Genomic DNA, 56,578 nt, shown 5'->3' with positions numbered 1-56,578 from the left:
CCCGCCTCATGGACCCGGTCTCCGGCCGGATCCTCGTGGACGGGGTGCCGCTGGACCGCGTCCGGTTCTCCTCGCTGCGCGAGCGGATCGTGATGGTGCCGCAGGACGGGTTCCTGTTCGACGCCTCGCTCGCCGACAACATCAGGTACGGGAGCCCGGACGCGACCGACGAGGACCTCCTCCTCGCGCTCACCGAGCTCGGGCTCGCCGACTGGCTCGACGGGCTCCCCCAGGGCCTCGGCACGCCGGTCGGGCAGCGCGGCGAGTCGCTGTCGGCGGGCGAGCGCCAGCTCGTCGCGCTGGCCCGCGCCTACATCGCCGACCCGGACCTGCTCGTCCTGGACGAGGCGACGTCCGCCGTCGACCCGGCCACCGAGGTCCGGATCCAGCGGGCGCTGGACGGGGTGACCCGGGGCCGCACGGCCATCTCCATCGCGCACCGCCTGTCCACGGCGGAGGCGGCCGACGAGGTGATCGTCTTCGAGGCGGGGCGCATCGTCCAGCGCGGCCCCCACGCCGCGCTGGTCGCCGCGCCGGGCGTGTACGCCGACCTCCACGCCTCCTGGAGAGCCCAGAGGACCCTGTGAAGGACATGACTACCTGGGGTAAAGCACTTGCCCGTTATCTACTCTCGTGCGCATTCTGCTGGGGTGAGTAACGAGGTCGTGTTGGAATCGGCGGGCACGCTGCACGGTCAACTGCAGCGGGGGCTCGGGAGGGCCGCGCGGCGCGCGGCGGACAGGCCCGGCGCGGGCGAGTACGTGTACGAGTGCGTGCGGAGGGATCCGCGGTGGGATCGCCAATGCGAGTCACGGCGCCTGTACTACGCCCGGTTGATGGTCGATCTGGAGCTATCGGTCGGACCGGTCGCCGAACATCTGTTCGACCCGTCCGACCATACCGATCCCGACGAGTGGCGGGTCGATCTGGCGCTGGGCGTCCTCGCGGACCTGGTGCGGCTGAGCCGGCGGGAGGCGGCGGCGCCGCTGCGCCGGTACGCCGAGGAGGGCGCGCAGTGGTTCGACGCGGTCGCCGAGCTCATCGACCTCGAAGACCCCGCACTGACCACCGGTTTGGACGAGCTGGTCGCCGCGAGGTGCGACGACGCGGACCTGGCGCTGCTGATACCGGCGGGGCGCAACCCGGTGATCGAGGCGTGGGCGGCGCGGCAGCCGCGGGTGGCGGGGGCGCTGGCGCGGCAGCGGGAGGCGGGGCTGGCGGCGCGCCGCGCGGTGGTCACCGCCCCGGGGCGCGCCCGGCAGAGCGACGCCGAGCTGCTGGAGCTCGCCAGGCGGCGGGGCGAGGGCGCCATCGCGGCGATCTTCGAGCTGGGCCGGCGGCGGACGCTGGCGCTGCTGGACCTGGCGGAGGAGCTGCTGCCGCAGCGGCCGAGCCGGTTCGGCGGCGCGGTGTGCCGGGCGCTGCGGGAGTACGGGCCGGAGACGCTGCCGCGGGCGCGGGCGTGGGCGGCCGAGCGCGGCGGGTGCGCCGACATGGGCCTGCGGATCCTCGCCCGGTACGGCACCCGGCAGGACATCCCGCTGCTGATGGACGAGTTGAACGGGGCGGTCGCCCGGCGCGACTGGGCCGACGCCGCCAGCCCGGTCGAAGGGCTCGGGCGGCTGCGCGCGGGCGAGGCCGTCCCGCTGCTGAAGACCGCTTGGACCGAATCCACCTATGCCTATCTGAGACCCCGCATCCTGACGGCGCTGACGAGAACCGCCCCGCACACCGCCGAGTCCTACACGGCCGAAGGGCTCTGGGACTGCGAGGACGGCGTGCGGGCCGAGGCCGCCCGGTTCGCGCCGCTCACGCGCGAGACGCAGCTGCGGCTGCGGCGGCTCCAGCAGGACGCCGCCGAGGACCCCGACGTCCGCGCCGCCGCGGGCGCCCGCCTCCTGACCTGAGCCCCCCCGCCGGGCCGAATGAACCTCCCCGGGGCCGGACGCGTACTTCCCACTCGAATCGCGCGTCTCAACCCCGGAGAGGAAGAGCGATGGTCTCCCGACACCATCTCGGCCTGATGAAGACGGTGCCGCTGTGCGCGGCCGTGCTGGCGCTGCCGCTGGCGGCCGGCTGTTCCGCGTCGGACGCGTCGGACGGCAAGACCGCCAAGCCGGCGACGCTGGCGGAGCTGGCCAAGCAGACCGACTGCTCCGTCACCGGAAAGCGGAAGGTCAAGGACCTGGAGCAGGGCAACTGCAAGACCTCTCAGGGACGCTTCGTGCTGCTCAGCTTCACCACCGACAAGGGCATGCACGCGTGGCTGGAGGAGGCCAAGCCCTGGGGCGGGGTGTACCTGGTGGGGGCGCGCTGGGTGGTCGTCAGCCAGCAGAAGACCCTGGAGGGGCTGCGCAAGGACCTGGGCGGCAAGATCGTCCATGGCGACGACCACGGCACCGGCGGGGGCGGCGGTCACGGCTCGGGCCACGGCTGATCCTCACCGGACGTCCGGGCGGCGGAGGCCGCACCCGCGGATTCAGGGCATGCGGGGCGCGGCCGGCCGGTCGCCCGAGTCCTCCTCACCGCGGACGAGCAGGACGCTCCAGCGCTCCAGGGCCGGCCCGATGCGGGCCAGGACGCGGCGCCCCGCCAGCCCGCGGCCGATCATGCCCGGATGCCACAGCGGGTGGCCGGGCCCGTCGACGACGACGCGGACGGCGGCGACCGGCAGGCCGCCGGCGCGGGCGGCGACGACGGCCGACTCCATGTCCGCCGCCCGGGCGCCGCGCGCGGCCCACAGGGCGCGCTCCCCGCCGCGGACGACGTGGTCGGTGGTGACCAGGGGGCCGGTCTGCACGCTCAGGCCGTCCCGGATCAGCTCCGCGGCGAGCAGCCGCGGAGCCGAGCACGGCGTCGCCGCCGCGTCCGGCTCGGGGCCGCGGATCTCGTCGGCGACGAGCACGTCGCCGGGCCGCAGGCGCTCGTCGAGCGCGCCGCCGAAGCCGACGGTGACGAGGGCGGCGCAGGCGCCCGGAAGCCGGGCGGCGTGCCGGGCGCGGTAGCCGACGACCACGACGGGCGTGCGGGTGAGGCCGCGCCGCACCGCCCGCGCCTCCATGCCGAGCGCGGCGCACACCACCGGTCCGAGCACCGGCGCCTCAACGGCATCGTCGATGTTCACCGGTCCAGCGAAACACGGGGTCATCCGGAGATCCAGCGCCATCACCGCGCGGTACGACATTCGCGGTGGACAGTTCCGCCTCACGGAGGGGGCGGGGGCGCGCGCCGCCCGCCTAGACTCCCTCGCATGACCTCCTTTCCCGTTCGGCGGAAGCTGGCCGTACTCCCGTTCGCCCTCCTGCCCCTCGGCGTGCTGGCCGGGTGCGGCGGCGAGAACAGCGAGACCAACTGCAGCGTCAACGCCTGCACGGTGACCTTCGACCGCGGCGTGGACGCGAGCGCGTCCATCCTCGGCGTGAAGGCCGAGCTGGTGAAGGTGGAGGGCCAGATGGTCACCCTGAAGATCGGCGGGCAGACCGTCACCGTCCCGGTCGGCGAGGGCGAGCAGGCCGAGGGGTTCGACGTCTCGGTGCAGTCGGTCACCAAGGACCAGGTCGTCGTGAAGATCTCCAACAGCGGCTGACCGCCCTCTATCATTCGTTCATGCGTTCGATCACCGTGGCGGAGCGGCGGGCCCGGCTCGCGCTCCGCCACCGGCTCTCCGCCCAGGCCAGGACCGACGACGTCCTCGACATCGTCCGCTCGATGGTGGTGCTGCACGCCACGGACCCGGCGACCGTGTTCCTGTCGGTCGCGGCGCGCAGCCCCGGCGCCGTTCCGGAGGCGGTGGAGAAGGCCCTGTACGACGACCGCACGCTGCTGCGGATGCTCGCCATGCGCCGGACGATGTTCGTCGCACCGACCGACCTCGTGCCCGTCCTGCAGGCGTCCACCGCGAACGGCCTGGCGGTGAAGCAGCGCGCCACCTACACGCGGATCATCGAGCGCGGCGGCGACGTCGCCGACGCGCCGGCCCTGTTCGCCGAGGCCGCGGAGGCCGCGCACCGGGCGCTGCTGGCGCGCGGGGAGGCGACGGGCGCGCAGCTCTCGGCGGACGTGCCGCTGCTGCGGACGCAGGTCGACCCGGCGCCCGGCAAGTCCTACTCGCGACCCGGGAACATCACCACGTGGATCCTGGTCACGCTCGGCTGCGAGGGCCGCATCGTGCGAGGCCGGCCGAACGGGTCGTGGACCAGCAGCCAGTACCGGTGGTCGCCCGTCGAGGCGTGGCTGCCGGACGGCGTCGCGGACGTCCCGGCCGCCGAGGCCCGCGCCGACCTCGCCCGCCGCTGGCTGGGCGCGTTCGGGCCCGCCCCGGCCGCCGACCTGAAGTGGTGGACGGGCTGGAACGCCGGCGACGTCAAGAAGGCGCTCGCCCTGCTGGACGTCACCGAGGTCGACCTCGGCGGGACCACCGGCCTCGTCCTGTCGGACGACCTGGAGCCCGCGCCCGCGCCGGAGCCGTGGGCGGCGCTGCTGCCCGCGCTCGACCCGACCCCGATGGGCTGGCAGGAGCGCGGCTGGTTCCTCGGCGGCCACGGCCCGGCGCTCTTCGACCGGAACGGCAACATCGGCCCGTCCGTCTGGTGGGACGGCCGCGTCGTCGGCGGCTGGGCGCAGCGCAAGGACGGCGAGATCGCCGTCCGCCTCCTGGAGGACGCCGGCTCCGACGCCGAGGCGGCGGTCGCGCGCGAGGCCGAGCGGATGGCGGCCTGGTACGGCGACGTCCGCGCGACCCCCCGGTTCCGCACCCCGCTGGAGCGGGAGCTGACGGCCTGAGACGCCGTCAGCGGTAGGGCCCGGCGGTGAGGGCGGCCCTGCGCTTGGCGCCGCCGCGCCGCACGAGGATGACGACGAACGCGAGCGCGGCGAGCACGCCGAGGCCCAGCGCGACCAGCAGGGCGAGGCCGAGGTAGCCGTGGGCGGTGTCGTCCGGCGTCACCAGGATCACGCCGTCGGTGCCGCGGCAGGTCAGCCGGGCGGAGCCGGACACCGGCGCCTCGAACGTGGCGGTGTAGCGGTAGGACGCGCGGTCCGAGGCGCTCCAGGAGTTCTTCCTCGTCAGCCGGACCGGCCCGGACTCCTGCCCCGCCTCCACCCGGCACGCGTACGGCGACGGGCCGCCCGTGCGGACGTAGACGAAGTACCCGTAGCCCTCGGTCAGCTCGACCGACACCCCGGTCACGGGGTCGCCCACGGCCGCCGGCCCGCCGGCGACCTCGGAGTCGTCCCACAGGAACGCCAGGAGGGTGAAGAACCCCACGGCGGCCACCACGATCAAGGCGACCGGCAGGAGGTACCAGCCGGCGCCGGGCCCGACGCGCGCCGCGGGCGCCCAGCCCGGCCCCGCCTGCCCCGGCCCCATGGGCCGGGGCCCCATCGGTACGTTCGACCCGGGCCACATGACTCTCTCTCCCCCCGGCGGAGCGCTTGTGCGGAACGACAACGATCCCAGAGAACCACGGACCCCGCCAGGGAGCCCCCTGGTAAGGGGCCGCTGATCGCGGCTTTGGGGCGCGTCTGTAACGTCGCCCTGGGACAAGGAGGCGGAAGTGACGACATCGTCCGGCCTGGAGCCCGGGACGCTGCCGCCCGGGACCGCCGAGCTGCGGGCACAGGTCCGGGGGTTCCTCGCGGAGACGCCGTTCACGGCCCGTGCCGACAGCTGGCTGGCCGGGGCCGACCCCGCGTTCAGCCGGCTGCTGGGCGAGCGGGGCTGGGTCGGCATGACCCTTCCCCGGGAGTACGGCGGGCACGGGCGGTCGCCGCTGGAGCGGTTCGTGGTGGTCGAGGAGCTGCTGGCCGCCGGGGCGCCGGTGGGCGCGCACTGGATCGCCGACCGGCAGACCGGGCCGTCCATCCTCGCCCACGGCACCGAGGAGCAGAAGCGGCGGTTCCTTCCCGCGATCGCGCGCGGCGAGTGCTTCTTCGCGATCGGGATGAGCGAGCCGGACTCCGGGTCCGACCTGGCGTCGGTCCGCACCCGCGCCGAACGCGACGGGGACGGCTGGCGGCTCCGCGGCACCAAGGTGTGGACGAGCGGCGCCCACCTCGCCCACGCGATCCTCGTCCTCGCCCGGAGCGCGCCCGCCGCGCCGGACCGGCACGAGGGCCTCAGCCAGTTCATCGTGACGCTTCCGGACGAACGGGTGGCGATCCGGCCGATCCGGGGCCTGTCCGGCGAGCACCACTTCAACGAGGTGGTGCTCGACGGCGTGTTCGTGCCGGACGCGATGGTCCTCGGGCGCGCCGGCGACGGGTGGCGGCAGGTCACCGCCGAGCTGGCCTACGAGCGCAGCGGCCCCGAACGGCTGCTCAGCACGTTCATGCTCGTCCGGCTCCTGCACGGCCGCGCCGGCGGCCCGGCCGCGCGGCGGGCGCTCGGCGGGCTGACCGCGCGGCTGTGGTCGCTGCGGCAGGCGTCCCTGGCCGTCGCGGGCGCGCTCGCCCGGGGCGAGACGCCCGAGCTGCCCGCCGCGCTCGTCAAGGACCTCGGGACGCGGTTCGAGCGCGAGGTGATCGAGGTGGCGCGCGAGCACGCCGGGGTGGAGCCCGATCCCGGGTCCCCCGATCCGCTCGCCCGCGCGCTGGCCGGGGCGGTCGTCCAGGCGCCCGGGTTCACGCTGCGGGGCGGCACGAACGAGATCCTGCGCGGCATCGTCGCCCGCGGGCTGGGGGTGCGCTGATGGAGCTGCTGGAGGAGACGGCGGGCGAGATCCTGTCCGGTGCCGACCCGTGGCCCGGGCTGGAGGCGTCCGGGCTCGCGCTGGCCGGCGTGCCCGAGGAGGCCGGCGGCAGCGGCGGCACCCTCGCCGACGCCGCCGCCGTCCTGCGCGCCGCCGGATACCACGCGGCCGCCGTGCCGCTCGCCGAGACCCTGGTGGCCGGGCGGCTGCTCGCCGGCGCCGGGCTGCCGGTGCCGCACGGCCCCCTCACGGCCATGTCCGGCGAGGTCGAGGCGGCCTCGGACGGGGACGGGGACGGGGACGGGGACCGGGGCGGCTGGACGCTGACCGGAACGTTCCGCCGCGTGCCGTGGGCGCGGTCGGCGCGGCGCCTCGTCGTCCTCGGCAACGGCCTCGTCGCCACCGCCGACCCCGCGCGGGCGCGGATCACCGAGGGGGCCAACGTGGCGGGCGAGCCCCGCGACGAGGTCGTCCTGTCCGGCGTCCGGGCGGAGGCGGCGGCGCCGTCCCCGGCCGGCGCGCCGGACCTGCGGCGGCTCGGGGCGCTCGCGCGGGCCGTCCAGCTCACCGGGGCGATGCGGCGGGCGCTGGACCTCGCCGTCCGGTACGCGGGCGAGCGCGAGCAGTTCGGCCGGCCGATCGGCCGGTTCCAGGCCGTCCAGCAGATGCTGGCCGAGCTGGCCGGGGAGGCGACGGTCGCGGACGTCGCGGTGCGGGCGGCCGTCCGCGCCCCGGACGACCCGGTCGCGGTGGCCGCCGCCAAGGCGAACGCGTCGCGGGCGGCGGGCGCGGTCGCGGCGATCGCGCACCAGGTGCACGGGGCCCTCGGCGTGACCGAGGAGCACGCCCTGCGCCAGGTCACGCTGCGGCTGTGGTCGTGGCGGGACGAGTACGGCAACGAGGCCGCGTGGGCGGACGAGCTCGGCGCCGCGATCACCGCCGCGCCCGACCCGTGGGCGTTCATCACCGGGGCCTGACGGTTGCGCACGGGCGCGGCCGGTTACCTTACTAGGGAGTAGCCGACGTACGGAGGCAGCATGGCGCCCTGGGACCGACTGCCGGCCCCGCAGCTCAGGCTTCCCCGCCCCCGTGGGCTGGCCCGCTACACCGCCGAGCGCGACCTGCCGGTGACCATGCCGGACGGCGTGACGCTGCTCGCCGACCGGTACGTCCCGTCGGGGGTGGAGCGCCCGCCCACGATCCTCGTCCGGACCCCCTACGGCAGGCGCGGCCCCGCCGCCCTCGCCAACGGCCTGCTGTTCGTCCCGTTCGGGTTCCAGCTGGTCGTGCAGAGCGCCCGCGGGACGTCCGGGTCCGGCGGCGAGTTCGACCCGCTCGGCAGCGAGCGCGACGACGGGCTCGTCACCGTGGAATGGCTGAAGCGGCAGCCCTGGTTCCACGGCGCGTTCGCCACGTTCGGGCCCAGCTACCTCGGCTACGCGGCGTGGGCGGTCGCGGCCGAGGCGGGCCCCGAGCTGAAGGCGATGTCGGTGCAGATCACCGCGTCGTCCTTCCGCGACGCCGCCTACGTCGGCGGGTCGTTCGCGCTGGAGTCCACGCTCACCTGGACCGACCTCACGCACCGGCAGCAGCGGCCCCTCGGCATGCTGACCGCGCCGCTGCTGTCGCGGCGCCGCGCCGTCCGCGCCGCCGCGTCCGGCCGCCCGCTGGCCGAGCTGGACGTGCTGGCCGGCGGCGCGCCCATGCGCTTCTACCAGGACCTCCTCGCCAACCACTCCGCCCCCGGCGGCTACTGGGACCGGCGCGACTTCAGCGGCACCGTCGGCCAGGTCGCCGCGCCCGTCAGCCTGCTCGGCGGCTGGTACGACGTGTTCCTGCCGTGGGAGATCAAGGACTATCTCGCGCTGCGCGCGGCCGGCCGCTCCCCCTACCTGACGATCGGGCCCTGGTGGCACACCGACGCCCGCCACGGGCTGCCCGCGATCCGCGAGTCGCTCGCCTGGTTCCGCGCCCACCTGCAGGGCGACCCGTCCGGGCTGCGGCGCGACCCCGTCCGCGTCTACGTCACCGGCGCCCGCGAGTGGCGGAACTACCGCGACTGGCCCCCGCCGGGCATGCGGCAGGCGCGCTGGCACCTGCACGCCGGCGGCGGCCTCGGCGAGGACGGCCCGCAGGACCACCCGCCGAGCGCCTACACCTTCGACCCGGCCCGCCCCACCCCCGCGCTCGGCGGCCCCACCCTGCTCGGCAGCTCCCGCCCGGTCGACAACCGGCCCCTGGAGCGGCGCCCGGACGTCCTGGTGTTCACCTCGCCCGCCCTGCCCGCCGACCTGGACGTCATCGGCCCCGTCGGCGCCGACCTGTTCGTCCGCTCCGACCGGGAGCACACCGACTTCGTCGTCCGGCTCTGCGACGTCGCTCCGGACGGGACGTCCCGCAACGTCTGCGAGGGGGGCCTGCGCCTGCCCGCCGCCGCGGTGAAGCCCGTGGGGCCGGACGGCGTGCTCCGGGTGGCGGTCGACCTGTGGCCCACGGGCCACCGCTTCCAGCGGGGGCACCGCGTCCGCGTCCACGTCACCAGCGGCGCCCACCCCAAGGTCGCCGCGAACCCCGGCACCGGAGCCCCCCTGGCCACCGCCGGCACGCGCATGGTCAAGGCCCACCAGGAGGTCTTCCACAGCCCCGACCACCCGTCCGCCGTCATCCTGCCCATCGCCGAGCGCTCCCCCGAGACCGCGGCTCCGGCCCCCGAAGACGACGTGGTCTGACCGGACGGCCTACACCTGCGCCAGCACGGCCTTCGCGAACTTCTCGGCCGCGGCGGGTGCGTGCCGGAGGTACAGGGCGGGCTCGGTCAGCTCCAGTTCGATGATCAGCGGGGCGCCGTCCGGGCCGGGGATCATGTCGACGCGGGCGTAGAGGAGGTCCTCGCCGCCCGGGACGGCGGCCAGGGCGCGCCTCGCCAGGTCCAGCTCGGCCTCGGTCGCCGTGCACGGGGTGACCTGGCCGCGCGTGGCATCGTCCCTGACGGGGCCCTCGACGCCGGCGCCGGCGGTGAGGATCCGCGCCTTGCGGGCGGCGTGGCTGTACTCGCCCGCGCAGAAGACCAGCGCCGTCTCGCCGGCGGTGTCGACCGCGGACAGGTACGGCTGGACCATCGCCGTCCGGCCCGCGGCGCGGAGCGAGCGCAGGTGGGCGCGGGCCGCGGCCTCCTCGCCCGGCCCCCAGCGGGCCGTGTCGGCGGAGCCGATCGAGACGGCCGGCTTGATGACGTACTCCGGCCATCCGGACGGGATGTCGCCCGGATCCCACAGCGTCGGGACGACCGGGACGCCCGCGGCGGCGAGGTCGCGGAGGTAGCGCTTGTCGGTGTTCCAGCGGATGATCCCGGCCGGGTTGAGGACGCGCGGCAGGCTCTCCGCCCACGCGACGAACCGGTCCCGGCGGCCGGGGTAGTCCCAGGTGGAGCTGACGACGACCAGGTCGTGGCGGGACCAGTCGACGTCGGCGTCCCAGACGGCGGGCTCGGCGGCGGCGCCGAGGCGCGCGAGGGCGCCGATCAGGATCCGGGCGTCGTCGCTCCCGTCGGGCAGCAGGGAGCACGTCGCGAACGCGATGGTCATCTCGGGGGGTTCCTCGTTCAGCGGACCGGGTGGCCCGCCTCGCGCAGCGCGGCCTTGACCTCGGGGATCTTCAGCTCGCCGAAGTGGAAGACGCTGGCGGCGAGGACGGCGTCCGCGCCCGCGCCCACGGCCGGGGCGAAGTGCTCCACGGCGCCGGCGCCGCCGCTCGCGATCACCGGGACGGAGACGGTCGCCCGGACGCGGCGGAGCATCTCCAGGTCGAAGCCGGCCTTGGTGCCGTCGGCGTCCATGGAGTTCAGCAGGATCTCGCCGACGCCCAGTTCCTCGCCGCGGCGGGCCCACTCGATCGCGTCGATGCCCGTCCCCTTGCGGCCGCCGTGCGTGGTGACCTCGAAACCGGACTCGGTGCCCTCGGCGCGGCGGGCGTCCACCGACAGGACGACGCACTGGGAGCCGAAGCGGTGCGCGGCCTCCCGCAGGAACTCCGGGCGCGCGATGGCGGCGGTGTTGATCGAGACCTTGTCGGCGCCCGCGCGCAGGAGCCGGTCGACGTCCTCGACGGCGCGGATGCCGCCGCCGACGGTCAGCGGGATGAACACCTGCTCGGCGGTGCGCCGCACCACGTCGTAGGTGGTGGAGCGGTCGGCGCTGGACGCGGTGATGTCCAGGAACGTCAGCTCGTCGGCGCCCTCGGCGTCGTAGCGGGCGGCCAGCTCGACGGGGTCGCCGGCGTCCCGGAGGTTCTGGAAGTTGACGCCCTTGACGACGCGCCCGGCGTCGACGTCCAGGCACGGGATCACCCGCACGGCCACGGTCACTTCACGGCCTCCCCGCTCACTTCACGGCCTCCAGGGCTTCTTCCAGCGTGAACGCCTGGGCGTACAGGGCCTTGCCGACGATCGCGCCCTCGACGCCGTCGGCCACCAGCCCGGCCAGCGCGCGCAGGTCGTCCAGCGAGGACACGCCGCCGGACGCGATGACGGGCCGGTCGGTGCGGGAGCAGACCTCGCGCAGGAGGCCGGTGTTGGGGCCGCGGAGGGTGCCGTCCTTGGTGACGTCGGTGACCACGTACCGGGGGCAGCCGTCGTCCTCCAGGCGGGCGAGGACCTCCCAGAGGTCGCCGCCCTCCCGCGTCCAGCCGCGCGCGGCCAGCGTCGTGCCCCGCACGTCCAGCCCCACCGCGATCTTGTCGCCGCGGGAGGCGATGATCTTCCGGCACCAGTCCGGGTCCTCCAGCGCGGCGGTGCCGATGTTGACCCGGGCGCAGCCGGTGGACAGCGCCGCCTCCAGCGACGCGTCGTCGCGAATGCCGCCCGACAGCTCGACCTTCACGTCCAGCTTCCCGGTGACCTCGGCGAGCAGCTCCCGGTTGGACCCGCGCCCGAACGCCGCGTCCAGGTCGACCAGATGGATCCACTCCGCCCCCGCCTCCTGCCAGGCCAGCGCCGCCTCAAGCGGGGCGCCGTAGGAGGTCTCGGTCCCGGCCTCGCCCTGCACCAGGCGGACCGCCCGGCCACCGGCGACGTCGACCGCGGGAAGGAGCGTCAGAGTCATGCGGAAACCCTATCGATGCAGATGAGACGGGTGGTCAGGCGAGGGTGGCGAGCCAGTTGCGCAGGAGCGCGGCGCCGGCGTCGCCGGACTTCTCCGGGTGGAACTGGGTGGCGCACAGCGGGCCGTTCTCGACGCCGGCGACGAACCGGTCGCCGTGCTCGGACCAGGTGACCAGCGGCGGCTCGATGGTGCCGGTCGGGTCGGGCTCCAGCTCCCAGGCGCGCGCCGCGTAGGAGTGGACGAAGTAGAAGCGCTCGTCCTCCAGGCCGCGGAAGAGGGCCGAGCCCTCGGGGACGTCGACGGTGTTCCAGCCCATGTGCGGGACGACCGGCGCGTTCAGGCGGTCGACCGTGCCCGGCCACTCGTCGCAGCCCTCGGTCGTGACGCCGTGCTCGATGCCCTTGGAGAACAGGATCTGCATGCCGACGCAGATGCCGAGGACGGGACGCCCGCCGGCGAGGCGGCGGCCGATGATCTGCTCGCCGCGGACGCCGCGCAGCCCCGCCATGCAGGCGGCGAACGCGCCGACGCCGGGGACGACCAGGCCGTCGGCGGCGAGGGCGGCGTCCCAGTCGGCGGTGACGGTCACCTCCGCGCCCGCGCGGGCGACGGCGCGCTCGGCCGAGCGCAGGTTCCCCGAGCCGTAGTCGAGGATGACGACGTCCTTCACAGCCACATCACTCCCCCGGCGAACGCCAGCCCGGCGAGGACCAGGAGGATCAGCGCGGCGATCTTGAGGCCCTGCTTGACGAAGCTGTAGACGCCCGCCAGCAGGAACACCGCCACCGCGAAGATCACCACGTTGCCGTAGGTGAAGTGCAGGTCGCCGATGTGCACGGCTACAGAGCCCCCTTGGTGGAAGGAATGCCGTGCACCTTCGGGTCGAACGCCACGGCGTCGCGCAGTGCGCGGGCGAGGGCCTTGAACTGCGCCTCCACGATGTGGTGGGCGTTGCGCCCGTACGGGACGTGGACGTGCAGCGCCACCTGCGCGTTCGACACGAACGACTCGAAGATGTGCCGGGTCAGGGTGGTGTCGTACTCGGGGCCGATCATCGGGGCCATGCCGTCCGGCTCCACGTGCACCAGGTAGGGGCGGCCGGAGACGTCCACGGTGACCTGCGCGAGCGCCTCGTCCAGCGGGATGGAGGCGTCGGCGAAGCGGCGGATGCCCGCCTTGTCGCCGAGCGCCTCGCGGAACGCCTGGCCGAGCGCGATGGCGGTGTCCTCGATCGTGTGGTGGCTGTCGATGTGCAGGTCGCCCGCCGTCTTGACGGTCAGGTCGAACGACCCGTGCTTGCCGAGCTGGGCCAGCATGTGGTCGAAGAACCCCACGCCGGTCGCGACGTCGACCTGGCCGGTGCCGTCCAGGTCGATCTCGACGAGGACCTGGGTCTCCTTGGTCCCGCGTTCGATGCGGCCTTTGCGTGTCACGAGTTCTCCTTCGCTGTCGACGACGAAGCCGTCTCGGGGCGTGCGGGGGGTCGCCCACCCTCGGAGAGGAGGGCGGTGCGGAAGGCGGCCATCTCCTCCGGGGTGCCGACGCTGACCCGCAGCCATTCGGGCGGCCCCACCTCCCGGATCAGCACGCCGCGAGCGAGCAGGCCCTCCCAGACCTTCCGGCGGTCGGGGAACGTCCCGAACAGGACGAAGTTGGCGTCGGAGTCGGCCACCCGGAACCCCTCGGCGCGCAGCCACGCGACCAGGTCGTCGCGGCCGCGGCGGAGGGCGTCGACGCCGCCGAGCAGTTCCTCGCCGTGGGCGAGGGCGGTGCGCGCGACGGCCTGGGTGACGGCCGACAGGTGGTAGGGCAGCCGGACGAGCTGCAGTGCCTGGACGACGGCCGGGTCGGCGGCCAGGTAGCCGAGCCGGGTCCCGGCCATCGCGAACGCCTTCGACATAGTCCGGGTGACGATCAGCCGCGGGTTGCCGTCCAGCAGCGTCAGCGCGGACGGGGTGCCCTCGCGGCGGAACTCGGCGTACGCCTCGTCGACGACGACCATGCCGGGCGCGGCCTCCAGCACGGCCTCGATGGCGCCGAGCGGCAGCGCGGTGCCGGTGGGGTTGTTCGGCGAGGTGAGGAACACGACGTCGGGGCGGTGCTCCTCGACGGCGGCGACGGCGCGGCCGGGGTCGAGCCCGAAGTCCTCGTCGCGGAAGGCGTTCACCCAGCGCGTCCCGGACACCCCGGTGATGATCGGGTGCATCGAGTAGGACGGCTCGAAGCCGAGCGCGGTCCGGCCCGTCCCGCCGAACGCCTGCAGGATCTGCTGGATGATCTCGTTGGAGCCGTTGGCGGCCCACACCCGGCCGGCGTCGAGGCCCGCGCCCGGGGTGTCGGCGTTCAGGAACGCGGCGAGGTCCTCGCGGAGGGCGACCGCGTCCCGGTCGGGGTAGCGGTTCAGCGACCCGGCGACGTCCATGACGGCCTCGCCGACGGCCTTCACCAGGCGCTCGGACGGCGGGTACGGGTTCTCGTTGGTGTTCAGCGCGTACGGCACGTCCAGCTGCGGGGCGCCATAGGGCTCCTTGCCGCGCAGGTCGTCCCGGAGCGGCAGGTCGTTGAGGGACGTCACGAAGGGATCTCCCAGTCGAAGCGGGCCTTCAGGGCGGCGCCGTGCGCGGGCAGGTCCTCGGCCTCGGCGAGCGCGACCACCCGGGAGGTCGCCTCGGCGAGGGCGTCGCGGCCGTACTCGACGACGTGCACGCCGCGCAGGAACGACTGGACCGACAGCCCGGAGGAGTGGCAGGCGCACCCGCCGGTCGGCAGGACGTGGTTGGACCCCGCCAGGTAGTCGCCGAGCGACACCGGCGCGTGCGGGCCCACGAAGATCGCGCCGGCGTTGCGGACGCGGGCGGCGACGGCGGCGGCGTCCGCGGTCTGGATCTCCAGGTGCTCGGCGGCGTAGGCGTCCACGACCTTCAGGCCGTCCTCGACGCCGTCCACGAGGACGATGCCGGACTGCCGCCCGGCGAGCGCCTCGGCGATCCGCTCGGTGTGCTTGGTGCGCCCGACCTGCGCTTTCAACTCCGCCTCGACGTCGTCGGCGAGCCGCGGCGAGTCGGTCACGAGGACGGCGGCGGCGAGCGTGTCGTGCTCGGCCTGGCTGATCAGGTCGGCGGCGACGTGCACCGGGTCGGCGGTGCCGTCGGCCAGGATCGCGATCTCCGTCGGGCCGGCCTCGGCGTCGATGCCGATCACGCCCTTGAGCAGCCGCTTCGCGGCGGCGACGTAGACGTTGCCGGGACCGGTGACGAGGTCGGCGCGGGGGCACTCGTCCGTCCCGTAGGCGAACATCGCGATCGCCTGCGCGCCCCCGGCGGCGTGCACCTCGTCGACCCCGAGCAGCGCGCAGGCCGCGAGGATGGCCGGGTGCGGGAGGCCGCCGTGCTCCTTCTGCGGCGGCGAGGTGACGGCGAGGGAGGCGACGCCCGCCTCCTGCGCGGGGACGACGTTCATCACCACGCTGGACGGGTACACGGCGCGCCCGCCCGGCACGTACAGCCCGACCCGCCCGACCGGGATCCACTTCTCGGTGACGGTGCCGCCGGGCACGACCCGCGTGGTCACGTCGGTGCGGCGCTGCGCGCGGTGCACGGCGCGGGCGCGGCGGATGCTCTCCTCCAGCGCGTCCCGGACGGCCGGGTCGAGCGCGGCGAGGGCCCGGTGGACGGTCTCGACCGGGACCCGCGTGCTCTCCAGCCCGACCCCGTCAAAAGCCTTGGTGTGCTCCCGGACCGCCGCCGAGCCGCGATGGCGCACGTCCTCGCAGATGGGCCGCACCTTGTCCAGGGCGGCCTCGACGTCGAGTTCGGCGCGGGGCAGCACGGAGCGCAGATCGCCGGGAAGCGAGCCGCGCAGGTCGATACGGGAAATCACCCGTCCAGTCTACGGAGTGCCCTCGGTCCCCCGCGCACCGTCTCACGTACCGAGACGCCGCGCCGGTCACGCGGTCAGGGTGCCGTCCAGGACGGTGACGGCCCGCCCGGACAGGATCACGCGGTCGCCGCGCAGGGCCACCCGGACGTGCCCGCCGCGCTCGGACGCCTGATAGCCGGTCAGCGTGTCGCGGCCGAGGCGCTCCGCCCAGTAGGGCGCGAGGGCGCAGTGCGCGGAGCCGGTCACCGGGTCCTCGCCGTCGCCGTGCAGGAGGCGGGCGGCGAAGAACCGGGACGTGAAGTCGTGCTCCCGCCCGGGATCGGCCGCCGCGGTGACGATCACGCCGCGGGCGTCGAGCCGGCCGAGCGCCGCGATGTCGGGGGCGAGGCCGCGGACCGCCGCCTCGTCGCCGACCTCGGCGAGAACGTCGTTCTGGACGTTGCGCCCGGCGGCGGACACCGGGACGCCGAGCGCCTCGGCGAGCCCGCCCGGGACGTCGATCGGTTCCGGCGGGCACGACGGGAAGTCCATCGACAGGCCGCCGTCGCCGTCGCGGGTCACGGTGAGAACGCCGCTCTTCAGGGTCCGGAACCGGATCGGGGCACCGGCCTCGGCGATGCCGGTCTCGAAGAGGGCGTGGGCGGTGCCCATGGTGGCGTGGCCGCACAGGGCGACCTCCGCGTTGGGGGTGAACCAGCGCAGCTCGAAGTCGGCTTCGGGATCGTCGACCGGGCGGACGAACGCGGTCTCGGAGTGCTTCATCTCCGCGGCGACCTGCTGCATCCACGCGGGGTCGGCGGCGTCCGCGAGCAGGCACACCCCGGCCGGGTTGCCGGCGAACGGGCGGGCGGCGAAGGCGTCGACGATCAGCATCCTCATGGCCCCGACGCTACCGACCGGCGCCGGCCGGGCGGCATGGCCAATGCCCCGGAAGTGGCCCGCCGGACACATTTCCACCGCCGACCCTCTTCACAATGTGAAAAACCAACCATTACCAAGATCATCAATATGGACGTACCCTGGCGGCGATAGGGCGTCTCCCGGTGCGCCCGGCAGCGTGGGAGTGGACTGTGACCGAGCGGCTCGCCCTGTTCCCCCTGGGCACGGTCCTGTTCCCGGGGCTCGTGCTCCCCCTGCACCTGTTCGAGGACCGGTACCGCCGTCTCATCGCCGACCTCCTCGAACAACCCGAGCCGCGCGGCTTCGGCGTCGTCGGCATCGAGCTCGGCCACGAGGTCGGCGAGGGGGCCGCGCACCGCCTCGCCGAGATCGGGTGCGTCGCCGAGCTGCGCGAGGTGACGCCGCACCCGGACGGGCGCTACGACATCGTCACGGTCGGCACCCGGCGGTTCCGGCTGAAGGAGCTGAACCGCTCCCGGCCCTACCTGCGCGGCGAGGTCGAGTTCCTGCCCGAGGAGCGCGGCGCCGGCACCGGCCCCCTCGCGGCCCGGGTCCGCCGGCTGTTCCGGCTCTACCGGCACCGGCTCGGCGCGGCCGGCGCCGTGCCGTTCGACCGGGCCGAGCCGCCCGCCGACCCGGTCGCGCTGTCGTACGCGATCGCGGCGTCGCTCGTCCTGGACGGGCACGACAAGCAGCGCCTGCTGGAGTGCGAGGACGCGGCGCTGCGGCTGGAGGCGGAACGGGACCTGCTGGCCCGGGAGAACCGCATCCTGGACGTGCTCCCGACGATCCCCGCCGGGCAGTTCCTCGACGGGTCGTTCACGCCCAACTGACCGCGCGCGGCAGACTCTCCCCATGAGCACTGCCAAGGCCAAGGGCGGCAAGGGGACCCCGGCGACCGTCGCCGCGGCGAAGGCCGGGATCGAGTACACGCTGCACACCTACGAGGTGGACGCGGACGCCGCGTCCTACGGGGAGGCCGCCGCCGACGCCCTCGGCATCCCGCACGACCAGATCTTCAAGACGCTGCTGGCGGAGGTCGACGGGAACCTGACGGTCGGCGTCGTCCCCGTGTCCGCAAGCCTGGACCTGAAGGCGCTCGCCGCGGCGGCGGGCGGCAAGAAGGCCCGGATGGCCGACCCCCGGGACGCCGAGCGCGCCACCGGGTACGTGGTCGGCGGGATCAGCCCGCTCGGCCAGCGCCGGCGGCTGCCGACCGTGGTCGACGCGTCGGTGTCAGCGCTCGGGACCGTCTACGTCTCGGCCGGCCGGCGCGGACTCCAGATCGAGCTCGTCCCCGCCGACCTCGTCCGCCTCACCGGCGCCCGCGTCGCGGTCATCGCCCGCGGGTAGCCGCCGGACGACCATCTCCAGCAGCCCGTACGTCGCGACCGCGGGCAGCGCCCAGAACACGAGCAGGCCCTTGGCGCGCAGGTCGGCGACGCCCTCGACGGTCGTGCCGTCGCGCCCGTGCCGGACGGCGTCCTGGAAGTGGCCGAGCCCGATCAGGTGGCCGGTCCGCCAGGCGAGGACGGCCGCGGCGGCGCCCCCGGCGGCCAGCCCGAGCAGCAGCGCGACGTCGTTGCCGCGCCCGCCCGCCAGGTAGGCGACGACGCCGCACAGCACCCCGGCGGCGAGCGCGATCAGCGCGAACCGGGCGTCGATGCCGATCGGCCCCTGGCTTTCCGGCTCGGCCAGAAGTGCCTCACCCTGCACGACCACATACGACACCTCGGGGGCGGTGGCCGCCCACAGCAGTCCCGCGAGCGGCCCCAGCAGCGCGACGGCGGCGCTGGTGACCGCCCAGATCGTCAAGAGCCTCCCGGTCGGTCGCCGCACCTCGTACGCTCCTAGGTGGAAGTCCTCTGACAGCGAAAGCCTAGCCTGCCCAGGTCAGCCGATCGACTCTCGAAGGGTGTCCGATTCCCGCCCACGACCGCCCCGATTACTGGGATAATGTGCCCGACATGTCCGGATTCAGTCCCGCGTTCGAACGCCTCGGCGCCGCGCTGGCGGCCGTCGTCCTGCAGCAGCAGGAGACGCTCGCCGAGTTCCTGCCGCGCGAGGACTGGAGCGCCGACCTGACCGCCCGCACGTATACCAGCGGCGGCGTCACCGTGCGGGTCTCCCTGCTCGGCAGCTACGCGGCGCGCGAGCGCACCTGGCTGTGGGGATGGGCCAACCCGCAGTTCGGCGACGCCCACCCCGCGGTCACCCCCACCCTGGTGATCCGGACGATCGGCGAGCGGCTCGGCATCACCGAGTTCACCACCCCCGAGGTCGACCTGTCCTGGTACGAGGGCCCGGCCGGGCACGGCGGCGAGCTGATCGCCATGGCCGCCGGCGGCGTCCTCGGCGGCGGCGGCTACATCGGCGCCGGCTACGACGGCGGCTCCGCCTACCTGCACGTCGACGACCCGCAGGCGCCCCCCGCCCAGTGGGACCCCGTCCCCCTCCCCCGCCTGCTCACGAACGCGACCGCCCTGTTCCCCCACGAGCCGCGCCTCACCCTCGCCGGCCTGCTCTCCCACCACCGCGTCCCCTACCACCAGACCGACCTCCTCACCGAGGTCGCCCTCCCCGGCGGCGGCACCGCCCAGGCCCGCTTCGACGGCCTGGGCCGCTTCGTCGACTGGAAAGCTGCGCTTATTGCGGTTTCTTAGTTTTCACCGAGGCGCCCGGCACCGTCCGGCTCCAGGGGCGACGACACCGGCCGCCGCCGCAACCACGCGACGACCTCCACGCCTGCGATCGCGTCCGAAGGCAGGTTCGAGCTTGCGAGACCTGATCGCGCAGCGAGCCGCAAGGCGAGCCGGAGCGATGCAGCGATCGCGCGCGGTTCCCGACGATGGAGGGCCGTCAAGGCCCGAAGGAGGAGGGAACCGCCATCAAACACGACGGGCCGAGTAGCTGTTTGAGGTCGCCCATCAGGGCCGGGGACGGCGCCACGCGGAGCTTGTCGTCCAGGCGGACGACCGTGGTGCGCGGGCCGTTCTGGACGTGCAGGTGGACCTCGGCGGTGCCCGGGTGGGTGACCAGCACCTCCTTGAGCCGCGACACCGTGGGGGGCGTGCAGCGGCCGAGGGGCAGCGTGACCGAGAACGGGCCGGTCGCGTCGGTGATGGTCAGGTCCGGCTGGGTGACCTCCATCGCGATGATCTTCGCGACGTCCTCGCGGCGGTCCAGCCGGCCCTTGACGATCAGGATCGCGTCCTCGGCGAGCAGCGTGGAGCACAGCTGATAGGACGAGGGGAAGCACAGCACCTCGATGGAGCCGCCGAGGTCCTCCAGCTGGAACATGGCCCAGGAGTTGCCCTGCTTGGTGACCTTGCGCTGCAGCCCGGACAGCAGGCCCGCGATGACCACGACCTGGCCGTCGGGGCGCTCGCCCTCGTTCAGCACGGCGATGGTGCAGTCGGCCTCGCGTTCCAGGATGTGCTCGACGCCGAGGAGCGGGTGGTCCGACACGTACAGGCCGAGCATCTCCCGCTCGAAGGCGAGCAGGGTGGTCTTGTCCCACTCCTCGCCCTCGGGGATCGCGACGGCGAACGCGTCCTCGCCGCCCTCGTCCTCCAGGGCGCCGAAGAGGGAGTCCTGCCCGACGGCCTCCTTGCGCTTGATGTCGATGACGGAGTCGATGGCCTGCTCGTGCACCATCAGCAGCGCCTTGCGCTGGTGGCCGAGCTCGTCGAACGCGCCCGCCTTGATGAGCGACTCCACGACCCGCTTGTTGCAGACCTGCGGCGGGACCTTGTTCAGGAAGTCGTTGAAGTCGGTGTAGGCGCCCTTCTCCCTGCGGGCCGCGACGATCCCGTCGACCACGTTGTGGCCGACGTTGCGGACGGCCGACAGCCCGAAGCGGATCTCGGTGTCGCCGAGCGGGGTGAAGTCGGCCTCGGACGTGTTGACGTCCGGCGGCAGCACCTTCAGGCCCATCCGGCGGCACTCCGACAGGTACAGGGCGCTCTTGTCCTTGTCGTCGCCGACGGACGTGAGCAGGCCCGCCATGTACTCGGCCGGGTAGTTCGCCTTCAGGTAGGCCGTCCAGTAGGACACCAGGCCGTACGCGGCCGAGTGCGCCTTGTTGAACGCGTAGTCGGAGAACGGGACGAGGATGTCCCACAGCGTCTTGACGGCCTCCTTGGAGAAGCCGTTGTCGAGCATGCCCTTCTCGAAGCCGACGTACTGGGCGTCCAGCTCGGCCTTCTTCTTCTTGCCCATGACGCGGCGCAGCAGGTCCGCTTTGCCGAGCGTGTAGCCCGCCACCTTCTGCGCGATCGCCATGACCTGCTCCTGGTAGACGATCAGGCCGTAGGTGGTGTCGAGGATCTCCTTGAGGGGCTCCTCCAGCTCCGGATGGATCGGGGTGATCTCCTGCTGCCCGTTCTTGCGGAGCGCGTAGTTGGTGTGGGAGTTCGCGCCCATCGGGCCGGGCCGGTAGAGGGCGCCGACGGCGGAGATGTCCTCGAAGTTGTCCGGCTTCATCAGCCGGAGCAGGGACCGCATCGGGCCGCCGTCGAACTGGAACACCCCGAGGGTGTCGCCGCGGGCGAGCAGGTCGTAGGTCTTCTTGTCGTCCAGGGGAAGCGCGAGCAGGTCGACCTTGACGCCCTTGTTCTTCTCGATGCCCTTGAGCGCGTCGTCGATGATCGTCAGGTTCCGCAGGCCCAGGAAGTCCATCTTCAGCAGGCCGAGCGTCTCGCAGGTCGGGTAGTCGAACTGCGTGATGATGGCGCCGTCGGCGTCCCGGCGCATGATCGGGACGTGGTCGGTGATCGTCTCGCCGGACATGATGATCCCGGCGGCGTGCACGCCGGTCTGGCGGATCAGGCCCTCCAGGCCCTGCGCCAGGTCCATGATCTGCTTGACGTCGGTCTCTTCCTCGTACAGCTTGCGCAGCTCGCCGGCCTCGCCGTAGCGCGGGTGCTTGTCGTCGAAGATGCCCGACAGCGGGATGTCCTTGCCCATCACGGCGGGCGGGAACGCCTTGGAGATCCGGTCGCCGAGGGCGTAGGGGAAGCCGAGGACGCGGCCGGCGTCCTTGATGGCGGCCTTCGCCTTGATGGTGCCGAACGTGGCGATGAACGAGACCTTGTCGGCGCCCCACTTCTCGGTCGTGTACTTGATGACCTCGGCCCGCCGGTCTTCAGGGAAGTCGATGTCGATGTCGGGCATGGACGCGCGCTCGGGGTTCAGGAACCGCTCGAAGATCAGCCCGTGCGGGATCGGGTCGAGGTCGGTGATGCCCATCGCGTAGGCGATCAGGGAGCCGGCGGCGCTGCCGCGGCCGGGGCCGACCAGGATGCCGTTCTCCTTGGCCCACATGATGAAGTCGGCGACGACGAGGAAGTAGGACGGGTACCCCTTGCCGAGGATGACGCCCATCTCGTACTCGGCCTGCTCCTTGTAGCCGTCCGGAAGGCCGTCGGGGAAGCGGCGCTCCAGGCCCTTCCAGACCTCCTTGCGGAACCAGCTCTCCTCCGTCTCGCCCTCGGGGACGGGGAAGCGGGGGCTGAGGTCGCGGTACTCGAACATCCCCCCCGGGTCGACCTTCTCGGCGATGAGCAGGGTGTTCCTGCACCCCTCCAGCCAGATGTCGGACGAGTCGATGCCGCGCATCTCGTCGGCGGTCTTCAGGTAGTAGCCGGACCCGTCGAACCGGAAGCGGTCGGGGTCGGCGAGCTGCTTGCCCACCTGGACGCACAGGAGCGCGTCGTGCGCGGTCGCCTCGGACTCGTGCGTGTAGTGCGAGTCGTTGGTGACGACCGGGGGGATGTTCAGCTTCCTGCTGATCTCGATGAGCCCGTCGCGGACGCGGCGCTCGATCTCCAGCCCGTGGTCCATCAGCTCCAGGAAGTAGTTCTCCTTGCCGAAGATGTCCTGGAACGCGGCGGCGGCCTTCAGCGCCTCGTCGAACTGGCCGAGCCGCAGGCGGGTCTGCACCTTGCCGGACGGGCAGCCCGTGGTGGCCATCACGCCCTCGGCGTGCTCGGCGAGGAGCTCCTCGTCCATGCGCGCGTACTTGAAGACGAAGCCCTCGGTGTAGGCGCGGCTGGACAGCTTGAACAGGTTGTGCAGGCCGGTCCTGTTCCGCGCCCACAGCGTCTTGTGGTTGATCAGCCCGCCGCCGGAGACGTCGTCGCGCTTCTGGCTCGGCTCACCCCACTGAACCTTCTTCTTGTGGTAGCGGGACTCGGGCGCCAGGTAGGCCTCGATCCCGATGATGGGGGTGACCCCGGCCGCCGTCGCCTGCCTGTGGAAGTCGTAGGCGCCGTGCATGTTGCCGTGGTCGGTCATGGCGATCGCCGGCATCTTCTGCCGCCCGACCTCCTCGAACATCTGCTTCAACCGGGCGGCTCCGTCGAGCATGGAGTACTCGGTATGAACGTGCAGGTGAACGAAAGAGTCGGCCATGCGTGCTGCGCCTCCTGCTCGTCGCATGCGACCGCCCACGTGCGTGGCTCGCACGTGTCGGCATCTCGGTACCGGGGGAAGGTCGCCGGCCCGGGCGCGGTGCCGGGACGACGCGGTGCTGAGAGCCTAACCCGCTTCTTCCGTCACTCGCGCCTCCGACGCGCCCATTGCCCGCGACGCCCGCCGACCGTCTCGACAGGCGGGACGATCCGTCCGCGATGTGGCGGCGGCCGGGCGCTCCGGCCTACGATGTCGCCCGTGGAACGTCGCCATCCCAGGTTTACGCGGCCGGCTCCGGGCGAGCCGGTCGCCGCCGCGACCTGAGCGACGACCCCGGAGCCGGCCCCAGGCGGAGCACCGCGCGTGCTCCGCGTTCTCGCTGATCAGGCGCGGCCCCGGGCACGGATCCCCTGGCGCTGCCGCCGCCGCACGAAGGGAATCCGAGATGCACGACGAGGTCCTCGAATCCGCCGGCGAGCTGCGCGTGGCGCTGCCGTCCGCCGAGGCCATCACGACGCTCGGCGCGGCCCGCGCGGCGATCGACGATCTCGACGCGGCGCTCGCCACCCTGCTGGAGCACCGCGCCGCGGTGGCCGCCGTCGTCCAGCGGCTCAAGCCGGTCGGCGGCTTCGCCGGCCGCGACCCCGGCCGGGAGCGGCGGATCGTCGAGGCCATGGCGGAGCGCGCGCCGTCCCTCGGCGCCGGCCGGCTCGCCCCCATCGTGAACGCGATCATCGAGGCGGGCCTGGACGCCGCCGAGACGCGCGGATGACCCCGCTCAGGACTCCGCTTCGACGATCTCCAGCGCGCGGGCCAGGTCGTCCGGGTACGGGCTCTCGAACTCCACCCACTCGCCCTTGGTGGGGTGCTCGAACCCCAGCCGGACGGCGTGCAGCCACTGCCTCCTGAGCCCGAGCCGCTCCGCCAGGGTCGGGTCGGCGCCGTACGCCATGTCCCCCGCGCACGGATGCCTGATCGCGGACATGTGCACGCGGATCTGGTGGGTGCGCCCCGTCTCCAGGTCGATGTCGAGCAGCGTCGCCGCCCGGAACGCCTCGACGGTGTCGTAGTGGGTGACGGACGGCTTGCCGCCCGCCACGACCGCGAACCGGCCGTCACCGGAGGGATGCCGGTCGATGGGCGCGTCGACCGTCCCGCGGAACGGGTCGGGATGCCCCTGGACGAGCGCCCGGTACCGCTTGTCGATCCGGCGCTCCTTGAACGCGCGCTTGAGCCGCGAGTACGCGACCTCGCTCTTCGCCACGACCATCGCGCCGGTCGTGTTGGCGTCCAGCCGGTGCACGATGCCCTGCCGCTCGGACGCGCCGCTCGTGGCGATCGTGTGCCCGGCCCCGAGCAGCCCGCCGAGGACGGTCGGGCCCGTCCAGCCGGTCGTCGGGTGGGCGGCGACGCCGACCGGCTTGCTCACCACGACGATGTCGTCGTCCTCGTACAGCACGCCCATCCCGGGGACGGGCTCGGCAACCGGCGCGGGCGGGGCGGGCGGCGGCGGGAGGGTGACCTCCAGCCAGGCGCCCGCGTGTAGGCGCTCCGACTTCGTGGCCACCTGCGCGCCGTCCAGCAGGACGTCGCCCGCGGCGATGATGTCGGCGGCGCTGCCCCGCGACACGCCGAAGAGGCGGGCCAGCGCGGCGTCGATCCGCTCGCCCTCCAGGCCGTCCGGCACGGGAAGGCCGCGCACATCCGCCATCAGGACTTCTCTTCCGGGGCCTTCACCCCGGCCCCGTCCCCGGCCGAGTCCCCGGCCTCGGGCTTCGGCCCGGCGGGCTCGGGCGCCTCGGTCTCGCGCGCCTCGGTCTCGCGCACTTCGGGGCCGGCCTCGGCCTCGGGCGCCTCGGGGGCGCCGCTCTCGCCGGAGTCGCCGGCCTCGTCCTTGCCGGGAAGGCGCGTCCCGTCCACCTGCAGCCCGCGCGCCGCCAGCAGGACGGCCAGCACGCCGCCGCAGACGATCGCCGAGTCGGCCAGGTTGAACACCGGCCAGTGCGGCAGCTGGATCCAGTCGACGACGTGCCCCTTCAGCGGGGCCGGGGAGCGCAGCAGCCGGTCGAGGAGGTTGCCGACCGCGCCGCCGAGCAGCAGGCCGAGGCAGACCGCCCACGGGACGCTGCGCAGGTTGCGGGCGGTGCGCAGGATCGCCACCACCACGCCGCAGGCGATCAGCGTGAACACGATGGTGTAGCCGGTGCCGATCGAGAACGCGGCGCCGCTGTTGCGGGTCTCGCGCAGCGTCAGCAGGCCGCCGAGCAGCCGGACCGGCTCCCGGTCCTGCAGCGTCGCCACCACGATGATCTTGGATGCGATGTCGGCGGCGAGCGCGGCCACGGCCACGGCGACCAGCACGCCGACGCGGCGCGGCCGAGGAGACCCCGTGGTCCCCCCGGCCTCGCGCTCTGGGTTCGTTGAGTCGCTCAGCGACGTTCCTCGCGTTGTTTGCATGTCACACATAGGGTCGCACGCGGGAAGACCTGGAGTCGCGCCTTACCGATCGGTTTGGCGCAGGACTCGCAGATCCCGTACGTGCCCGCGTTCATCCGCTGGACGGCGCGCTCGATCTGGGCGAGCAGGTCCTGTGAATTGTAGGACAGCGCGAGCTCGTGCTCCCGCTCGTAGGTCTTGGCGCCCGCGTCCGCCTGGTCGTCGCCCGCGCCGTCGCTGGTGTCGCCCTCGGCGATCTGGCTCGCGGACGCCGCGATCTCGGCGCGCAGCGTCTCGATCTGCTCCTCCAGCCCGGCCCGCACCTCGGCGAGCTCGCCCGCCGTCCACCGGTGCTCGCCCTCGCGGACCGGCAGCTCCGCGGCCGTCGCCTTCGGCGCCGCCTCGTCCAGCGCGTCCCGGTCCCTTGGGTCCCGGTCCCGCGCGGGCGCCGCGCGCCCGCCCGGCCGCCCAGGCTTCGCGGCACCGCCCTTGGTCGCGGGCCCCTTCGCCGCCGGGCTCTTGGCCGCGGGCGCCTTCGCGCCCGCCGTCCTGCTCTGGGACGGCCGTGCCGTGCCCCGGGTCTTGCTCGCGGCGGGCGGCGTGCCCCTCCTCGCGCCGGCCATGTCGGCCTCCCTCGCGGTGGTCGCCTCGACGGGCAGTGCGGGCAGCATAGGTCCCCTCTCTCGGGCACGGTAAACAACCTGGGCCGTGTTACCGACCGCTTATGCCCGGTCGCCGATCGCGGGAAAACCCCGGCCCTGCGCACGAGATCGCAAAGGAACCGTGGGCGCCGCGGCGGAAAACGGGAAGAGCGGCGCGCCGGGGTGCGTTAGAGTCTGGACGAGCAGTCGTATGGCAGGCGCTGATGGGGACACCTGCCGCCGCACGCAGCCATGAGCGACCCGGGGACGGTGCGAGCCCGGGGGCGAGCCCGGCGGTCTGATCACCCCGGAGCCGCCGGAAGAACCGCCCCGGACGCCCGTCCGCGGGGCCCAGTAGACCCGGTGGCCGAGACTGGAACGAAGCGGGCCGCGCCGGAACCGGGGCGGCCAAGGAGGGTGGTACCGCGGGGCCGCCCGGACCGAGTCCGGGCACGCGCCTCGTCCCTCCGGTCAACGTGCCCACGTCGATCCGGAGGTCCGCCATCGTGAGCCGAGCCTTTCGGCCACTGCCCGCGCAGGTCGATCTGCCCGCCCTGGAGCGGGACATGCTGCGCCGCTGGCAGGAGAACAAGGTTTTCGAGCGGTCGCTGGAGCGCACCGCGTCCGGTGCCCCGTGGGTGTTCTACGAGGGGCCGCCGACCGCCAACGGCATGCCGGGCGTCCACCACGTCGAGGCCCGCGTGTTCAAGGACGTCTTCCCGCGCTTCAAGACCATGAAGGGCCGCCACGTCCCGCGCAAGGCCGGCTGGGACTGCCACGGGCTGCCCGTCGAGGTCGCCGTGGAGAAGGAGCTCGGCCTCACCGGCAAGAAGGACATCGAGGAGTACGGCGTCGCGGAGTTCAACGCCCGCTGCCGCGAGTCGGTCCTGCGCCACGTCGACGCGTTCGAAGAGATGACCGAGCGCATGGGCTACTGGGTCAACACCGACGAGGCCTACCGCACGATGGACCCCGAGTACGTCGAGTCCGTCTGGTGGTCCCTCAAGCAGGTGTTCGGCAAGGGCCTGCTGTTCCGCGACTTCCGCATCACCCCCTACTGCCCGCGCTGCGGGACGGGCCTGTCCGACCACGAGCTGGGCCAGCCCGGCGGGTACGAGACGGTCACCAGCCCGTCGGTGTACGTGCGGATGCCCGCCACGTCCGGCCCGCTGGCCGAGATGGGCGCCGCGCTGCTCATCTGGACCACGACCCCGTGGACGCTGGTGTCCAACACCGCCGTGGCCGTCCACCCGGACGTCACCTATGTCGCCGCCCGCCCACGGGGGTCCGACGAGGTGCTCGTCGTGGCCGAGCCCCTCCTCGACCAGGTGCTCGGCGAGGGCGCCGAGCGGCTGGCCGCGTTCCAGGGCACCGACCTTGAGCGGACCACGTACCGGCGGCCGTTCGAGCTGGTCGACATCCCGGACTCGCACTACGTCGTCCTGGGCGACTACGTCACGGTGGAGGACGGCACCGGGCTCGTCCACCAGGCGCCCGCCTTCGGCGGCGACGACATGACCGTCTGCAAGAACTACGGGATGCCGATCGTCAACCCGATCGGGCCGGATGGGCGCTTCCTGCGGGAGGTGCCCCTGGTCGGCAACAAGTTCTTCAAGGACGCCGACGAACCGCTCACCGAAGACCTGCGCGCGCGCGGACTGCTGTTCCGCGGCGGCCACTTCGACCACAGCTACCCGCACTGCTGGCGCTGCCACACGCCGCTCCTCTACTACGCGCTGCCCGCCTGGTACATCCGGACCACGCAGATCAAGGACCGGCTGCTGGAGGAGAACGAGAAGACCAACTGGTACCCCGAGACCGTCAAGCACGGCCGGTACGGGGAGTGGCTGCGCAACAACGTCGACTGGTCGCTGTCCAGGAGCCGCTACTGGGGCACGCCCCTCCCCCTGTGGGTCTGCGGCGACGACGAGGACCACATCACCTGTGTGGGGTCGCTGAAGGAGCTGGGCGAGCTGGCAGGGCGCGACCTGTCCGCGCTCGACCCGCACCGCCCCTATGTCGACGACGTGGCGTTCCCCTGCCCGCGCTGCGGGACGGAGGCGCGCCGCGTGCCCGACGTCATCGACGCCTGGTACGACTCCGGGTCGATGCCGTTCGCGCAGTGGGGCGCCCCCTACCGCAACAACGAGGTGTTCGAGGACTCCTACCCGGCCCAGTACATCTGCGAGGCCCAAGACCAGACCCGCGGATGGTTCTACTCCCTCATGGCCGTGGGGACGCTGGTGTTCGACCAGTCGTCCTACGAGAACGTCGTGTGCCTCGGCCTGATCCTCGCCGAGGACGGCCGCAAGATGAGCAAGCACCTCGGGAACGTCCTGCGGCCCATCCCGCTGATGGACCAGCACGGCGCCGACGCGGTGCGCTGGTTCATGGCCGCGAGCGGGCTGCCCTGGGCGTCCCGCCGCGTCGGGCACGGCGCTCTGGAGGAGATCGTCCGGAAGGTCCTGCTCACCTACTGGAACACCGCGTCGTTCTTCGTCCTGTACGCGAACGCGGCCGAGGCGCAGGGCCGCGCGTGGACGCCGGACCGGCGGTCCGAGGCGCCCGCCCCCGCCGACCGCCCGCTCCTGGACCGCTGGGCGCTCGCCGAACTGCACCGCACCGTCCGCGAGGTCGACGGCGCCCTGGAGGAGTTCGACACCGCCCGCGCCGGCCGGCGCCTCTCCCAGTTCGTCGACGACCTGTCCAACTGGTACGTCCGCCGCTCCCGCCGGCGCTTCTGGGAGGGCCCGGAGACGCCCGACGGCTCGGCCGCGTTCGCGACGCTCTACGAGTGCCTGGAGACGCTCACCCGCCTCATGGCGCCGATCGTCCCGTTCATCACCGACCACGTCTGGGATGTGATCCGCACCGAGGACGGCCCCGAGTCGGTGCACCTCGCCGACTGGCCGGCCGTGGACGAGACGCTGCTGGACGAGGAGCTGACCGCGCAGATGGCGCTCGTCCGGCGCCTGGTCGAGCTGGGCCGCTCCGCCCGTGCGGCGAGCGGGGTCCGGACCCGCCAGCCGCTCGGCCGCGCTCTCGTCGGCGCCGCAGGGTGGGCGGCGCTGCCCGGGCAGCTGCGCGCCCAGATCTCCGAGGAGCTGAACGTGCTCGGCTTCGAGGAGCTGTCGTCGATCGGCGGCGACCTGGTCGAGTACGAGGTCAAGCCGAACTTCCGCGAGCTCGGCAAGCGGTACGCCAAGGACACCCCGAAGGTGGCCAAGGCGATCACCTCCGCCGACCCGGCGGCCCTCGTGCACGCGCTGCGCGCCGGCTCCGCCGAGGTCGAGGCCGACGGGCTCGGCACGGTGCCGCTCTCCCCGGACGACGTGATCGTCACCGAGCGGCCGCGCAGCGGCTGGGCCGTGGAGAGCGCCGCCGGCGAGACCGTCGCGCTCGACCTCACCGTCACGCCCGAGCTGCGCCGCGCGGGCCTGGTGCGGGAGGCCGTCCGGCTCGTCCAGGAGGGCCGCAAGGCCGCCGGGCTGGAGGTGACCGACCGCATCGACCTGTGGTGGGAGGCCACCGGCACCGACCTCGCCGAGGCCCTGCGCGCCCACACCGCGGAGGTCGCCGCCGAGGTGCTCGCGACCACGGTGGCCGAGGGCCGCCCCGAAGGCCTCACGGCCGCGCGCGACGAGGAGCTCGGCCTCACCTACTACCTCCGCAAGGCGTGAGGCCCGCCGCCGCGGCCGGGCCCGGAACCGTCCGGGCCCGGCCGCGGCGGAGAACTTTCCGCGATGGGGTTCATCGCGACACATCGCGTTTGCGATGATGGTCCGGTGAACCTTCCCGAGCAGCCCTCCGGGCCCGAACCACCGGCGCGGCCGTCGCCCGCCGGCATGCGCGCGTCGGACGCCGACCGCGACCAGGTCGCCGACCGCCTGCGCGAGGCGCTCGCCGAGGGGCGCATCACGCCGGAGGAGCACGCCGAGCGCATCGACGCCGTCTACAACGCCAAGACGTACGCCGAGCTGGAGCCCGTCCTCAGCGATCTGCCGGGTGAGCAGGCCCCCGGGCCGCGCGTCGACCTGCGCAAGGAGCCGCGGCCGGCCGCCCCGCCCCCGTCGCAGTCGCCGAACCTCGTGGCGATCTTCTCCGGGGTGGAGCGGAAGGGCCGCTGGCTGGTCGAGCCGACCACCAACGTGTCCTGCGTGTTCGGCGGCGCCGACCTGGACTTCCGGCAGGCCGTCCTCAGCCAGGGCGAGGTGACGGTCAACGTCACCTGCGTCTTCGGCGGGGTCACCATGATCGTGCCGCCCGGCGTCCGGGTCGTCGGGTCCAACGTGGCGATCTTCGGCGGCAACGACCTGCCGGAGGACGACACCACCGACCCGGACGCCCCCGTCATCCGGCTGACCGGCATGCTGCTGTTCGGCGGGGTCACCGTCACCCGCCGCGCGGTGGGCGAGAAGGGCGGGCGCCGCTCCCGGCGGCGCGAGGCGCACCGGCTGCACCACGAGGAGATGCGGCGGCGGCACACCGACATGCACGAGGAGCGGCGGGACGACCGCCGCGACCGGCTCCGCGAGCTCCGCCACGAGCGGCGCCACGGCCGCTGACCCCGGAACCGGCCCGGGACGCCGCCCGCCGCCCGGGGTTCGCGCGGTCGGTCGCGGTCGTCGCGGTCAGTCGCGGGCGTGCTCGCGGTCGGGCTGGCAGACCAGGCAGGGCGTGCAGCCCCGGGACTTGGCCTCCGCGCGGGACAGCGACTCCAGGTCGTCGGCCTCGTCGCCGATGTCCTCGATCAGGGCGCAGTCGACGCGGTGGTAGCGCTTGGTGCCGCTCAGGATGCGGACCTGCGGGCCCTCGGGCTCGGGCTCGGGCTCGGGCTCGCCGGACGCGGACGGCTCAGGATCGTGCGCGGTGGCGGGCTCGTCCTCGTCCGCCGCGGTGTCCCGGTCCGAGACCGGCGAGGCGGGCTCGCGGCCGGTGTCCAGGGGGTCCTCGTCGTCGGCGTCGCGAGGGCGCGGGGCGGTGGGGGCGTCGAGCGGCTCAGCACTGAGAGGCTCTGCACCGAGCGGCTCACCGAGCGGCTCGGCGCCGAACGGCGCGGGGCCCAGGTCGACGGTGACGTCCGGCGGGGCGGATTCGGTCTCAGCGGTCCGTTCCCAGGTGGGCCGGTCCCCGGAGTCCTCCGCGGCGGGTTCGGGGCTCTCCGCGGCCGTGGGCGCCTCCCCCGCGGAGCCGACGACGCCCGCGACGGGGATGTCGGTGAGGGTGGGCCCCGCCGGGCGGGGCGCCGGCGCGTCCGGCTCGGGCTCGTCCGGCCGCGGGATCTCGGCCGTCCTGTCCGACGACCCGGGCTTGTCGAGGGAGCCGGGCCTGTCGTAAGAGCCGGGCTGGTCGAAGGACCCCGGCTTGTCGAAGGACAGGGCCGAGGGCGCCGGCCTGGCGATGCCCGCCAGACCGCCCTCGGAGCGCTCCGCGCCGGGGCCGGTGGCCGCCGCCCTGCCCGCGTCGGAGGACGCGGGTGCCGACGCCGCGGCGCGCGCCGCCAGTGCGGTGTCGGGCATGCAGGCGGTGCAGGAGCTGAAGCCCTCTTCCCGGGCCTCGGCGTAGGTGAGCTCCTCGGTCTCCCGGCCGGCGAGCTGCCGGCAGGTGTCGAGGTGGTAGCGCTTGCGGCCGCGGACGACGAACACCAGGGCGTCGTCCGGCACGTCCGCGGGCGGGGCGGGGACCTCCACCTCGTCGTCGGCGGGCTCCGCCGGCGGGGCCGCCGCCTCCAGGGCGCTCGGGGCGGCCTTGGCGGGCGCGGGCGGCGTGCTCTTCTTGCGCTTGTCCTTCTTGGCCTTCTTGGTCGTACGGGCGGGCGCGACCGGGACCCCCGGGCCGAACAGCTCCTTGCGCCGCAGGAACACCCCGATGGCCAGGCAGAGCGCGGAGACGATGCTGACGGCGATCGAGATGTAGATGACCACCAGCGCGTCCAGGCCGAAGACCTGGGCGCTGTCTCCGTTGCCGGCGACGATTCCCGCTACCAGCAGGGCGATCGCCACCACCACGAGAACGCCACTCAGGATGATCACAGGGTCTCTCCCACTCGTTCGGACCGCTCGGCCTCGGGCCGCGCGAGGCCCGGCGGCCGGCGCACAGGATGGCCGTCCGGCGCCGCGGGGACGGCGGAGCCGCCATCCCCGGCGCGGCGATCAGGACGACACTATCGCCTGTGGCGGCCGGATCAGCGCCTGTCGTGCGGCGGGTTGTCGCCGCCCGCGTGGAACGCGCCGGTCGCCGAGTGCTGGACCTGCTGGGCGTGCTCGGGCGACGGGAACGTGCCCGGTGCCGGGGCCGGGGCCGGGCCGCCGTTGCGGGTGTCGGCGTGCTGCAGCTGGCCCTGCGGCCCCGTCTGCGGGCCGGGCTGGGGAGCGGTCTGCTGGGCCTGCGAGGGCGCGGCGCCCGGGACGGCGGCGAACGCGCCCGTCTCGGTGCTGCCCGCCTCCAGATCGCGCAGCTGGCCTTCCAGGTACACCTTCAGCCTGCTGCGGTACTCGCGTTCGAACGCGCGCAGGTTGTCGACCTCGCGCTCCAGCTCCTCGCGCTGCTGCACGAGCGAGCCCATGACCTGGCGGTGCCGCTCCTGGGCGTCGCGGTCGAGGGCCTCGGCGCGGGAGCGGGCCTCGCTGACGATCTGGTCGGCCTGCCGGCGGGCCTTGCCGAGGATCTCCTCGGCCTCCCGGCGGGCGCGGCCGAGCGTCTCGTCGGCCTCCCGGCGGGCGTCGGCGATCGCCTGGTCGGCGGTCTGCTGGGCCAGCGCGAGCACGCGGGCCGCGGTGTCCATGTTGTCCTCGCCGGTGGGCGCGGCGGCCATGCCGAGGCCGCCGAGCGCGGGCTCCGGCTCGGGCTGCGGCTGCGGCTCGGGGCGCGGCGGCTCGGGGATCTTCTGGACGTCCGGCTTCGGCTCCACGATGGGAGCGGCCATGGCGGGAACCTTGCCGCGCAGGCATTCGGCCAGCTTGGCCCGCAGCTCCTCGTTCTCCTGGATGAGGCGGTCAAGCTCCGCCTCGACCTCGTCGAGGAAGGCGTCCACCTCCTCCTCGTCGTACCCCGGCCTCAGCCTGGTGGTACTGAACTGCTTGTTCCGCACGTCGGCGGGTGTCAGCGGCATGTTCTCGTCTCCTTGGCGCGCTTGGAGTCTGTCCCCGAAGGACGGTATCCGATCGACCTAGCCTCCGCCGAATATGGAGCCGACGAAGATGATCAAGACCCAGACCACAAGGATGAGGACGGTGAAGCTGAGGTCGAGTGCAACGTTACCCAGCCGGATGGGCGGGATGAAACGCCTGAGCAGCTTCAGCGGCGGATCGGTGACCGTGTAGGTCGCCTCGGCTATCACCAGCACCACCCCGGTCGGCTTCCATTGCCGGGCAAAGGACTGCAGGACCTCCAGGACCAGCCTCCCGATCAGGAACAGGAGGAACAGGTACAGGATGCCCTGCAGGACGGATCCAACGATGTTCACGGATACTCTCGCATGTGCGTCTCAGCTTTGGTTGAAGAACCCTCGTTCTGCCATCCGGGCCTTGTCCTCCGCCGTCACCTCCACGTTGACGGGCGACAGCAGGAACACCTTGTTCGTAACACGCTCGATGCTCCCATGGAGGCCGAACACGAGACCAGCCGCGAAGTCGACGAGACGCTTGGCGTCGCTGTCGACCATCTCGGTCAGGTTCATGATCACGGGTGTTCCCTCCCGGAAGTGCTCCCCGATCGTCCTCGCCTCGTTGTAGGTCCTCGGATGCAGCGTAGTGATACGAGCGAGGTCGGTGGTACCGCTCTCGTAGAGCGCCACGGAGCGTCGCTCGATCGTGGACGTGGAGTGATGGTCGCGATCCCGGTCCGAGGCCTCGTCGGCTCGGGTAAGCTGACCGCCGGATTCGTCATCGCGACGGCGGCTCTGCCCGGTGTCGGTCTCCTCGTCGTAGACCTCGTACTCGTCGTACTCGCCGTACTTGTCGTCGTAGCGGTCGTCCTCCACAAGGCCGAGGTAGACCGCCATCTTGCGCATCGCGCTGGCCATACGCCCCTCCGAGTCCTGTGGTGGCGGTACCGGGCGCGTCCGGCCCCGCCGATGGACTGATCCGTCGTGGCGACCCACGTTCGGGCAGGTACCACTGGGGGGACATTACCTGACGATTGCCCGTCGGCCGCCGAGCAACGCCGTACCGACCCGCAGGTGTGTCGCGCCGCACGCGATCGCCTGCTCCAGATCGCCGCTCATACCCGCACTGACGATCCGGGCGCCCGGATGGTTCCGCCTGATCTCCGCCGCCGTCCCGGCGAGCCGGGTGAAGGCGGGCAGCGGGTCGGCGCCGAGCGGCGCGACGGCCATCACGCCGCCGAGCTCCAGGCCGGGTGCCCCGGCGATCTCGTCCGCCAGTCCCGGGGCGCCGGCCGGGGCGACCCCGCCGCGCCCCTGCTCCTCCGCGGGCTCGTCCAGCGACACCTGGACGAGGCAGCGCAGCGTGCGGCCCGCGCGGACGGCCGCGTCCGACAGCGCCCGGACCAGCCGGGACCGGTCGACCGAGTGCACGACGTCGGCGTAGCCCGCCACGGCACGGGCCTTGTTGGTCTGCAGCCGCCCGACGAAGTGCCAGGTGAGGGGGAGGTCGGCGCATTCGGCGGCCTTGGGGCGGGCCTCCTGGTCGCGGTTCTCGCCGACCTCGGTGAGGCCGAGTCCGGCCAGCAGCCGCACATCGGACGCGGGGAAGGTCTTGGTCACCGCGATCAGCGTGATCTCGCGCTCGTCGCGCCCGGCGGCGGCGCACGCGGCGGCGATGCGCTCGCGGACCGCGGCGATGCCCTCGGCGATCTCGGCGCGGCGGCGCCCGGAGCCGGGTTCCGCGCCGCTCACCCGTCGCCCTTCAGCCAGACATATCCGGCGAAGCGCCCGGTGCGGCCCTCGCGGCGGTAGGAGAACAGCCCCGGGTCCTCGATCGTGCAGCGCGGGTCGGTCTCCACGCGGCCCACCCCGGCCGCCGCGAGCTGCTCGGCGACGCCGGCGCGGATGTCGAGGCCGGGGGTGCCCTTGGCGGTGGTGGCGTACGCGGCGGGCACGGCGGCGGCGACCTCGTCCCGCATCGCGGCGGGCACCTCGTAGCAGCGGCCGCACGCGGCGGGCCCGATGGCGGCGGTCATCCGCGCGGGCTCGGCGCCCCGCTCGCGCATCGCCTTCACCAGGGCCGGGACGACGCCGGCGGCCGTGCCGGGGCGGCCGGAGTGCGCGGCGCCGACGACCCGGGCGACGGGGTCGGCCAGCAGCACGGGCGCGCAGTCGGCGACGAGGACGGCGAGCGCGAGGCCGGGCACGGTCGTGACGACCGCGTCGGCCTCGCCGGGAATGTCGGGGGAGGTGGCGTGCGCGACGTCCGCGCCGTGCACCTGCCGCATGAACACGGTGCGCTCGGGGTCGGCGCCGAGCGCGGCGGCGGCGCGGCGCCGGTTGGCCGAGACGGCGGCCGGGTCGTCGCCGACCGCGCCGCCGAGGTTCAGGGAGTCGTAGGGGGGCCCGCTCACGCCGCCGGCGCGGGCGGTGAAGCCGGCGCCGACGCCGCCGCCCAGGGCGACGGTGGTGATCACTTCAGGAAGTCGGGGACGTCGAGGTCGTCGTCCTCGTCGAACACCACGGGACGGCGGCGCTGCCCGGAGGAGGCGGGGCCGCCGTCGTTCTCGCCCGCGTGCACGCGGGACGAGGGCTGCTCGGAGGACGGGCGGGGCGCGGGGGCGCGGGAGCCGCCGGACTCGCCGGGCGGGCCCGCCTCCCGGTCGCCGGGCGGGCCCGGCTGCCCGGACGGCGCGTTCTCCGGCGGGGACTGCTGCTCGCCGCGCCCGGCCGGCCGGGCGTCCTGGCCCTGGCCGGACGCCTGCGCCCGGTCGTTCTCGGGCCGCTGCGCCGGCGCGGACTGGGCGGACGCGGCCGGCGCGGCGGCGGCCTGCGCCACCGACGGCTGCGTGCCCTGCTGGGCGGACGCCTGCTGCCCGGCGGGCTCGGCCCGCCCGACCCGGCTGGGGATCGGGTTGGCCGGCGCGGCCGAGGCGGGCGGCGGGACCGGACGCGGGGGCGGGGGCAGCCGCTTGCTCTCCGGCTCCGGAGCCGGTTTGGAAGGGCGCCCCTCGTCAAAACCCGCCGCGATCACCGTGACCCGGACCTCGTCACCGAGCGCGTCGTCGATGACCGCGCCGAAGATGATGTTGGCGTCCGGTGCGGCCGCGTTCGAGACCAGCTGCGCGGCCTCGTTGATCTCGAAGAGGCCGAGGTCGGAGCCGCCGGAGATGGACAGCAGCACGCCGTGCGCGCCGTCGATGCTGGCCTCCAGCAGCGGGCTGGAGATCGCCATCTCGGCCGCGGCCACCGAGCGGTCGTCGCCGCGCGCCGAGCCGATGCCCATCAGCGCCGAACCGGCGCCCGACATGACGGACTTGACGTCGGCGAAGTCCAGGTTGATCAGGCCGGGGGTGGTGATGAGGTCGGTGATGCCCTGGACACCGGACAGCAGCACCTGGTCGGCCGCCTTGAAGGCGTCCAGCACGCTGACCTGCCGGTCGGAGATCGACAGCAGCCGGTCGTTGGGGATCACGATGAGGGTGTCGACCTCGTCGCGCAGCGTCTCGATGCCGGCCTCGGCCTGCATGGCGCGGCGCTTGCCCTCGAAGCTGAACGGCCGGGTCACGACGCCGATGGTGAGCGCGCCGAGCGAGCGGGCGATGTTGGCGACCACGGGCGCGCCGCCGGTGCCGGTGCCGCCGCCCTCCCCGGCGGTGACGAACACCATGTCGGCGCCCTTGAGGACCTCCTCGATCTCCTCCCGGTGGTCCTCGGCGGCCTTGCGGCCCACGTCCGGGTTGGCCCCGGCGCCGAGGCCGCGCGTGAGCTCGCGGCCCACGTCCAGTTTCACGTCGGCGTCACTCATCAGCAGCGCCTGGGCGTCCGTGTTGATCGCGATGAACTCGACGCCCTTGAGTCCCTCTTCGATCATCCTGTTGACGGCGTTGACGCCGCCGCCGCCGATGCCGACGACCTTGATGACCGCGAGGTAATTCTGCGGTGCTGCCACGACGAGGGGCCTTTCCGCTCTCTCCGACCGCCCTGCCCGGTCTGCCGACCGTGCCGTCGCGGTGTTTCCCGACCTGTGAGCATGTGGGGTGCGGGGTGAACCCTCACCCTCAACTTGAGGCTTACACTTATGTCAACCTGAGGACTGATACGGACAGTAGGGCGGCCTTACCGCCAGGGTCAACTAACCTCCCCCGAACTCCACCGGCGTGTCGCGGCCGGCACGGGTTCGCCCAGGTTGCCCGGTTCCTCGGCGGTGGTTCATTTGGTCTTCAGCACCTCGGGCGAGCTGATGTCGACGGTCCGCACGGCCCGCCCGGCCGCCGTGCGCCGCAGGGCGTCCAGCAACCGGATCTTCTCCCGTGCCCGCTCCGCCGCGCCCCACACCACCGTCTGGCCGCCGTCCATGTGCAGGGTGACGGCCTCCGGGCCGGTCGCCTCGACCTCGGCGACCTTCGCGGCGAGCCGTTCCGGCAGGTCGGACAGCACGCCGAGCGCCGCGAGGGTCGCCCGGTCGGACGGTCCGGGCGAGGCGACCGTCAGCGCGGGAAGCCCGGACGGACGGGTCGCGCCGTCGGCGACGGTGACGCCGTGCTCGTCGAGCAGCTGGAACCGCCCGCGGCGCTCGAAGACCGCCACCGGCACCCGTTCCCGGACGACGATGCGCACCGTCCCCGGCCAGTGCCGCTCGATCTTCGCCGACTCGACCTCGCGCAGCCGCTCCACCCGGGCCTGGACGGTGCCCGCCGCGAGCCGCGCCATCGGCGTCCCGAGATCGATCCCGGCGGCGGCGACCACGCGGTCGCGGGGCGCCAGCTGGGTGCCGGTCACCTCGACGTGCCGGACCACCAGCAGCCGGGACCCGAGCAGCACCCAGGACACCGCGCCGAGCGCGCCGACCACCAGCAGGGTGACGAAGACGACCTTCCACCGGCTCGGGCGGCCGCGCGCGGCGGGCGCCGCGGCGTCCTCGCCCGGCGCCTCCCGCCGGTCCGCCCGCACCTCGGTCATGGTCCAAGCTTGGCAGCGATCCCCCCGTCCGCCGCCGACCCCGCGGGCGGCGGCGTGTCACTCACGCGCCCGCGAGCCGCTCCAGCACGAGCGGGCCGAGCTGCGTCACGTCGCCGGCGCCGAGGGTGATGACGATGTCGCCGGGGCGGGCGAGCGCCGCGGCGGTGCCGGGCACCTCGTCCCGGACGGGCACGTAGACGGCCTCGGTGCCGGCCGGGACGGCGTCCGCGACCAGCGCGCCCGTCACGCCGGGCTCGGGATCCTCGCGGGCGCCGTAGACGTCGAGGACGACCGCGGTGTCGGCGAGACCGAGCGCCGCGCCGAACTCGGCGGCGAAGAACCGGGTGCGGCTGTACAGGTGCGGCTGGAACACCGCGACGATCCGGCCCCGCACGCCGGACTGCGCGCCCTTCTCCCCCAGGTAGCCGCGGGTGGCCTCCAGGTCGGCGATCAGCTCGGTCGGGTGGTGGGCGTAGCTGTCGAACACCTCGACGCCGCCCGCCTCGCCCTTGCGCTCCAGCCGCCGCATCGCGCCGCCGAACCCGGCGAGGCCCTCCCGCACGGACGCCTCGTCCACGCCGAGGGACCGCGCGACCGCGACGACGGCGGCGGCGTTCAGCGCGTTGTGCCGGCCGGGGACGGCCAGCGCCACCTCGCCTGCGCCCTCGATCTCGAACCGGGAGCCGAGGCCGCGCGGGGTGAACCCGGTCACCCGCAGGTCGGCGCCCTCGGCCTCGCCGTAGGTCAGCACGGTCAGCCCGCGCGCCCGCGCCCGGCCGGCCAGCTCCATCGCGACCGGGTCGTCGGCGCCGGCGACGAGCGTCCCGCCCGGCTCGACCCGGTCGACGAACCGCGCGAAGTTCTCCCGCACCATCTCGAAGCCGCCGTAGTTGTCGAGGTGATCGGCCTCGACGTTGGTGACCACCGCGACGTGCGGGATGTACATGAGGAACGAGCCGTCGCTCTCGTCGGCCTCCGCGACGAACACGTCCCCGGACCCCTCGTCGGCGCCGAGGCCCGTGGTGACGAGCTGCCCGCCGATGCAGTAGGACGGGTCGGCGCCGACGTGCTGGAGCGCCACCGTGAGCATCGACGTCGTGGTGGTCTTGCCGTGCGTGCCGGCGACGGCCACCGCGCGGCGGCCCGCCATCAGCGAGGCCAGCGCCTCGGAGCGGTGCAGGACGCGCAGGCCCCGCTCGCGGGCGGCGACCAGCTCGGGGTTGTTCTCCCGGATCGCCGTGGACACCACCACCGTGTCGGCGTCGCCGACGTGCGCGGCGTCGTGCCCGACGAAGACCTTGGCGCCGAGGTCGCCGAGCTGGCCGAGCAGCTCGGAGTCGCGGGCGTCGCTGCCGGACACGCCGATGCCGCGGCGCAGCATGATGCGGGCGACGCCGGACATCCCGGCGCCCCCGATCGCGATGAAGTGGACCCGGCCGAGCTCGCCGGCCGGCACCACCTCCCCCGGGCCGATCAGGCTCATCGGGCGGCGCCCGCGGAGCGGACCACCTCGTGGACCATCCGGGCGAGCGCCACGTCGGCGTCGCGGCGGCCCATCCGGCCGGCGGCCTCGGACATGTGCGCGACGCGGGCCGGGTCGGCCAGCACCGGCAGCAGGTTCCGGGCGATCCAGTCGGGCGACAGCTCGGCGTTGTCGACCAGCATGCCGCCGCCCGCCGCGACGATCGGCTCGGCGTTCAGCCGCTGCTCGCCGTTGCCGATCGGGAGCGGGACGTACACCGCGGGCAGCGCGACCGCCGCCAGCTCGGCGCACGTCATCGCGCCCGCCCGGCACATCGCCATGTCGGCGGCGGCGTAGGCGAGGTCCATCCGGTCGCAGTACGGGATCGTGACGTACTGCGGGCCGCCGGACGCGGGCTCGGGCTCCTCGGTGTTCTTCGGCCCGACGATGTGCAGCACCTGGATGCCCGCCTGCCGGAAGTACGGCGCGGAGGCGACCGCGGCCTGGTTCAGGGAGCGGGCGCCCTGCGAGCCGCCGAAGATCAGCAGCGTGGGCAGGTCGGGGAGCAGGCCGAAGTAGGAGCGGGCCTTGTCGCCCATCGCGAGGCGGTCCAGCGCCGCGATCTCGCGGCGCAGCGGGATCCCGACGAACGTGGCGTTCGGCAGCGGCGAGTCGGCGTGCGACACCGCGACGTGCTCGGTGAAGCGGGCGCCGAGCTTGTTGGCCAGGCCCGGCTTCGGGTTGGCCTCGTGCACGATGATCGGCACCTTGCGCTTGCGCGCGGCGAGGTAGCCGGGAGTGGCGACGTAGCCGCCGAACCCGACCAGGATGTCGGCCTGCGCCTGGTCGAGGACGGACGCGGCCGCGTTGATCGCCCCGCGCAGGCGGCCGGGCACCGACAGCAGCTGCGGGGTCAGCGTGCGCGGCAGCGGCACCGGCGGGATCAGGGCGAGCTCGTAGCCCCGCTGCGGGACGAGCCGGGTCTCCAGCCCCCGCTCGGTCCCGAGGCAGACGATCCCGGTGTTGGGGTCGTTGCGGCGCAGCGCGTCGGCGAGCGCCAGGGCGGGCTCGATGTGTCCGGCGGTGCCGCCGCCGGCCAGGACAACCCTCATGCTCCTTGACAACTCCTCAGCGTGTTCGATGGGGGATCTAACGCCGTGCCAGACCCAGCCAGCTTAGAGCCCTCACGACCGGTCCGGGACCCCGTGCGGAGAGTGCCTGCCGCGCGCCGGGCTCCCGCTTGGCGAAGGCGAGCAGCATCCCGAGCGCGAACAGGGTCGGGATGAGCGCCGAGCCGCCGTAGGAGACCAGCGGGAGGGGGATCCCGGTGATGGGCAGGACGCCGATGACGGCGCCGATGTTCACGATCGCCTGCACCACCAGCCACGCGGTGGCGCCCGCGGCGGCGAGCCGGGTGAACGGGTCCTTCACCCGCCGGGCGATGCGCAGTCCCGCGTAGGCGAGCATCCCGACGAGGGCGAGGACGACGAGGGTGCCGACGAGCCCGAACTCCTCCCCCACGATCGCGAAGATGAAGTCGGTCTCGGCGTGCGGGAGGTAGTCCCACTTGGCGCGTCCCTCGCCGAGGCCCGTGCCGAACAGCCCGCCGGAGGCGACCGCGTACAGCCCCTGCGTGCCCTGGTAGTTGGTGGTGAGCTGGTTGCCGGACGGGTCGAGGAACCCGGTGAGCCGCTGCATCCGGTACGGCTCGACGACGATGAGGATCGACACGAGCAGGCACACCAGGCCGGCGATGCCGACGAACAGCCGTCCGGGCGCGCCGACCACCCACAGCAGCGCCAGGAAGATCGTGAGCAGGACCAGCGTGGTGCCGAGGTCGCTGCCCAGCATGACCAGCAGGACGAGCACGCCCGCCCCCGGCATCAGCGGGACCAGCAGCGGCCGCCACTCGGTGAGCTGGCCGAGCCGGTCCTTGCGGGCCAGCAGGTCGGCGCCCCACAGCACCAGGGCGAGCTTGGCCAGCTCGGACGGCTGGATCTGCACCGGGCCGAGGTCGACCCAGCGGGTGGCGCCGCCCGCGCTGCGGCCGAGGCCGGGCACCAGCACCAGCGCCAGCGCGACGACCGACAGCAGCAGCAGCGGGTAGCCGAGCGCGCGGAACGTCTTGACCGGCAGCCGGGACGCCACCCACATGCCGGGCAGCCCGATCGCCACCCACATGGCCTGCTTCTGGAACAGCGTGTACGCCGAGCCCGTCGCCTGGAGCTGCTTCACGCTGGACGCCGACAGCACCATCGTCAGGCCGAGCGCGAGCAGCATCACCGAGCAGCCGAGCACCAGGTAGTAGGAGGTGAGGGGACGGTCGAGCAGCCCGACGGCGGCGACCAACTGCTCGCGCGGCCCCGGGCGCCGCGCGCCCTCCTCCTCCGCCGCGGCGGTCACGTTACCGGGGGTTCCGGGAGTCGTCCCCGCGGCCGGGGCGGGCGCCCTCGGCCAGGCGCTCGACGGAGGCGATGAAGGCGTCCCCGCGGGCCGGGTAGTTGGCGAACATGTCGAAGGACGCCCCGACGGGGGCGAGCAGCACGGTGTCCCCGGGGCGGGCGAGGCCGGAGGCTTCGGTGACGACGCGGTCCATGGCCCCAGTGTCGGTGTCGGGGACGTCCACCACGGGGACATCCGGCGCGTGTCGCGCGAGTGCCTCGGCGATCCGGTGCCGGTCGCGTCCCATCAGCACCACGCCGCGCAGCCGCCCGGCGCACGAGCGCACCAGGTCGTCGACGTCCAGCCCCTTGAGGAGGCCGCCGGCGATCCACACGACCGGCTCGTAGGCGGCGAGGGACGCGGCGGCGGCGTGCGGCTGGGTGGCCTTGGAGTCGTTGACGTAGGCGACGCCGGCGACGTCGGCGACGTGCTGGATGCGGTGCGGGTCGGGGACGAACGCCCGCAGGCCCGCGCGGACGGCCTCGGGCGGCACCCCGAACGCGCGGGCCAGCGCGGCGGCGGCGAGCGCGTTGGCGACGTTGTGCGGCGCGAACGGGCGGACGTCGGCGAGCGCGGCCAGCTCCGCGGCCTCCCGCGCGGGGTCGCCGGTGAAGGCCCGGTCGACGAGCAGCTCCTCGACGACGCCCAGCTCGCCGGGACGCGGCACCTCCAGGGTGAACCCGGCCCGGCCGCGCACGCCCCCCGCGCGCTCGGCGAGCGCGGCGGACGTGGCGTCGTCGGCGTTGTACACCGCCACGCAGCCCGGTGCGAAGATCTTGGCCTTGGCCGCGACGTAGGCGTCCATGGAGCCGTGCCAGTCGAGATGGTCGGGCGCGATGTTCAGCACCGCCGCCGCCCGCGGGGCGAGCGAGTCCGACCAGTGCAGCTGGTAGCTCGACAGCTCCACCGCGAGCACGTCGTGGTCCTCGCCCACGGCCTCCACGATGGGCGTGCCGACGTTGCCCACGGCGAGCGCCCGGTGGCCGGCGGCGGTGAGCATGCACGCCAGCATCCGGACGGCGGTGGTCTTGCCGTCGGTGCCGGTGACGGCCAGCCACGGCGCGGCGCCCTCGGGACGCAGCCGCCACGCCAGCTCCACCTCGCCGATGATCTCGACGCCCGCCTCGGCGGCCGCGGCGAGCAGCGGCACGTCCGGCCGCCAGCCCGGCGACGTCACGACGAGCCCGGTGCCCGCCGGGAGGCTCTCGCCGTCGCCGAGCCGGACCGCGACCCCGCGGGCCTCCAGCTCGGCGGCGTGCCCGCGCTGCTCCTCGCCGTCGCGGGCGTCCACGACGGTGACGCGGGCGCCGCGCGCGGCGAGGGCGCGGGCGGCGGCGCGGCCGGACACGCCGAGCCCCGCCACGCACACGGGCAGGCCGTCCCAGGGGCGGTCGCTCACTTCTTCGGCATCCATTCCAGGTAGAACAGGCCGATGCCCATCGCGGTGAACAGCGCCGACATCAGCCAGAAGCGCACGACGATCGTGGTCTCGGCCCAGCCGGACAGCTCGAAGTGGTGCTGCAGCGGGGCCATCTTGAACACCCGTTTCCCGGTCAGCTTGAACCCGCCGACCTGGATCATCACCGACAGCGTGATCATCACGATCAGCCCGCACAGGATGGCGAGCAGGAACTGGGTGCGGGTGAGGATGGCCAGGCCGACCAGCACGCCGCCGAGGGCGAGCGAGCCGGTGTCGCCCATGAAGATCTTCGCGGGCGGGGCGTTCCACCACAGGAACCCGAACACGCCGCCGAGCACGGCCGCGGCGACCACCGCGAGGTCGAGGGGGTCGCGGACGCTGTAGCAGTTGGGGGCGAGGGCGGCGGCGCAGCTGTTGCGCAGCTGCCAGTTGCCGATGATCACGTAGGCGGCCAGCACCATGCCGGCCGGGCCCGCGGCGAGGCCGTCCAGCCCGTCGGTGAGGTTCACGCCGTTGGACATGGCCGCGATGAGCAGCAGCGCCCACACCACGAACAGGTACGGGCCGATCGAGGGGCCGAAGTCGCGCAGGAAGGACAGGTGGGGGTCGGCGGGGGTGATGTCGTAGCCGTTGGGGAAGTTCAGCGACGCGACGGCGAACACGACGCCGACGAGGACGATGCCGATCATCTTGGCGCCGCTGCGCAGGCCGAGGCTGCGCTGCTTGAACACCTTGATGTAGTCGTCCACGAACCCGACCAGGCCGAGGCCGGTCATCAGGAACAGCACCAGGATGCCCGAGATCGTGGGCGCCTCGCCCGTGACCAGGTGCGCCGCGGCGTAGCCGACCAGCGAGCCGACGATGAAGACCGTCCCGCCCATCGTGGGGGTGCCGCGCTTGTTCAGGTGCGCCTCGGGACCCTCGTCACGGATCATCTGGCCGTAGCCCAGCCGGTTCACGATCCGGATCCACACCGGCGTGCCGACCATCACGAAGATCAGCGCGATCCCCGCGGCGAGGATGATGTTGGTCATCGGCCGTCCTCCGCGAGGATCGCCTCGGCCACCCGTTCCAGGCCGGCCACGCGGGAGCCCTTCACCAGCACGACGTCCCGCGGCGCGAGCCGCTCCCTGAGCACGGTCACCGCCGCGCCGACGTCATCCACCTGTACGCACTCTCCCGTCCATGACGCCACCTGCCCGGCCCCTTCGGCCATCGCCGCCGCGTTCGCGCCGACGACGACGAGTCCGGCGATCCCGCTGCGCGCGACATGCTGCCCGATCTTGGCATGTTCCGCCACGGACGAGTCACCCAGTTCGGCCATCTCCCCCAGTACCGCGTACGCGCGGCGCCCGCGGGCCATGTGCGCGAGCACGTCGAGCGCGGCGCGGGTCGAGTCGGGGTTGGCGTTGTAGGCGTCGTTCACCACGGTCACGCCGTCGGCCCGCTCGGTGACCTCCATCCGCCACCGGCTGACCGGCACGGCGTCCGACAGCGCCGCGGCGACCGCGTCCGGGGCGAGCCCGGCCGCGCGCGCGGCGGCGGCCGCGGCGAGCGCGTTCGGGACGGCGTGCGCCCCGTGCAGGCGCAGCGCGACCGGCGCCGCCCCCTCCGGCGTGACGAGGGTGAACCGGGCGCGGCCCCGCTCGTCGAGGGTCTCGGCCTCGGCGCGGATCACGGCGTCCGGGGAGCGGCCGAAGGTGACGACCTCGCCCTCGGTGCGCTCGGCCATCGCGGCGACCAGCGGGTCGTCGGCGTTGAGGACGGCGGTCCCGCCCGGCGGCACCGCCTCCACGATCTCGCCCTTGGCGCGGGCGATGTTCTCCCTGCCGCCGAACTCGCCGACGTGCGCGGTGCCGACGTTCAGCACGACGCCGACGTCCGGGCGGGCGATGCCGGTCAGGTAGGCGATGTGCCCGATCCCGCGCGCGCCCATCTCCAGGACGAGGTGGCGGGTCTCGGCGCCGGCGCGCAGCACGGTGAGCGGCAGCCCGATCTCGTTGTTGAACGAGCCGGGCGGGTAGACCGTCGGGCCCGCGGTGCTCACGACCTGCGCGATGAGGTCCTTGGTGGAGGTCTTGCCGGCCGAGCCGGTGACGGCGACGACGGTGAGGTCCGGCAGCCGCTCCAGCAGGCCCCTGGCGAGCCGCCCGAGCGCCTCCTGGACGTCCGGGACGACCACGCACGGCCCGTCCACCGAGCGCTGCGCGAGCACGGCCGCGGCCCCCGACGCCAGCGCCCCGGACGCGAAGTCGTGCCCGTCCGCGCGCTCGCCCTTCAGCGCCGCGAACAGCGCCCCGGGCTCCACCGCGCGGGAGTCGATGACCGCGGGACCGCTCACCACCACGTCGGGAGGCCCGTGCGCGGTGCCTCCCGTGATCTCCGCGATCGTCGACAGCGGAAGTGGGATCACGCCTGCGTCCCGTCCCCTCTGGTTCCCTCTGTACGGCGCCGGAGGGCCGCGCGGACGACCTCGCGGTCGTCGAACGGATGCACCTCGCCCGCCACGTTCTGGCCCTGCTCGTGCCCCTTGCCCGCGACGACGAGGACGTCGCCGCGGCGGGCCCGGCCGACGGCCAGGCCGATCGCGGCGGCGCGGTCGGGCTCCACGACGATGTGCGCGCGCTCGGGCTGCGGCACCTTGAGCCCGCCCTCGACCATAGCGGCGAGGATCCCGAGCGGATCCTCCGACCTCGGGTTGTCGTCGGTGAAGTACGCGGTGTCGGCGAGCCGGGCGGCGGCCTCGCCCATCAGCGGCCGCTTGCCCCGGTCGCGGTCGCCGCCGCAGCCGAGCACGACGACGAGGTCGCCCTCGGTGACGGGCCGCAGCGCGTTCAGCACGGCCTCGACCGCGCCCGGCTTGTGCGAGTAGTCGACCAGGGTCACGAAGTCCTGGCCCTCGTCGACCCGCTCCAGCCGGCCGGGGACGCCGGGCAGGGACGCCACCCCGCGGACCGCGGCCTGCAGCGGGATGCCCGCCTCGACCAGCGCCACGATCGCGGCGAGCGCGTTGGCGACGTTGAACGGGCCGGCGAGCCGGACCTCCCCGTCGGCCTCGATGCCGCCGGGCCCGACGACGCGGAACACGCCGCCGTCGGCGCCGACGCGCACGTCCTCGGCCCGCCAGTCGGCGGCCGGGTCGCCGGACGGCGAGAACGTCGTCGCCGGGACCGTGGCGATCTCCAGCAGCTCGCGGCCGTGGTGGTCGTCCAGGTTGATCACGCCGACGCGGGAGTACTCCGGGGTGAACAGCCGCGCCTTGGCGAGGAAGTAGTCCTGCATGGTCGGGTGGTAGTCCAGGTGGTCCTGGGACAGGTTGGTGAACACCGCGACCTCGTAGCGGGCGCCGCCGACCCGGCCCTGCACGAGGGCGTGGCTGGAGACCTCCATCGCGGCGGCGCCGACCCCGCGCTCGCGCATCATCGCCAGGAGCGCGTGCAGGTCGGTGGCCTCCGGCGTGGTCAGCGCGCTCGGCACCCGGTCGCCGCCCACCCGGATCTCCACGCCGCCGACCAGCCCGGTCTCGATCCCCGCCGCGCGCAGGCCCGCGTCCAGCAGGAACACCGTGGTGGTCTTGCCGCTGGTGCCGGTGACGCCGATGAGGGTGATGTCGCGCCCGGGCTCCCCGTACACCCAGGACGCCGCGTCGCCGAGCCGCGCCCGGACGTCGGGCGTCACGAGGACCGGCAGGCCCGCCGCCGCCGCCCGGTCGTGCCCGGCGGGGTCGGTGAGGACCGCGACCGCGCCCGCCCCGGCGGCCTGGGCGGCGAACTGGGCGCCGTGCGCGCGGGCGCCGGGCAGCGCCGCGTAGACGTCGCCGGGCAGCACCGCGCGGGAGTCGTGCGTGATCCCGGTGGCCCGGACCCGCTCCCATCCGTCCCGTTCGTCCCGTCCGATGCCGAGGACCGCCGCGAGCCCGCTCAGCGGGCGAGCCGGATTGGTGGTGGGACGCATGGCTGTTCTTTCGGTGCGAGCGGAACGGGACTGCTGGGACACGGGTGGTGGACTCACAGGCGAGGAGGGTACTCGCTGCCGTCAGTCTCGGGCGTGGATCTCGATGATCGGCGGGCGGCTCCCCGTCGGCGGGATCTTCTCGGACTGCAGGGCGAAGCTCATCACGTCCTTGAAGACCGGAGCGGCCGCATCGCCACCATAGTGGCTGCCCCGCTTCGGGTCCTGCAGGACGACCTGGACGACCAGCCGCGGATCGTCCGCGGGCGCGAACCCGGCGAACGACGCGGTGTAGCCGCCGCCGTCGTAGCAGCCGCAGCGCGGGTTGACGATCTCGGCGGTGCCGGTCTTGCCGGCGACGCGGTAGCCCTTGATCTGGGCCTTCGGAGCGGTGCCCTCCTTGGTCGTGACGCCCTCCAGCATGTCGCTGATCTGCCGCGCGGTCCGCGCGCTGATGACCTGCCTGCGCGCGGGCTCCGGCGCCGCCGTGAACCTGTCGTGCTCCCCGACGGTGCCGGCGATCAGGTTCGGCGCGACGCGGACGCCGCCGTTGGCGATGGTCGCGTACACGCTCGCCATCTGCACCGCGTTGACCGACACCGTCTGGCCGAACGCGATCGGGTAGCGGTCGGTGCCGGACCACTCGGGCGGCGGCTCCAGCAGGCCGGGCGTCTCGCCCGGCAGCGGCAGCCCGGTCTTCTGGCCGAACCCGAAGTCGCGCAGCGTCTGGTAGAGCCGCTGCGAGGTGATGCTCTCGCTGGCCATGATGGTGCCGACGTTGCTGGACTTGGCCAGCACGCCCGCGAACGTGAGCCGCTCGGGAGCGTGGTGGTGCGAGTCGCGGAACGTCACGTCGTACTTCTTGATCCGGTCCGGGACGGTGTAGGGCGTCTGCGGGGTGACGCCGCCGTGCTCCATGACCGCGGCGGCCGTGACGACCTTGCCGGTGCTGCCCGGCTCATAGGCGTCCTGGACGAGCGGGCTGCCCCAGCGGGACCGCGAGGACTCGGCGTAGTGGTTCGGGTCGAACCCGGGCGCGGAGGCCATGGCGAGCATCCGGCCCGTGCGCGGGTCCATGACGATCACGCTGCCGCCGTCCGCGCGGGTGGCCCGGACCTGCTTCTCGATCGCCTCCTGCGCCTCGAACTGCAGGTCGCGCTGAAGGGTCAGCCGGACGCTCCGCCCGGGAACCGAGGGGCGCTTCTGGTCCTCGCCCATGGGGATGTGCTGGCCCTCGGGGCTGATCTCGACCCGCTGCCAGCCCGCCTTCCCGGCGAGCATGCCGTTCAGGGAGCTCTCCAGCCCCGCGGCGCCCTTCCCCGAGTCGTTCACGAACCCTATGACGCTCGCCGCCAGCGAATCGTTGGGATACTCCCGGCGATATTCCGGCAAAGTCCCGATACCGAGGAAGTTCCACGAGCTGACCAGCCGCGCCTGGTCGGGACGGACGCCGTGCGCCAGGTACACGAACCGGGTGCCGGTCTTGCTGAGCTGCTTCATCAGGGTCGCCGGGTTCAGCCCGAGGGTCGGGGCCAGCGCGTTGACGATCGGCTGCCGCTTCTCCGGCTTGATCAGAGACGGGTCGGCGAAGATCGCCCGCGCCTCCACCGTCATCGCCAGCGGGTTGCCCTGCGCGTCGGTGATGTCGCCGCGGACGGCGGGCAGCGTGATGTCGCGCACCCGCTGCTTCATCGCCTGCTCGGTGTACTTGCCGGACTCGATCGTCTGGAGCTGGACGAGCCGCCCCGCGAACAGCGACAGCACGAACGCGACGACGAGCAGCCCGACGTTGAGCCGCTTCAGGGGGTCGCGCCGGTGGAACGGCATCCGGGGCCGCGGCCCCTGCCCCGGCGGCCGCCTGCCGCCGGACCCGCCGGGCCGCGGGCCGCGCGGCGCCCCACCGCTCGCGCGCGCGGACCGGCCGTCGCGCGCCGTCCGGGCCGCGTCCTTCTTACCGGGGGCGGTCCTGGCGGGCGCCTTCCGCGCGGCCTGCCGGGCGGGCGTCCCGGCGGTGCCGGCCCCCTTGGGCCCGGCCTCCTTGCGGGAGGCCTCTTTGCGGGGGGCGGGCACCATGCCGCTGCGCGCGGGACGGCGGGCGGCGCTGCCCTTCTTGCCCGGCCGTCCCGCGCCGTCGGCGCGCCCGCCGGCGGGCGGGCGCGGCGTTCCACCTGTCTGACGCCCGGACGCGCGCGCCGCGCCCGGGCCGTTCTTGTCGTCCCGCCCGGCCGCGCCGCGGGGACCGCGCCCGTCCGAGCCGCGTTTCCGGCCGGGCGGGGGCCCGGCGGCACCGCGTCCCGGCCGTTTCGTCACCGTGTCCCCCGCTCCCCGATGGGCCCGCGTCCGATCACGGCGCCCCGTTCCCGGTGCCCTGGCCCGTGCGGTGACCCGCGCCCTGGCCGGAACCCTGGCCGGAACCCTGGCCCGCCCCGGTGCGGGTGTCGGCGGGCGGGACGCCGTCGCCGGGCACCACGGTGCCGGGGACGCCGAGGACGCCCGCCGCGCCGGCCGACGCCGCGGCCGCGTGCGGGACCGCTCGGATCCGGCCGCCGCTCGGCCGGCCGGTGTCGGTGGAGAAGAAGGTCGGGTCCTCGCCCTTCTTCATGCCGAGCGCCTCGGCCTTGTTCGACAGCTGCCGCGGGGAGCCCTCGCGCGCGATCTCCTCCTCGTAGGCCTGGCGCTGCTGTTCGAGCTGCTTGTTGCTCTGCTGCAGCCGCGTGAGCGTGAACGCGTCCTTGGCGAGGACGGTGTTGAGCAGCAGGAGGCTGACCAGGGCGCCGCCGAGCAGGCCGACGATGAGCAGCACGAACGGCGTCCGCGGCGCCGCCTGGGCGGCGCGCCGCGACGCGGCCGGCTTCGCGCTCTTGGCGGACGCGCTCTTCGCGGGCGCGGCCTTGGCGGCCGTGCCCGTGGCCTTCGCCGTCTTCGCGGCGGCGGACCCGCCCCTGGACGGCGCGTCCTTGACCGGTGCCTTCTTCTCCGGCGCCTTCTTGGGCGGTGCCTTCTTGGGCGGTGCCTTCTTGGCCGGGGCGGCGCCGTCCGGGCGCTCCGGGGCCCGCTTCTTCGGCGTCCTGGCCGGCGGGCGCCTGCTCGTCGTCGTCATGTCGCCTCCCGGACCCGCTCCGCGGCGCGCATCCGCACCGATCCGGCCCGTGGGTTGGTCGTGGTCTCCTCGTCGGACGGCAGCTCGGCCCCGCGGGTCAGGAGCCGGAACCTCGGCTCGTGCTCCGGCAGCGGGACGGGCAGGTCCGGCGGGGTGGTGTCGGCCGCCTGGGCGGCGAGGACCTGCTTGGTGATGCGGTCCTCGAGGGAGTGGTAGCTGAGGACGGCGACCCGGCCCCCGACCGGGAGCGCGTCCAGGGCGGCGGGCAGCGCCCGGCGCCAGATGTCGAGCTCGCCGTTCACCTCGATGCGCAGCGCCTGGAACGTCCGCTTGGCCGGGTTGCCGCCGGTGCGGCGCGTCGCGGCCGGGATCGAGGTGCGCACCAGGTCGGCGAGCCGCCGGGTGGACTCCAGCGGGGCGCGCTCGCGCTCCCGGACGATCGCCGCGGCGATCCGCTGGGCGAACCGCTCCTCGCCGTACTCGCGCAGGATGCGGGCGAGCTCGGCGGGCGGGTAGCCGTTGACGACCTCCGCCGCGGTGAGGCTCTGCGTCCGGTCCATCCGCATGTCGAGCGGGGCGTCGTACGAGTAGGCGAAGCCGCGGCCGGACTCGTCCAGCTGCGGGGAGGAGACGCCGAGGTCGAACAGGACGGCGTCCACCGCGGGGACGCCGAGCCGGCGCAGCACCGCGGGGATCTCGTCGTAGACGGCGTGCTCCAGGGTCGCGCGGTCCCCGAACGGGGCGAGGCGGCGCGCGGACCGCTCCAGCGCCGTGGTGTCGCGGTCGAGGCCGATGAGGCGCAGCTCCGGGACGGCCCGCAGCATCGCCTCGGCGTGACCGCCCATGCCGAGCGTGGCGTCGAGGTACACGGGCGCGCGGCCGGTGACGGCCTCGGCGGCGGGGATGAGCAGCTCCAGAACGCGACCGAGCATCACCGGTACGTGACCGGCGCCGTTCGCGTGGTTCCCCACGTCCATGCTTCACCCCCTGTACTGCCACCTCGCTCGCGGACTGTGTGGCATCGCCGGCCCGGACCGTCCCCACCCCCGGCGGCGGCCTCGCCCGGCCAGGTCCCCATCCGCTGCCCTGAGGAAGATCACCGCGTTGCCCGCGGGGGGTCGCCGTCTGGCACCGGGGAAGCTGCGCCAGCTGGCTCGGAGAGCGGCTGGAGACCTGGCCGAACGTGGGCCAGTGCCGGTCAACGGACCGACGAGTCGTTTCTCAGAGGATCCCTGGCAACACCTCCTCCGAGACGTCGGAGAACGTCTGCTCCTCCTGCTCCAGGTAGGTCTCCCAGGCCTGGGCGTCCCAGATCTCCAGACGCGTGTTGGCCCCGATGACCGTGCAGTCGCGGGTGAGCCCCGCGTACTTGCGCAGGGGCGGAGGAATGGTGACGCGGCCCTGCTTGTCGGGCACCTCGTCCGAGGCGCTGGCGAAGAAGACCCGGCTGTAGCCCCGCACCGCCTTCTCGGTGACCGGGGCGGCACGCAGGGCTTCGGTAATCCGCTGGAACTCCGCCATGGGGAAGACGTACAGGCAGCGTTCCTGGCCCTTCGTGATCACCAATCCCCCCGACAGCTCCTCGCGGTACTTCGCCGGCAGGAACAGTCGTCCCTTGTCGTCGAGGCGCGGGGAATGGGTGCCGAGGAACACCGGCCCCACCTCCCGCGCCGCATGGGGCGCTACCGCCCCCCACGGCGCCCCACTCTACTCCACTCTTCCCCACCGTCAACAAGGAAAACACCGTCCGTGCGCCGTTCTGCCGCGCGAATCCGCAGGTCAGGGAGGGTGGTGCCGAGTGGGGCCCAGCGGGCCCGCCCGCGCGGCGCGGCGGGGCGCGCCGACGCGACGACCGGCCGCCGGAAGCGCACCGGACGGGGTCGGAGGGGCGGGGTGGAGGGAAGTGGTGGGCCGGGAGTGGCGTTTGCCGTCCTTCCCGTAGAGCACAATTGGCTCGCGTTCCACATGAACATCGCAGTGGGCCTTCCGACGACGTACTGTCGTTTGGAACGGCTGAGGAGGGTTTGGTGGCAGTAGGCACGCACGGCGAGTCGTTCATGGAGACCGACCCCCCGGCATCCCACCCGGCCCGGCGCGGCGCGCGGGGCCACGACGCGCCGGGCGGTCTCGACGGGCTCGCCCAGGTGGCGAACAAGATCCGGGACGCCGTGGAGTCGGTGATCGAGGGGAAGCCCTCGGTGGTCCGGCTGGCCCTGACGGTGCTGCTGGCCGAGGGGCACCTGCTGATCGAGGACGTGCCCGGGGTCGGCAAGACGATGCTCGCGAAGGCGCTCGCGCGCTCGATCGACTGCTCGGTGCGCCGGGTCCAGTTCACGCCCGACCTGCTCCCCAGCGACATCACCGGGGTCAGCGCCTACAACCAGGAACTGCGCGAGTTCGAGTTCAAGCCGGGGCCGATCTTCGCCAACATCGTGGTCGGCGACGAGATCAACCGGGCGTCGCCGAAGACGCAGTCCGCATTGCTGGAGTGCATGGAGGAGCGGCAGGTCACGGTCGACGGCACCACCTACACGCTGGAGCCGCCGTTCATGGTGATCTCCACGCAGAACCCGGTGGAGATGGAGGGCACCTACCCGCTGCCCGAGGCCCAGCGCGACCGGTTCACCGCCCGCATCTCGATGGGCTACCCGGACCCGGCCGCGGAGCTGGAGATGCTCGACACGCACGGCGAGACGTCCCCGCTCGACCGGCTCACCCCGGTCGCGCACGCCGAGGACGTCCGCGACCTCATCGAGGTCGTGCGGCGCCAGCACGTCGCGCCCCCGGTGCGGCAGTACGCCATCGACCTCGTCTCCGCTACCCGGCGGCACCCGGAGCTGCGGCTCGGCGCCTCCCCGCGGGCGACGCTGCACCTCGTGCGGGCCGCGCGGGCGTACGCCGCGCTCGACGACCGCGACTACGTCGTCCCCGACGACGTCCAGGAACTCGCCGTCCCCGTCCTCGCGCACCGGCTGCTGCCGACCGCCGAGGCGCAGGTGGAGCGGCGCCGTCCCGAGCAGGTGGTCGCCGACCTGGTGAAGCGGCTGCCGGTGCCCTCCCCCGGGAAGTGACCCGGTGCGACGGGCGCTGGCCGGCCTGACCACACGCGGACGGTCCTTCGTGGCGGCGGGGGCGACGGCGATCGTCTGCGCGGTCGTGCTCGGCGAGCGCGACCTGCTGCGCGCCGGCGTGCTCGTCCTGGTGCTGCCGCTGCTGTGCACGCTCGCGGTGTCGCGGACCCGGTACCGCCTGGCGTGCGCGCGGCGGCTGGAGCCGGCGCGGCTGCCGGTCGGCCGCGAGGCCCGCGTCGACCTGCGGCTGGAGAACGTGTCGCGGCTGCCGAGCGGGCTGCTGATGGTGGAGGACCGGGTCCCCTACGCTCTCGGCGGGCGCACCCGGTTCGTGCTGGAGCGCATCGAGCCGCACGGCACCCGCGAGCTCGGCTACCGGATCCGCTCGGACGTGCGCGGGCGGTACCGGGTGGGGCCGCTGACGGTCCGGCTCGCCGACCCGTTCGGGATGGTGGAGCTGCTCCGCTCGTTCAGCCTGTCCGACACGCTCACCGTGACGCCGGCGATCGTCCCGCTGCCGGCGAGCCGGCTGGCCGGCGGGTGGGCGGGCGGCGGCGACAGCATCGCCCGCGCGGTCTCCGCCGCGGGCGAGGACGACGTCGCCCCCCGCGACTACCGGCACGGCGACGACCTGCGCCGCGTGCACTGGCGGTCCACCGCCCGGCGCGGGGAGCTGATGGTGCGGCGCGAGGAGCAGCACTTCCAGAGCAGCGGGACGCTGTTCCTCGACACCCGCCGCTCCGCGCACTGGGGCGACGGGCCGGGCGGCTCGTTCGAGCAGGCCGTGTCGGCGACCGCGTCGATCGGCGTCCACCTCGTCCGCACCGGGATGAGCCTGCGGTACGTCACCGACCGGGGCGAGGCGCTGCCCGCCGCGCCGTCGGAGGGGGCGTTCGAAGGGCTGCTGCTGGACGCGCTGGCCGTGGCCCGCCGGTCCAAGAGCGGATCGCTGTCGGCCGGGCTGGCCGCGCTGCGCGGCGGGACCGGCGAGCACGGCGGCCGGGAGGGGAACGGGCTGGTCATCGCGGTGTTCGGCACGCTGTCGGACGAGGAGGCCCGCACGGTGGCCGCGGTGCGCCGCGGCGCCGGGACGTACGTGGCGGTCCTGGTGCAGGGCGGGCCGGCCGCCGGGGCGCCAGCCGGTGACGGGCCGGGTGACGGGACGGGCGACGGGACGGCCGCGGGGCTGCTGCGCGCCGGCGGCTGGCGGGTGGCCACCGTCCGGTCCGCGGCGGAGCTGGCCGGGGCGTGGACGCAGGCCGGCAAGGCAGGCGAGGACTTCGTCAAGGACGGTTCATGAGGATCCGGATGACGGTGATGGCCGCGCTGGCGACGCTCGCCGGCTCGCTCGGCCTCTACCCGCTGTACGAGCAGGCCGGATGGTTCTGGGCCGGGTTCGGCGCGGTGCTGTCGGTGTCCGGCGGCGGGCTGCTGGCCCGGCGGATGCGGATGCCCGCGCTGGTCGGGCTCCTGTTCGGGCTGGTCGCCCTGATCCTGTACCTCAACCTGGTCTACGCCTCCGACGAGGCGTGGCTGGGGTTCGTCCCGACCCCGGAGTCGGTGCAGTACCTCGGCGCCCTCACCGACGAGGGCTGGCGGGCGGCCAACCGGTACGCGGCGCCGGTCCCGCTCGTCCCGGGGATCTCGATGCTGACCGCCGCCGGCATCGGCCTGGTCGCCGTCCTGGTCGACCTGCTGGCCGTGCGGCTGCACCGCACCGCGCCCGCGGGGCTGCCGCTGCTCGCCATGTACAGCGTGCCCGCCGCTGTCCGCGAGGACGGCGTCGGCTGGCTCGCGTTCGGCCTCGGCGCGTGCGGCTTCCTGGCCCTGCTGATGGCCGACGCCCGCGAGCAGGTCGGCGGGTGGGGCCGGACGGTGACCACGCGGCGCCGCCCGCGGGTCGTCCCGATGGCCGGAACGGCGCCGCACCCCGGGGAGGCCGCCGCCCTGCCCGAGACGTCGGCGCTGGCGGCGAGCGGCCGCCGGATCGCGGCCGGCGCGGTCGCCGTCGCGGTGCTGGTGCCCGCGGCCGTCCCGGGACTGCAGCCACGCGGCTTCTTCGGCTTCGGCGGCGGCGCCGGCCAGGGCACGCAGACCGTGACGACGCCCGACCCGCTGGTCAGCCTGAAGCGGGAGCTGACCCGGCTGGACGACTCGGTCGTCCTCACCTACCGGACCGACGACAGGGAGAGCCCCGGCTACCTGCGCCTCTACGCCCTCGACCAGTTCGACGGGGACCGCTGGACCTACAGCCCGCTGAAGAGCAGCTCCAGGGACCGGGTGAGCGACGACCGCGACCTGCCGCCCCCGCCCGGCCTGGGCATCGCGTCGGTGCACGAGGTGACGACCCGGGTGCGGGTGCGGCCCGAGGTGAGGAACATGACGTTCCTGCCGGTGCCGTACGCCCCGTCCCAGGTCTCGATCAGGGGCGACTGGCGGGTGCACGCCCCCTCCCTCATGGTCTACTCGCTCCGCGACTCCGCGGGCGGGCGCTCCTACACCGTCAAGAGCCTGCGCGCGACGCCGTCCGCCGGCCAGCTGGCCGCCGCGGGCGCCTACCCGGCCGACATCGTCTCGCACTACACCGCGGTGCCCAAGAACGTCCCGCAGCAGGTCAGGAGGCTCGCCGCGCAGGTCACCGCCGGGTCGGCCACCGCGCTCACGCAGGCGGTGCGGCTGCAGCGCTGGTTCACCTTGAACGGCGGGTTCACCTACGACCTGTCGGCGCCGGCGCCGCAGCACGGCAGCGACCTCGTCGACTTCCTCCTGCACAGCAAGCGCGGCTACTGCGAGCAGTTCGCCGCGGCGATGGCGCTGATGGCCCGGATCCTCGGCATCCCGTCCCGGGTGGCGATGGGCTACACCCCGGGCTCGGAGGTGAGGCCCGGCGAGTGGGTCGTCCGGTCGCGCGACGCGCACGCCTGGCCGGAGCTGTACTTCGAGGGCTCCGGGTGGGTGCGCTTCGAGCCGACGCCCGCCGGGGCCGCCGGCCAGGGCACCGCCGTCG

General features: G+C 74.1%; 52 protein-coding genes (2 of these 52 only partly in view). 17 read left to right on the top strand and 35 right to left on the bottom strand.

Annotated features, from left to right (window positions below):
• The 3 genes from BM339_RS04030 to BM339_RS04020 form a co-directional block, all read left to right on the top strand.
• A protein-coding gene (locus tag BM339_RS04030; RefSeq protein ID WP_075019909.1) for an ABC transporter ATP-binding protein crosses the window boundary here: on the top strand, positions 1–587 show its final stretch. The gene continues 1,225 nt to the left of window position 1, outside the view; the window shows 587 of its 1,812 coding nt (coding positions 1,226–1,812); the start codon falls outside the window, past its left edge; it ends in the stop codon at positions 585–587.
• Between the two features lie 63 nt (positions 588–650).
• Entirely contained in the window at positions 651–1,907 is a 1,257-nt protein-coding gene (locus tag BM339_RS49580) for a hypothetical protein (protein ID WP_244938865.1), read from the top strand.
• Positions 1,908–1,996: 89 nt separating this feature from the next.
• On the top strand, positions 1,997–2,437 hold the full coding sequence (locus tag BM339_RS04020; protein ID WP_021600201.1) for a hypothetical protein: 441 nt from the start codon (positions 1,997–1,999) through the stop codon (positions 2,435–2,437).
• 42 nt (positions 2,438–2,479) lie between these two features.
• Here BM339_RS04020 and BM339_RS04015 read toward each other — a convergent pair whose 3' ends face one another.
• Positions 2,480–3,124, bottom strand: coding sequence for a phosphorylase family protein (locus BM339_RS04015; protein ID WP_161791026.1), 645 nt, complete (start codon positions 3,122–3,124; stop codon positions 2,480–2,482).
• A 126-nt stretch (positions 3,125–3,250) separates the two neighbouring features.
• On the opposite strand from BM339_RS04015, the gene BM339_RS04010 reads away from it, so the two are divergent.
• Entirely contained in the window at positions 3,251–3,586 is a 336-nt protein-coding gene (locus tag BM339_RS04010; protein ID WP_021600203.1) for a hypothetical protein, read from the top strand.
• A 20-nt stretch (positions 3,587–3,606) separates the two neighbouring features.
• Entirely contained in the window at positions 3,607–4,782 is a 1,176-nt protein-coding gene (locus BM339_RS04005) for a winged helix DNA-binding domain-containing protein (RefSeq protein WP_075019907.1), read from the top strand.
• A 7-nt stretch (positions 4,783–4,789) separates the two neighbouring features.
• On the opposite strand, the gene BM339_RS04000 is transcribed toward BM339_RS04005, so the two are convergent.
• Positions 4,790–5,368 (bottom strand): hypothetical protein, encoded by a 579-nt coding sequence (locus BM339_RS04000; protein WP_075019906.1) that lies wholly within the window; start codon positions 5,366–5,368, stop codon positions 4,790–4,792.
• Between the two features lie 187 nt (positions 5,369–5,555).
• Between BM339_RS04000 and BM339_RS03995 the strand changes: the two genes are divergently transcribed.
• The 3 genes from BM339_RS03995 to BM339_RS03985 are packed head-to-tail and all read left to right on the top strand — an operon-like array spanning position 5,556 to position 9,418.
• Positions 5,556–6,689 carry an acyl-CoA dehydrogenase family protein gene (locus BM339_RS03995; protein ID WP_075019905.1) on the top strand — a complete coding sequence of 378 codons (1,134 nt, stop codon included), beginning with the start codon at positions 5,556–5,558 and terminating at the stop codon, positions 6,687–6,689.
• Complete coding sequence (locus tag BM339_RS03990; RefSeq protein ID WP_075019904.1) at positions 6,689–7,666, top strand: acyl-CoA dehydrogenase family protein; 978 nt, start codon at positions 6,689–6,691, stop codon at positions 7,664–7,666. The genes BM339_RS03995 and BM339_RS03990 overlap by 1 nt, the downstream gene beginning before the upstream one ends.
• A 60-nt stretch (positions 7,667–7,726) precedes the next feature.
• Positions 7,727–9,418, top strand: coding sequence for a CocE/NonD family hydrolase (locus tag BM339_RS03985; RefSeq protein WP_075019903.1), 1,692 nt, complete (start codon positions 7,727–7,729; stop codon positions 9,416–9,418).
• 9 nt (positions 9,419–9,427) lie between these two features.
• Here BM339_RS03985 and BM339_RS03980 read toward each other — a convergent pair whose 3' ends face one another.
• From BM339_RS03980 to BM339_RS03945, 9 genes are all read right to left on the bottom strand, one after another.
• The gene (locus BM339_RS03980; RefSeq protein ID WP_021596178.1) at positions 9,428–10,273 is read right to left on the bottom strand and encodes an ATP-grasp domain-containing protein; all 846 of its coding nucleotides are present in this window, start codon (positions 10,271–10,273) and stop codon (positions 9,428–9,430) included.
• A gap of 17 nt (positions 10,274–10,290) precedes the next feature.
• Entirely contained in the window at positions 10,291–11,052 is a 762-nt protein-coding gene (gene hisF, locus BM339_RS03975) for an imidazole glycerol phosphate synthase subunit HisF (RefSeq protein ID WP_021596177.1), read from the bottom strand.
• 16 nt (positions 11,053–11,068) lie between these two features.
• Positions 11,069–11,788, bottom strand: coding sequence for a bifunctional 1-(5-phosphoribosyl)-5-((5-phosphoribosylamino)methylideneamino)imidazole-4-carboxamide isomerase/phosphoribosylanthranilate isomerase PriA (priA, locus tag BM339_RS03970; RefSeq protein ID WP_075019902.1), 720 nt, complete (start codon positions 11,786–11,788; stop codon positions 11,069–11,071).
• A 34-nt stretch (positions 11,789–11,822) separates the two neighbouring features.
• Positions 11,823–12,458 carry an imidazole glycerol phosphate synthase subunit HisH gene (hisH, locus tag BM339_RS03965; RefSeq protein ID WP_021596175.1) on the bottom strand — a complete coding sequence of 212 codons (636 nt, stop codon included), beginning with the start codon at positions 12,456–12,458 and terminating at the stop codon, positions 11,823–11,825.
• Positions 12,455–12,625, bottom strand: a complete 171-nt coding sequence (locus tag BM339_RS49575) for a hypothetical protein (protein WP_021596174.1) — start codon at positions 12,623–12,625, stop codon at positions 12,455–12,457. The genes hisH and BM339_RS49575 overlap by 4 nt, the downstream gene beginning before the upstream one ends.
• A 2-nt stretch (positions 12,626–12,627) precedes the next feature.
• Positions 12,628–13,221: an imidazoleglycerol-phosphate dehydratase HisB gene (hisB, locus tag BM339_RS03960; protein WP_021596173.1), complete on the bottom strand. Its 594-nt coding sequence runs from the start codon at positions 13,219–13,221 to the stop codon at positions 12,628–12,630.
• Positions 13,218–14,363, bottom strand: coding sequence for a histidinol-phosphate transaminase (locus BM339_RS03955; protein WP_083597229.1), 1,146 nt, complete (start codon positions 14,361–14,363; stop codon positions 13,218–13,220). The genes hisB and BM339_RS03955 overlap by 4 nt, the downstream gene beginning before the upstream one ends.
• Positions 14,360–15,667, bottom strand: a complete 1,308-nt coding sequence (gene hisD / locus BM339_RS03950; RefSeq protein WP_021596171.1) for a histidinol dehydrogenase — start codon at positions 15,665–15,667, stop codon at positions 14,360–14,362. The genes BM339_RS03955 and hisD overlap by 4 nt, the downstream gene beginning before the upstream one ends.
• Positions 15,668–15,733: 66 nt before the next feature.
• The gene (locus tag BM339_RS03945; RefSeq protein WP_021596170.1) at positions 15,734–16,546 is read right to left on the bottom strand and encodes a PhzF family phenazine biosynthesis protein; all 813 of its coding nucleotides are present in this window, start codon (positions 16,544–16,546) and stop codon (positions 15,734–15,736) included.
• Positions 16,547–16,737: 191 nt separating this feature from the next.
• On the opposite strand from BM339_RS03945, the gene BM339_RS03940 reads away from it, so the two are divergent.
• Positions 16,738–17,400 (top strand): LON peptidase substrate-binding domain-containing protein, encoded by a 663-nt coding sequence (locus BM339_RS03940; protein WP_075019901.1) that lies wholly within the window; start codon positions 16,738–16,740, stop codon positions 17,398–17,400.
• A 22-nt stretch (positions 17,401–17,422) separates the two neighbouring features.
• Positions 17,423–17,920 carry a Cys-tRNA(Pro) deacylase gene (gene ybaK / locus BM339_RS03935; protein ID WP_021596168.1) on the top strand — a complete coding sequence of 166 codons (498 nt, stop codon included), beginning with the start codon at positions 17,423–17,425 and terminating at the stop codon, positions 17,918–17,920.
• Here ybaK and BM339_RS48395 read toward each other — a convergent pair.
• Positions 17,804–18,382 carry a hypothetical protein gene (locus BM339_RS48395; RefSeq protein ID WP_021596167.1) on the bottom strand — a complete coding sequence of 193 codons (579 nt, stop codon included), beginning with the start codon at positions 18,380–18,382 and terminating at the stop codon, positions 17,804–17,806. The two genes, ybaK and BM339_RS48395, sit on opposite strands and share 117 nt — an antisense overlap.
• A 152-nt stretch (positions 18,383–18,534) precedes the next feature.
• Here BM339_RS48395 and BM339_RS03930 point away from each other — a divergent pair, with 152 nt between their 5' ends.
• Positions 18,535–19,230 (top strand): DUF6882 domain-containing protein, encoded by a 696-nt coding sequence (locus BM339_RS03930; protein WP_021596166.1) that lies wholly within the window; start codon positions 18,535–18,537, stop codon positions 19,228–19,230.
• A gap of 196 nt (positions 19,231–19,426) precedes the next feature.
• On the opposite strand, the gene dnaE is transcribed toward BM339_RS03930, so the two are convergent.
• On the bottom strand, positions 19,427–22,981 hold the full coding sequence (dnaE, locus tag BM339_RS03925) for a DNA polymerase III subunit alpha (protein ID WP_075019900.1): 3,555 nt from the start codon (positions 22,979–22,981) through the stop codon (positions 19,427–19,429).
• A gap of 445 nt (positions 22,982–23,426) precedes the next feature.
• On the opposite strand from dnaE, the gene BM339_RS03920 reads away from it, so the two are divergent.
• The gene (locus tag BM339_RS03920; RefSeq protein WP_021596164.1) at positions 23,427–23,753 is read left to right on the top strand and encodes a chorismate mutase; all 327 of its coding nucleotides are present in this window, start codon (positions 23,427–23,429) and stop codon (positions 23,751–23,753) included.
• Between the two features lie 6 nt (positions 23,754–23,759).
• Here the strand turns inward: BM339_RS03920 and BM339_RS03915 are convergent, their stop codons facing one another.
• From BM339_RS03915 to BM339_RS51140, 3 genes are all read right to left on the bottom strand, one after another.
• Positions 23,760–24,692 carry an RluA family pseudouridine synthase gene (locus BM339_RS03915; protein ID WP_021596163.1) on the bottom strand — a complete coding sequence of 311 codons (933 nt, stop codon included), beginning with the start codon at positions 24,690–24,692 and terminating at the stop codon, positions 23,760–23,762.
• Entirely contained in the window at positions 24,692–25,342 is a 651-nt protein-coding gene (gene lspA, locus BM339_RS03910; protein ID WP_256255206.1) for a signal peptidase II, read from the bottom strand. Before lspA ends, BM339_RS03915 begins: the two co-directional genes overlap by 1 nt.
• Before the next feature lie 68 nt (positions 25,343–25,410).
• Entirely contained in the window at positions 25,411–25,827 is a 417-nt protein-coding gene (locus BM339_RS51140; protein WP_033332203.1) for a TraR/DksA family transcriptional regulator, read from the bottom strand.
• Positions 25,828–26,564: 737 nt separating this feature from the next.
• Here BM339_RS51140 and ileS point away from each other — a divergent pair.
• Positions 26,565–29,738, top strand: a complete 3,174-nt coding sequence (gene ileS / locus BM339_RS03900; RefSeq protein ID WP_075020142.1) for an isoleucine--tRNA ligase — start codon at positions 26,565–26,567, stop codon at positions 29,736–29,738.
• Between the two features lie 105 nt (positions 29,739–29,843).
• A complete protein-coding gene (locus tag BM339_RS03895) occupies positions 29,844–30,623 on the top strand; it encodes a DUF1707 domain-containing protein (RefSeq protein ID WP_075019898.1) in 780 nt (259 codons plus the stop codon).
• 66 nt (positions 30,624–30,689) lie between these two features.
• Here BM339_RS03895 and BM339_RS03890 read toward each other — a convergent pair whose 3' ends face one another.
• The 19 genes from BM339_RS03890 to mraZ form a co-directional block, all read right to left on the bottom strand.
• Positions 30,690–32,090 (bottom strand): hypothetical protein, encoded by a 1,401-nt coding sequence (locus BM339_RS03890; RefSeq protein ID WP_075019897.1) that lies wholly within the window; start codon positions 32,088–32,090, stop codon positions 30,690–30,692.
• A 152-nt stretch (positions 32,091–32,242) separates the two neighbouring features.
• Entirely contained in the window at positions 32,243–33,169 is a 927-nt protein-coding gene (locus BM339_RS03885; RefSeq protein WP_021598410.1) for a DivIVA domain-containing protein, read from the bottom strand.
• A gap of 57 nt (positions 33,170–33,226) precedes the next feature.
• Entirely contained in the window at positions 33,227–33,523 is a 297-nt protein-coding gene (locus BM339_RS03880; protein ID WP_021598409.1) for a YggT family protein, read from the bottom strand.
• 21 nt (positions 33,524–33,544) lie between these two features.
• The gene (locus tag BM339_RS03875) at positions 33,545–34,081 is read right to left on the bottom strand and encodes a cell division protein SepF (protein ID WP_021598408.1); all 537 of its coding nucleotides are present in this window, start codon (positions 34,079–34,081) and stop codon (positions 33,545–33,547) included.
• 105 nt (positions 34,082–34,186) lie between these two features.
• Complete coding sequence (locus BM339_RS03870) at positions 34,187–34,915, bottom strand: YggS family pyridoxal phosphate-dependent enzyme (protein ID WP_021598407.1); 729 nt, start codon at positions 34,913–34,915, stop codon at positions 34,187–34,189.
• Positions 34,912–35,640 (bottom strand): peptidoglycan editing factor PgeF, encoded by a 729-nt coding sequence (gene pgeF, locus BM339_RS03865; protein WP_024935565.1) that lies wholly within the window; start codon positions 35,638–35,640, stop codon positions 34,912–34,914. Before pgeF ends, BM339_RS03870 begins: the two co-directional genes overlap by 4 nt.
• Positions 35,637–37,115 (bottom strand): cell division protein FtsZ, encoded by a 1,479-nt coding sequence (gene ftsZ, locus BM339_RS03860; RefSeq protein ID WP_024935566.1) that lies wholly within the window; start codon positions 37,113–37,115, stop codon positions 35,637–35,639. Before ftsZ ends, pgeF begins: the two co-directional genes overlap by 4 nt.
• A 260-nt stretch (positions 37,116–37,375) precedes the next feature.
• Entirely contained in the window at positions 37,376–38,125 is a 750-nt protein-coding gene (locus BM339_RS03855) for a cell division protein FtsQ/DivIB (protein ID WP_075019896.1), read from the bottom strand.
• Positions 38,126–38,186: 61 nt separating this feature from the next.
• Positions 38,187–39,608 carry a UDP-N-acetylmuramate--L-alanine ligase gene (murC, locus tag BM339_RS03850; RefSeq protein WP_075019895.1) on the bottom strand — a complete coding sequence of 474 codons (1,422 nt, stop codon included), beginning with the start codon at positions 39,606–39,608 and terminating at the stop codon, positions 38,187–38,189.
• Positions 39,605–40,699, bottom strand: coding sequence for an undecaprenyldiphospho-muramoylpentapeptide beta-N-acetylglucosaminyltransferase (murG, locus tag BM339_RS03845; protein WP_021599423.1), 1,095 nt, complete (start codon positions 40,697–40,699; stop codon positions 39,605–39,607). Before murG ends, murC begins: the two co-directional genes overlap by 4 nt.
• Positions 40,700–40,736: 37 nt before the next feature.
• Entirely contained in the window at positions 40,737–41,990 is a 1,254-nt protein-coding gene (gene ftsW, locus BM339_RS03840) for a putative lipid II flippase FtsW (protein ID WP_075019894.1), read from the bottom strand.
• A 1-nt stretch (position 41,991) separates the two neighbouring features.
• Entirely contained in the window at positions 41,992–43,443 is a 1,452-nt protein-coding gene (murD, locus tag BM339_RS03835; RefSeq protein WP_075019893.1) for a UDP-N-acetylmuramoyl-L-alanine--D-glutamate ligase, read from the bottom strand.
• Positions 43,425–44,483, bottom strand: a complete 1,059-nt coding sequence (gene mraY / locus BM339_RS03830; RefSeq protein ID WP_021600466.1) for a phospho-N-acetylmuramoyl-pentapeptide-transferase — start codon at positions 44,481–44,483, stop codon at positions 43,425–43,427. Before mraY ends, murD begins: the two co-directional genes overlap by 19 nt.
• A complete protein-coding gene (locus tag BM339_RS03825) occupies positions 44,480–45,862 on the bottom strand; it encodes a UDP-N-acetylmuramoyl-tripeptide--D-alanyl-D-alanine ligase (protein WP_075019892.1) in 1,383 nt (460 codons plus the stop codon). Before BM339_RS03825 ends, mraY begins: the two co-directional genes overlap by 4 nt.
• Positions 45,859–47,403 (bottom strand): UDP-N-acetylmuramoyl-L-alanyl-D-glutamate--2,6-diaminopimelate ligase, encoded by a 1,545-nt coding sequence (locus BM339_RS03820; protein WP_024935570.1) that lies wholly within the window; start codon positions 47,401–47,403, stop codon positions 45,859–45,861. Before BM339_RS03820 ends, BM339_RS03825 begins: the two co-directional genes overlap by 4 nt.
• A gap of 81 nt (positions 47,404–47,484) precedes the next feature.
• On the bottom strand, positions 47,485–49,227 hold the full coding sequence (locus BM339_RS03815) for a peptidoglycan D,D-transpeptidase FtsI family protein (RefSeq protein ID WP_459544823.1): 1,743 nt from the start codon (positions 49,225–49,227) through the stop codon (positions 47,485–47,487).
• Between the two features lie 517 nt (positions 49,228–49,744).
• Positions 49,745–50,500 (bottom strand): cell division protein FtsL, encoded by a 756-nt coding sequence (gene ftsL, locus BM339_RS03810; protein ID WP_075019891.1) that lies wholly within the window; start codon positions 50,498–50,500, stop codon positions 49,745–49,747.
• The gene (rsmH, locus tag BM339_RS03805) at positions 50,497–51,477 is read right to left on the bottom strand and encodes a 16S rRNA (cytosine(1402)-N(4))-methyltransferase RsmH (RefSeq protein ID WP_021599719.1); all 981 of its coding nucleotides are present in this window, start codon (positions 51,475–51,477) and stop codon (positions 50,497–50,499) included. The genes ftsL and rsmH overlap by 4 nt, the downstream gene beginning before the upstream one ends.
• 244 nt (positions 51,478–51,721) lie before the next feature.
• Positions 51,722–52,153: a division/cell wall cluster transcriptional repressor MraZ gene (mraZ, locus tag BM339_RS03800; RefSeq protein WP_021599720.1), complete on the bottom strand. Its 432-nt coding sequence runs from the start codon at positions 52,151–52,153 to the stop codon at positions 51,722–51,724.
• Between the two features lie 404 nt (positions 52,154–52,557).
• Between mraZ and BM339_RS03795 the strand changes: the two genes are divergently transcribed.
• The 3 genes in view from BM339_RS03795 to BM339_RS03785 are tightly spaced (at most 4 nt apart) and all read left to right on the top strand, a layout consistent with a single transcriptional unit that may run on beyond the window.
• Positions 52,558–53,571, top strand: coding sequence for an AAA family ATPase (locus BM339_RS03795; protein ID WP_021599721.1), 1,014 nt, complete (start codon positions 52,558–52,560; stop codon positions 53,569–53,571).
• Between the two features lie 4 nt (positions 53,572–53,575).
• Positions 53,576–54,871 carry a DUF58 domain-containing protein gene (locus BM339_RS03790; protein ID WP_075019890.1) on the top strand — a complete coding sequence of 432 codons (1,296 nt, stop codon included), beginning with the start codon at positions 53,576–53,578 and terminating at the stop codon, positions 54,869–54,871.
• Positions 54,868–56,578, top strand: the 5' portion of a protein-coding gene (locus BM339_RS03785) for a transglutaminase TgpA family protein (protein WP_075019889.1). 758 nt of this gene lie beyond the right edge of the window; the window shows 1,711 of its 2,469 coding nt (coding positions 1–1,711); it begins with the start codon at positions 54,868–54,870; its stop codon lies beyond the right edge, outside the window. Before BM339_RS03790 ends, BM339_RS03785 begins: the two co-directional genes overlap by 4 nt.

This window comes from Actinomadura madurae (genome assembly GCF_900115095.1).
GTDB lineage: Bacteria > Actinomycetota > Actinomycetes > Streptosporangiales > Streptosporangiaceae > Spirillospora > Spirillospora madurae.
Note: the sequence above shows the minus strand (reverse complement) of the source record. Positions and strands in the feature narration are given on the sequence as shown.

What these genes read in the sequence shown, in the direction of transcription:
- murG (WP_021599423.1), bottom strand. Translation starts at nt 40,699, where the DNA reads ATGAGGGTTGTCCTGGCCGGCGGCGGCACCGCCGGACACATCGAGCCC.
- BM339_RS03795 (WP_021599721.1), top strand. Translation starts at nt 52,558, where the DNA reads ATGGAGACCGACCCCCCGGCATCCCACCCGGCCCGGCGCGGCGCGCGG.
- BM339_RS03930 (WP_021596166.1), top strand. Translation starts at nt 18,535, where the DNA reads ATGTCCGGATTCAGTCCCGCGTTCGAACGCCTCGGCGCCGCGCTGGCG.
- BM339_RS03920 (WP_021596164.1), top strand. Translation starts at nt 23,427, where the DNA reads ATGCACGACGAGGTCCTCGAATCCGCCGGCGAGCTGCGCGTGGCGCTG.
- ybaK (WP_021596168.1), top strand. Translation starts at nt 17,423, where the DNA reads ATGAGCACTGCCAAGGCCAAGGGCGGCAAGGGGACCCCGGCGACCGTC.
- BM339_RS04010 (WP_021600203.1), top strand. Translation starts at nt 3,251, where the DNA reads ATGACCTCCTTTCCCGTTCGGCGGAAGCTGGCCGTACTCCCGTTCGCC.
- murC (WP_075019895.1), bottom strand. Translation starts at nt 39,608, where the DNA reads ATGAGCCTGATCGGCCCGGGGGAGGTGGTGCCGGCCGGCGAGCTCGGC.
- BM339_RS04000 (WP_075019906.1), bottom strand. Translation starts at nt 5,368, where the DNA reads ATGGGGCCGGGGCAGGCGGGGCCGGGCTGGGCGCCCGCGGCGCGCGTC.
- BM339_RS04005 (WP_075019907.1), top strand. Translation starts at nt 3,607, where the DNA reads ATGCGTTCGATCACCGTGGCGGAGCGGCGGGCCCGGCTCGCGCTCCGC.
- BM339_RS03815 (WP_459544823.1), bottom strand. Translation starts at nt 49,227, where the DNA reads ATGCCGTTCCACCGGCGCGACCCCCTGAAGCGGCTCAACGTCGGGCTG.
- murD (WP_075019893.1), bottom strand. Translation starts at nt 43,443, where the DNA reads ATGGATGCCGAAGAAGTGAGCGACCGCCCCTGGGACGGCCTGCCCGTG.
- priA (WP_075019902.1), bottom strand. Translation starts at nt 11,788, where the DNA reads ATGACTCTGACGCTCCTTCCCGCGGTCGACGTCGCCGGTGGCCGGGCG.
- BM339_RS03875 (WP_021598408.1), bottom strand. Translation starts at nt 34,081, where the DNA reads ATGGCCAGCGCGATGCGCAAGATGGCGGTCTACCTCGGCCTTGTGGAG.
- BM339_RS03855 (WP_075019896.1), bottom strand. Translation starts at nt 38,125, where the DNA reads ATGACCGAGGTGCGGGCGGACCGGCGGGAGGCGCCGGGCGAGGACGCC.
- BM339_RS03885 (WP_021598410.1), bottom strand. Translation starts at nt 33,169, where the DNA reads ATGCCGCTGACACCCGCCGACGTGCGGAACAAGCAGTTCAGTACCACC.
- ftsL (WP_075019891.1), bottom strand. Translation starts at nt 50,500, where the DNA reads ATGACGACGACGAGCAGGCGCCCGCCGGCCAGGACGCCGAAGAAGCGG.
- BM339_RS03990 (WP_075019904.1), top strand. Translation starts at nt 6,689, where the DNA reads ATGGAGCTGCTGGAGGAGACGGCGGGCGAGATCCTGTCCGGTGCCGAC.
- BM339_RS03820 (WP_024935570.1), bottom strand. Translation starts at nt 47,403, where the DNA reads ATGCGTCCCACCACCAATCCGGCTCGCCCGCTGAGCGGGCTCGCGGCG.
- BM339_RS04020 (WP_021600201.1), top strand. Translation starts at nt 1,997, where the DNA reads ATGGTCTCCCGACACCATCTCGGCCTGATGAAGACGGTGCCGCTGTGC.
- BM339_RS03945 (WP_021596170.1), bottom strand. Translation starts at nt 16,546, where the DNA reads ATGAGGATGCTGATCGTCGACGCCTTCGCCGCCCGCCCGTTCGCCGGC.
- BM339_RS03915 (WP_021596163.1), bottom strand. Translation starts at nt 24,692, where the DNA reads ATGGCGGATGTGCGCGGCCTTCCCGTGCCGGACGGCCTGGAGGGCGAG.
- BM339_RS03985 (WP_075019903.1), top strand. Translation starts at nt 7,727, where the DNA reads ATGGCGCCCTGGGACCGACTGCCGGCCCCGCAGCTCAGGCTTCCCCGC.
- dnaE (WP_075019900.1), bottom strand. Translation starts at nt 22,981, where the DNA reads ATGGCCGACTCTTTCGTTCACCTGCACGTTCATACCGAGTACTCCATG.
- rsmH (WP_021599719.1), bottom strand. Translation starts at nt 51,477, where the DNA reads ATGGACGTGGGGAACCACGCGAACGGCGCCGGTCACGTACCGGTGATG.
- BM339_RS03980 (WP_021596178.1), bottom strand. Translation starts at nt 10,273, where the DNA reads ATGACCATCGCGTTCGCGACGTGCTCCCTGCTGCCCGACGGGAGCGAC.
- mraY (WP_021600466.1), bottom strand. Translation starts at nt 44,483, where the DNA reads ATGACCAACATCATCCTCGCCGCGGGGATCGCGCTGATCTTCGTGATG.